The sequence below is a fragment of the Microbacterium sp. M3 genome (assembly GCF_033548675.1).
GTDB lineage: Bacteria > Actinomycetota > Actinomycetes > Actinomycetales > Microbacteriaceae > Microbacterium > Microbacterium arthrosphaerae.
This window is the reverse complement of sequence record NZ_JAWTZT010000001.1, coordinates 361,444-417,489: the sequence shown is the minus strand read 5'-3', so window position 1 is coordinate 417,489 and position 56,046 is coordinate 361,444. Positions and strand designations below refer to the sequence as shown.

The 56,046-nt window shown below is 71.2% G+C and carries 52 protein-coding genes and 1 tRNA gene (2 of these 53 cut by a window edge); 29 read left to right on the top strand and 24 right to left on the bottom strand.

Annotated elements, in window-relative coordinates; translation table 11 throughout:
- On the top strand, positions 1-1,045 hold the 3' portion of the coding sequence (locus R8Z57_RS01870) for an alpha/beta hydrolase (RefSeq protein ID WP_318352055.1). The gene continues 470 nt to the left of window position 1, outside the view; only the last 1,045 of its 1,515 coding nucleotides appear in the window; its start codon lies beyond the left edge, outside the window; the stop codon is at positions 1,043-1,045.
- Between the two features lie 21 nt (positions 1,046-1,066).
- On the opposite strand, the gene R8Z57_RS01865 is transcribed toward R8Z57_RS01870, so the two are convergent.
- The 3 genes from R8Z57_RS01865 to R8Z57_RS01855 form a co-directional block, all read right to left on the bottom strand.
- On the bottom strand, positions 1,067-1,726 hold the full coding sequence (locus R8Z57_RS01865) for a methionine ABC transporter permease (protein WP_318352054.1): 660 nt from the start codon (positions 1,724-1,726) through the stop codon (positions 1,067-1,069).
- The gene (locus tag R8Z57_RS01860) at positions 1,719-2,774 is read right to left on the bottom strand and encodes a methionine ABC transporter ATP-binding protein (protein WP_318352053.1); all 1,056 of its coding nucleotides are present in this window, start codon (positions 2,772-2,774) and stop codon (positions 1,719-1,721) included. The genes R8Z57_RS01865 and R8Z57_RS01860 overlap by 8 nt, the downstream gene beginning before the upstream one ends.
- 87 nt (positions 2,775-2,861) lie before the next feature.
- Complete coding sequence (locus tag R8Z57_RS01855) at positions 2,862-3,767, bottom strand: MetQ/NlpA family ABC transporter substrate-binding protein (protein ID WP_318352052.1); 906 nt, start codon at positions 3,765-3,767, stop codon at positions 2,862-2,864.
- A 256-nt stretch (positions 3,768-4,023) separates the two neighbouring features.
- Here R8Z57_RS01855 and R8Z57_RS01850 point away from each other — a divergent pair.
- Together R8Z57_RS01850 and R8Z57_RS01845 are read left to right on the top strand one after the other, a co-directional pair.
- A tRNA-Thr gene (locus R8Z57_RS01850) sits at positions 4,024-4,096 on the top strand.
- Between the two features lie 58 nt (positions 4,097-4,154).
- The gene (locus tag R8Z57_RS01845) at positions 4,155-4,556 is read left to right on the top strand and encodes a hypothetical protein (protein ID WP_318352051.1); all 402 of its coding nucleotides are present in this window, start codon (positions 4,155-4,157) and stop codon (positions 4,554-4,556) included.
- 7 nt (positions 4,557-4,563) lie between these two features.
- On the opposite strand, the gene R8Z57_RS01840 is transcribed toward R8Z57_RS01845, so the two are convergent.
- Positions 4,564-5,529 (bottom strand): EamA family transporter, encoded by a 966-nt coding sequence (locus R8Z57_RS01840; protein WP_318352050.1) that lies wholly within the window; start codon positions 5,527-5,529, stop codon positions 4,564-4,566.
- Between the two features lie 69 nt (positions 5,530-5,598).
- On the opposite strand from R8Z57_RS01840, the gene R8Z57_RS01835 reads away from it, so the two are divergent.
- The 5 genes from R8Z57_RS01835 to R8Z57_RS01815 are packed head-to-tail and all read left to right on the top strand — an operon-like array spanning position 5,599 to position 10,010.
- On the top strand, positions 5,599-7,980 hold the full coding sequence (locus R8Z57_RS01835) for an MMPL family transporter (protein ID WP_318352049.1): 2,382 nt from the start codon (positions 5,599-5,601) through the stop codon (positions 7,978-7,980).
- A complete protein-coding gene (locus R8Z57_RS01830) occupies positions 7,977-8,567 on the top strand; it encodes an isochorismatase family protein (protein ID WP_318352048.1) in 591 nt (196 codons plus the stop codon). Before R8Z57_RS01835 ends, R8Z57_RS01830 begins: the two co-directional genes overlap by 4 nt.
- Positions 8,560-9,231: a DNA alkylation repair protein gene (locus R8Z57_RS01825; protein ID WP_318352047.1), complete on the top strand. Its 672-nt coding sequence runs from the start codon at positions 8,560-8,562 to the stop codon at positions 9,229-9,231. Before R8Z57_RS01830 ends, R8Z57_RS01825 begins: the two co-directional genes overlap by 8 nt.
- Before the next feature lie 27 nt (positions 9,232-9,258).
- On the top strand, positions 9,259-9,708 hold the full coding sequence (locus R8Z57_RS01820; protein ID WP_318352046.1) for a GNAT family N-acetyltransferase: 450 nt from the start codon (positions 9,259-9,261) through the stop codon (positions 9,706-9,708).
- Positions 9,705-10,010, top strand: a complete 306-nt coding sequence (locus tag R8Z57_RS01815; protein ID WP_318352045.1) for a hypothetical protein — start codon at positions 9,705-9,707, stop codon at positions 10,008-10,010. The genes R8Z57_RS01820 and R8Z57_RS01815 overlap by 4 nt, the downstream gene beginning before the upstream one ends.
- 27 nt (positions 10,011-10,037) lie before the next feature.
- Here R8Z57_RS01815 and R8Z57_RS01810 read toward each other — a convergent pair whose 3' ends face one another.
- From R8Z57_RS01810 to R8Z57_RS01790, 5 genes are read right to left on the bottom strand one after another with little or no spacing between them, the layout of a single operon-like run.
- Positions 10,038-11,258 (bottom strand): nitrate/nitrite transporter, encoded by a 1,221-nt coding sequence (locus R8Z57_RS01810; RefSeq protein WP_318352044.1) that lies wholly within the window; start codon positions 11,256-11,258, stop codon positions 10,038-10,040.
- A complete protein-coding gene (gene narI / locus R8Z57_RS01805) occupies positions 11,255-12,040 on the bottom strand; it encodes a respiratory nitrate reductase subunit gamma (RefSeq protein ID WP_318352043.1) in 786 nt (261 codons plus the stop codon). The genes R8Z57_RS01810 and narI overlap by 4 nt, the downstream gene beginning before the upstream one ends.
- Entirely contained in the window at positions 12,037-12,663 is a 627-nt protein-coding gene (gene narJ, locus R8Z57_RS01800; protein WP_318352042.1) for a nitrate reductase molybdenum cofactor assembly chaperone, read from the bottom strand. Before narJ ends, narI begins: the two co-directional genes overlap by 4 nt.
- Positions 12,660-14,342: a nitrate reductase subunit beta gene (narH, locus tag R8Z57_RS01795; protein ID WP_318352041.1), complete on the bottom strand. Its 1,683-nt coding sequence runs from the start codon at positions 14,340-14,342 to the stop codon at positions 12,660-12,662. The genes narJ and narH overlap by 4 nt, the downstream gene beginning before the upstream one ends.
- Positions 14,342-18,049, bottom strand: a complete 3,708-nt coding sequence (locus R8Z57_RS01790) for a nitrate reductase subunit alpha (RefSeq protein WP_318352040.1) — start codon at positions 18,047-18,049, stop codon at positions 14,342-14,344. Before R8Z57_RS01790 ends, narH begins: the two co-directional genes overlap by 1 nt.
- Positions 18,050-18,580: 531 nt before the next feature.
- Here R8Z57_RS01790 and R8Z57_RS01785 point away from each other — a divergent pair.
- Positions 18,581-19,042, top strand: coding sequence for a hypothetical protein (locus R8Z57_RS01785; protein ID WP_318352039.1), 462 nt, complete (start codon positions 18,581-18,583; stop codon positions 19,040-19,042).
- Positions 19,043-19,077: 35 nt separating this feature from the next.
- On the opposite strand, the gene R8Z57_RS01780 is transcribed toward R8Z57_RS01785, so the two are convergent.
- Together R8Z57_RS01780 and R8Z57_RS01775 are read right to left on the bottom strand one after the other, a co-directional pair.
- Positions 19,078-20,562, bottom strand: coding sequence for a serine/threonine-protein kinase (locus R8Z57_RS01780; protein ID WP_318352038.1), 1,485 nt, complete (start codon positions 20,560-20,562; stop codon positions 19,078-19,080).
- Between the two features lie 197 nt (positions 20,563-20,759).
- Positions 20,760-21,422 (bottom strand): fasciclin domain-containing protein, encoded by a 663-nt coding sequence (locus tag R8Z57_RS01775; protein WP_318352037.1) that lies wholly within the window; start codon positions 21,420-21,422, stop codon positions 20,760-20,762.
- A gap of 226 nt (positions 21,423-21,648) precedes the next feature.
- On the opposite strand from R8Z57_RS01775, the gene R8Z57_RS01770 reads away from it, so the two are divergent.
- The 7 genes from R8Z57_RS01770 (at position 21,649) to R8Z57_RS01740 (ending at position 28,777) form a co-directional block, all read left to right on the top strand.
- Positions 21,649-23,376: a cytochrome c biogenesis protein CcdA gene (locus R8Z57_RS01770; protein ID WP_318352036.1), complete on the top strand. Its 1,728-nt coding sequence runs from the start codon at positions 21,649-21,651 to the stop codon at positions 23,374-23,376.
- 44 nt (positions 23,377-23,420) lie between these two features.
- Positions 23,421-24,023 carry an ECF RNA polymerase sigma factor SigK gene (gene sigK, locus R8Z57_RS01765; RefSeq protein WP_318352035.1) on the top strand — a complete coding sequence of 201 codons (603 nt, stop codon included), beginning with the start codon at positions 23,421-23,423 and terminating at the stop codon, positions 24,021-24,023.
- Positions 24,020-24,844, top strand: a complete 825-nt coding sequence (locus R8Z57_RS01760) for an anti-sigma factor (protein ID WP_318352034.1) — start codon at positions 24,020-24,022, stop codon at positions 24,842-24,844. Before sigK ends, R8Z57_RS01760 begins: the two co-directional genes overlap by 4 nt.
- A gap of 140 nt (positions 24,845-24,984) precedes the next feature.
- The gene (locus tag R8Z57_RS01755) at positions 24,985-25,332 is read left to right on the top strand and encodes a helix-turn-helix transcriptional regulator (protein WP_318352707.1); all 348 of its coding nucleotides are present in this window, start codon (positions 24,985-24,987) and stop codon (positions 25,330-25,332) included.
- Between the two features lie 83 nt (positions 25,333-25,415).
- Entirely contained in the window at positions 25,416-25,823 is a 408-nt protein-coding gene (locus tag R8Z57_RS01750; protein WP_318352033.1) for a VOC family protein, read from the top strand.
- 72 nt (positions 25,824-25,895) lie between these two features.
- The gene (locus R8Z57_RS01745) at positions 25,896-26,534 is read left to right on the top strand and encodes a DNA-directed RNA polymerase subunit beta (protein ID WP_318352032.1); all 639 of its coding nucleotides are present in this window, start codon (positions 25,896-25,898) and stop codon (positions 26,532-26,534) included.
- 1,355 nt (positions 26,535-27,889) lie between these two features.
- Positions 27,890-28,777, top strand: a complete 888-nt coding sequence (locus tag R8Z57_RS01740; protein ID WP_318352031.1) for an aminodeoxychorismate lyase — start codon at positions 27,890-27,892, stop codon at positions 28,775-28,777.
- A 149-nt stretch (positions 28,778-28,926) separates the two neighbouring features.
- On the opposite strand, the gene pstB is transcribed toward R8Z57_RS01740, so the two are convergent.
- The 4 genes from pstB to pstS form a co-directional block, all read right to left on the bottom strand.
- Positions 28,927-29,706, bottom strand: a complete 780-nt coding sequence (gene pstB, locus R8Z57_RS01735) for a phosphate ABC transporter ATP-binding protein PstB (protein ID WP_318352030.1) — start codon at positions 29,704-29,706, stop codon at positions 28,927-28,929.
- 32 nt (positions 29,707-29,738) lie between these two features.
- Positions 29,739-30,845, bottom strand: coding sequence for a phosphate ABC transporter permease PstA (gene pstA / locus R8Z57_RS01730; RefSeq protein WP_318352029.1), 1,107 nt, complete (start codon positions 30,843-30,845; stop codon positions 29,739-29,741).
- A 1-nt stretch (position 30,846) separates the two neighbouring features.
- On the bottom strand, positions 30,847-31,791 hold the full coding sequence (gene pstC / locus R8Z57_RS01725) for a phosphate ABC transporter permease subunit PstC (protein WP_318352028.1): 945 nt from the start codon (positions 31,789-31,791) through the stop codon (positions 30,847-30,849).
- A gap of 71 nt (positions 31,792-31,862) precedes the next feature.
- The gene (gene pstS / locus R8Z57_RS01720; RefSeq protein ID WP_318352027.1) at positions 31,863-32,981 is read right to left on the bottom strand and encodes a phosphate ABC transporter substrate-binding protein PstS; all 1,119 of its coding nucleotides are present in this window, start codon (positions 32,979-32,981) and stop codon (positions 31,863-31,865) included.
- Positions 32,982-33,220: 239 nt separating this feature from the next.
- Here pstS and R8Z57_RS01715 point away from each other — a divergent pair, with 239 nt between their 5' ends.
- Genes R8Z57_RS01715 through R8Z57_RS01705 form a run of 3 tightly spaced genes read left to right on the top strand, consistent with a single transcriptional unit; the run spans position 33,221 to position 39,355 of the window.
- Complete coding sequence (locus R8Z57_RS01715) at positions 33,221-34,114, top strand: hypothetical protein (protein ID WP_318352026.1); 894 nt, start codon at positions 33,221-33,223, stop codon at positions 34,112-34,114.
- Between the two features lies 1 nt (position 34,115).
- Complete coding sequence (locus R8Z57_RS01710; RefSeq protein ID WP_378723488.1) at positions 34,116-38,063, top strand: Pls/PosA family non-ribosomal peptide synthetase; 3,948 nt, start codon at positions 34,116-34,118, stop codon at positions 38,061-38,063.
- Positions 38,060-39,355, top strand: coding sequence for a M1 family metallopeptidase (locus tag R8Z57_RS01705; protein ID WP_318352025.1), 1,296 nt, complete (start codon positions 38,060-38,062; stop codon positions 39,353-39,355). Before R8Z57_RS01710 ends, R8Z57_RS01705 begins: the two co-directional genes overlap by 4 nt.
- A 1-nt stretch (position 39,356) precedes the next feature.
- Here the strand turns inward: R8Z57_RS01705 and R8Z57_RS01700 are convergent, their stop codons facing one another.
- The 4 genes from R8Z57_RS01700 to R8Z57_RS01685 form a co-directional block, all read right to left on the bottom strand.
- A complete protein-coding gene (locus tag R8Z57_RS01700) occupies positions 39,357-39,893 on the bottom strand; it encodes a chemotaxis protein CheY (protein ID WP_318352024.1) in 537 nt (178 codons plus the stop codon).
- Positions 39,893-40,831 carry an NUDIX hydrolase gene (locus tag R8Z57_RS01695; protein WP_318352023.1) on the bottom strand — a complete coding sequence of 313 codons (939 nt, stop codon included), beginning with the start codon at positions 40,829-40,831 and terminating at the stop codon, positions 39,893-39,895. The genes R8Z57_RS01700 and R8Z57_RS01695 overlap by 1 nt, the downstream gene beginning before the upstream one ends.
- A complete protein-coding gene (locus R8Z57_RS01690) occupies positions 40,828-42,993 on the bottom strand; it encodes an RNA degradosome polyphosphate kinase (RefSeq protein ID WP_318352022.1) in 2,166 nt (721 codons plus the stop codon). The genes R8Z57_RS01695 and R8Z57_RS01690 overlap by 4 nt, the downstream gene beginning before the upstream one ends.
- A 148-nt stretch (positions 42,994-43,141) precedes the next feature.
- Positions 43,142-43,840: a response regulator transcription factor gene (locus tag R8Z57_RS01685; RefSeq protein WP_308869924.1), complete on the bottom strand. Its 699-nt coding sequence runs from the start codon at positions 43,838-43,840 to the stop codon at positions 43,142-43,144.
- Between the two features lie 137 nt (positions 43,841-43,977).
- Between R8Z57_RS01685 and R8Z57_RS01680 the strand changes: the two genes are divergently transcribed.
- The 4 genes from R8Z57_RS01680 (at position 43,978) to R8Z57_RS01665 (ending at position 47,248) form a co-directional block, all read left to right on the top strand.
- Positions 43,978-44,268 (top strand): hypothetical protein, encoded by a 291-nt coding sequence (locus tag R8Z57_RS01680; protein WP_318352021.1) that lies wholly within the window; start codon positions 43,978-43,980, stop codon positions 44,266-44,268.
- A 135-nt stretch (positions 44,269-44,403) separates the two neighbouring features.
- Positions 44,404-45,006, top strand: coding sequence for an FABP family protein (locus R8Z57_RS01675; protein ID WP_318352020.1), 603 nt, complete (start codon positions 44,404-44,406; stop codon positions 45,004-45,006).
- Entirely contained in the window at positions 45,006-46,124 is a 1,119-nt protein-coding gene (locus R8Z57_RS01670; RefSeq protein WP_318352019.1) for a YgfZ/GcvT domain-containing protein, read from the top strand. Before R8Z57_RS01675 ends, R8Z57_RS01670 begins: the two co-directional genes overlap by 1 nt.
- Positions 46,125-46,135: 11 nt before the next feature.
- Positions 46,136-47,248, top strand: a complete 1,113-nt coding sequence (locus R8Z57_RS01665) for an FUSC family protein (RefSeq protein WP_318352018.1) — start codon at positions 46,136-46,138, stop codon at positions 47,246-47,248.
- Between the two features lie 39 nt (positions 47,249-47,287).
- Here R8Z57_RS01665 and R8Z57_RS01660 read toward each other — a convergent pair whose 3' ends face one another.
- Positions 47,288-48,106 carry a class I SAM-dependent methyltransferase gene (locus R8Z57_RS01660; protein ID WP_318352017.1) on the bottom strand — a complete coding sequence of 273 codons (819 nt, stop codon included), beginning with the start codon at positions 48,104-48,106 and terminating at the stop codon, positions 47,288-47,290.
- Between the two features lie 81 nt (positions 48,107-48,187).
- Between R8Z57_RS01660 and R8Z57_RS01655 the strand changes: the two genes are divergently transcribed.
- Positions 48,188-48,937 carry a phosphoglyceromutase gene (locus R8Z57_RS01655; protein ID WP_318352016.1) on the top strand — a complete coding sequence of 250 codons (750 nt, stop codon included), beginning with the start codon at positions 48,188-48,190 and terminating at the stop codon, positions 48,935-48,937.
- Positions 48,938-49,039: 102 nt separating this feature from the next.
- Here R8Z57_RS01655 and phoU read toward each other — a convergent pair whose 3' ends face one another.
- Positions 49,040-49,720: a phosphate signaling complex protein PhoU gene (phoU, locus tag R8Z57_RS01650; protein WP_318352015.1), complete on the bottom strand. Its 681-nt coding sequence runs from the start codon at positions 49,718-49,720 to the stop codon at positions 49,040-49,042.
- 166 nt (positions 49,721-49,886) lie between these two features.
- Here phoU and R8Z57_RS01645 point away from each other — a divergent pair, with 166 nt between their 5' ends.
- Together R8Z57_RS01645 and R8Z57_RS01640 are read left to right on the top strand one after the other, a co-directional pair.
- Positions 49,887-51,221, top strand: coding sequence for a sensor histidine kinase (locus R8Z57_RS01645; RefSeq protein ID WP_318352014.1), 1,335 nt, complete (start codon positions 49,887-49,889; stop codon positions 51,219-51,221).
- Positions 51,218-51,901 (top strand): response regulator transcription factor, encoded by a 684-nt coding sequence (locus R8Z57_RS01640; protein WP_318352013.1) that lies wholly within the window; start codon positions 51,218-51,220, stop codon positions 51,899-51,901. The genes R8Z57_RS01645 and R8Z57_RS01640 overlap by 4 nt, the downstream gene beginning before the upstream one ends.
- A gap of 63 nt (positions 51,902-51,964) precedes the next feature.
- On the opposite strand, the gene R8Z57_RS01635 is transcribed toward R8Z57_RS01640, so the two are convergent.
- Complete coding sequence (locus tag R8Z57_RS01635; RefSeq protein WP_318352012.1) at positions 51,965-52,468, bottom strand: DNA modification methylase; 504 nt, start codon at positions 52,466-52,468, stop codon at positions 51,965-51,967.
- A gap of 167 nt (positions 52,469-52,635) precedes the next feature.
- Between R8Z57_RS01635 and R8Z57_RS01630 the strand changes: the two genes are divergently transcribed.
- Positions 52,636-53,118 (top strand): CarD family transcriptional regulator, encoded by a 483-nt coding sequence (locus R8Z57_RS01630; protein ID WP_045298114.1) that lies wholly within the window; start codon positions 52,636-52,638, stop codon positions 53,116-53,118.
- Positions 53,119-53,198: 80 nt separating this feature from the next.
- Positions 53,199-54,401 (top strand): 2-C-methyl-D-erythritol 4-phosphate cytidylyltransferase, encoded by a 1,203-nt coding sequence (gene ispD, locus R8Z57_RS01625; protein ID WP_318352011.1) that lies wholly within the window; start codon positions 53,199-53,201, stop codon positions 54,399-54,401.
- A gap of 9 nt (positions 54,402-54,410) precedes the next feature.
- On the opposite strand, the gene R8Z57_RS01620 is transcribed toward ispD, so the two are convergent.
- The gene (locus R8Z57_RS01620) at positions 54,411-54,878 is read right to left on the bottom strand and encodes a GNAT family N-acetyltransferase (protein ID WP_318352010.1); all 468 of its coding nucleotides are present in this window, start codon (positions 54,876-54,878) and stop codon (positions 54,411-54,413) included.
- A 55-nt stretch (positions 54,879-54,933) separates the two neighbouring features.
- Positions 54,934-55,884: a DMT family transporter gene (locus tag R8Z57_RS01615; RefSeq protein ID WP_318352009.1), complete on the bottom strand. Its 951-nt coding sequence runs from the start codon at positions 55,882-55,884 to the stop codon at positions 54,934-54,936.
- Positions 55,885-55,971: 87 nt separating this feature from the next.
- Here R8Z57_RS01615 and cysS point away from each other — a divergent pair, with 87 nt between their 5' ends.
- A protein-coding gene (gene cysS, locus R8Z57_RS01610) for a cysteine--tRNA ligase (RefSeq protein ID WP_318352008.1) crosses the window boundary here: on the top strand, positions 55,972-56,046 show its start. The gene runs 1,371 nt beyond the window's last position; only the first 75 of its 1,446 coding nucleotides appear in the window; the start codon lies at positions 55,972-55,974; the stop codon falls past the right edge of the window.

Below are 56,046 nucleotides of genomic sequence, written 5' to 3'. Positions count from 1 at the left end.
CATCCCCGAGGGCGAGCGGAGATCGGATGCCTGGACCGACGAGATCGTCGAGCGCCAGACGGAGTTCGCTGAGGCGTGTGAATCCAACAGCGACGGCATCCTGCCGTACATCACCACCGAAAACTCCGCCCGCGACATGGACCTCATGCGCGCGGTGCTCGGCGACGAACAGCTCTCGTACCTCGGGTATTCGTACGGCACCCTCCTCGGTGCGACGTACGCCGAGCTCTTCCCTGAGAAGGTCGGCCGGCTCGTGCTCGACGGCGCGGTGGACCCGTCGGTCTCGCTCTTCGAGCTGGGCACGGTGCAGGGTGTCGGGTTCGAATCGGCTCTGCGGGCCTACATGGCGGACTGCCTCACGGACGACGAGTGCCCCTTCCGCGGGAGCGTCGACGACGCCATGGCCGACCTCGCAACGCTTCTGGCGAGTGTCGAGCGCGACCCGATCCGCGCATCCGACGGCCGCCTGCTCGGCGCCGACTCCCTGATGACGGCCATCGTCTCGGCGCTGTACTCGCAGGAGAGCTGGGGCTACCTCACGCTGGCCCTCACCGACGCCTTGCAGGGGAACGCCGACGTGGCGTTCCAGCTCGCCGATTTCTACTACAACCGGCAGGACGGGCAGTACCTCGACAACTCCACCGAGGCCTTCACCGCGTACAACTGCATGGACTACCCGGTCGGCACCACCGACGAGCAGCGTGCCGAGGCGCGGGCGCGCCTCGAGGCCGAGGCGCCGACGATCGCGCCGTACTGGGGCGGTCCCGACACGTGCGAGGTGTGGCCCTACCCGGCCACCGGCGTGCGCGGGCCGATCACCGCAGACGGCGCGGCGCCCATCGTGGTCGTCGGCACGACGAACGACCCGGCCACTCCGTACTCCTGGTCGGTCTCGCTGGCCGACCAGCTCTCGTCGGGCGTGCTCGTGACCCGCGTGGGCGAGGGGCACACCGGCTACAACAAGGGCAACGCGTGCGTCGATGCGGCCGTCGAGTCGTATCTGCTCGACGGTACCGTCCCCGAGGACGGCCTGTACTGCGAGTGACAGGCCCGACGTCCGTTTGCGTCAGCGTCGCAGCACTCGCCGCGCCAGGGCGTTGCCGAGGAACTGCACCAGCTGCACGATGACGATGATGACGAGCACCGCAGCCCAGGTCACCCACGGGTTGAACTGCTTGAAGCCGTAGACGATCGCGAATTCGCCGAGTCCTCCGGCGGCGACGGCGCCCGCGATGGCGGTCATGTCGACCAGCGCCACGACGATGAACGTGTAGCCGAGGATGAGCGGGCCGAGCGCCTCGCGGGGGAGCAGGCGCAGCAGGATGCGGGAGCGGCTCGCGCCGGTCGCCCGCGCCGCTTCGATCACGCCGGGCCGCACCGTGAGCAGGTTCTGCTCGACGATGCGGCTGATGGCGAAGAGCGAGGCGATCGTGATCGCGAAGATGCCGAACTCCGGTCCGATGCCGGGGATGCCGAGCGCCCGCGCGAGCGGCTGCACGGCCGCGAGGAGGATCACGAAGGGGATCGGGCGGAAGAAGTTCACGACCACGTTCAGCGTGCTGAACAGGAACCGGTTCGGGAAGAGGCTGCCGGGGCGCGTGGCGTACAGCGCGAGACCCACGAAGAGCCCGGCGATGCCGCCGAAGACCAGGCTGAGAGAGACGACGTACAGCGTCTCGGCCGTGGCGGCCCAGAGTTCGGGGAGCAGATCGACGAGCCTATCCACGGACGTCCTCCTCGATGAGCGGCGCGAACGCCGAGGCGGCGTCGATCGCCTGCTGCACGGCATCCGCCTCTCCGGTCAGCGCCAGGGTGAGGTGGCCGAAGACCCGGCCGCCGATGTCGTTGATGCCGCCGTGCACGAGCTCGAACCGCACGCCGTGCGACGAGAGCGCCGCGAACAGGTCGGCCTGCGTCACGCCGCCGTCCCCGAGCGTGCCTCCCTCGCGGATCTGCACCGTCACGATGCGTCCCGGGTGGCGGTCGTGCAGCGTGCGCAGCTGCTCGCCCGCGGGGACGTCTTCGATGATGCTCGCCACGAAGCGGCGCGTGGCGGCCTGCGCGGGCGACGACAGCACGTCGAAGACGGACCCGCTCTCGATGATCCGTCCGTTCTCCATCACGACGACGCGATCCGCGAGTGCGCGGATGACGTCCATCTCGTGCGTGATGACGAGGATCGTGACCCCGAGCTCGCGGTTGATGCGGCGCAGCAGCGCGAGCACCTCCTGCGTCGTGTCGGGGTCGAGGGCGCTCGTCGCCTCGTCGGCGAGGAGGATGCGGGGGCTCGTCGCGAGCGCACGCGCGATGCCGACCCGCTGCTTCTGGCCGCCCGAGAGCTGCTCGGGGTAGCTCTTCGCCTTGTCGGCCAGGCCGACGAAGCGCAGCAGCTCGTCCACGCGCGCGGCGATCTCGGTGCGCGGTCGGCGGGCGACTTCGAGCGGATAGGCGATGTTGCCGGCGACCGTCCGCGAGTCGAAGAGGTTGAACTGCTGGAAGATCATGCCGATGTCGCCGCGCAGCGCGCGGAGGTCGCGCTCGCGCAGGCGGGTGACGTCGCGCCCGTCGATCTCGACGCTTCCGGCGGTGGGCGTCTCCAGCGCGTTCATCAGCCGCAGCACCGTGCTCTTGCCGGCGCCCGAGTAGCCGATGATGCCGCACACCTCACCGGCCTCGACGGTGAGAGACACATCGTCGACAGCCACGACGGGTGCGCCGCCCTTCGAGGCCGGGGGATAGGACTTGGTCACGCCGGTGAGGCGGATGAGGGTCATGTGTGCTCCTGGGCGGAACGCGCGTGTGCGGCCCGCACGCGAGAGGCGTGGACGGGCCGCACAGCGGATGCCGCGGTATGGCGGGCGTTACGAGTTGGCGCGGATGTCGTCCTCGACGTCGGTGAGCGACGCGACGAGGTCGTCGACCGGCGTCTTCACCAGCACGGCGGTGCCGCCGGAGGCCTCGACGACGCCGTCCAGCACGTCCTGCGTGTTCTGGTAGATCTCCACGAGCTTGAGGTACGTCGGGTTGTCGGCGTCCTCCGCCTTGGCCGCGAAGATGTTGATGTACGGGATCGCCGACGGGTCGGAGGGGTCGTCCTGCGCGATCGCGTCGTCGGCGGTGAGGTTCGCGTCGGTGAGGAAGTCGTTGTTCACGATGGCCGCAGCCACGTCGGGCAGCGAGGTCGCCGTGAACGACGCGTCGATGGCCTCGACCTTGACCTTCGAGTCGGGCAGCACGTCGGCCACGGTCGAGAACGCCGAACCGCCGTCCTCGAGCTCGATGAGACCGGCCGACTGCAGAACGAGAAGGCCGCGCGCCTGGTTGGACTCGTCGTTGGGCACCGCGACGGTGGAGCCCTCGGGGATGTCGTCGACCGAGTCGTACTGGGTCGAGTACAGGCCGAGCGGGTAGATCGCGGTGGAGCCGATCGGCTGGAGGTCGTCGTCGCTCTGCACGTTGTAGGTGGCGAGGTAGATCACGTGCTGGAACTGGTTGAGGTCGAGCTCGTCGGCCGAGAGCGCCGGGTTGGGCTGCGTGTACTCGGTGAAGTTCACCAGTTCGACCTCGATGCCCTCCTCGGCGGCCGCCTCGGTGAACGTCTCCCAGTACTCGTCGCCGGAGTTGACGACGCCGATGCGGACGACCTCGTTCTCGGCGGAACCGCCGGCGGAGTCGGCATCCGTTCCGCCGCTCGCGCAGCCCGCGAAGACGAGGGCGAGGGGAAGGACCAGTGCTGCGGTGGCGATGAGCTTTCGAGGCGTGGGCATGTGCGTACTCCTGTGGATCGAGGTCCGCTCCTGGCGGATGACCGCGCACGATCCGGGAGGACCGCGCACGCTTCGTCGCGGACCGGATTCGAACCTACGTGCCGGGTCGGAGGCGTCCGAATCGATCCGTAACACGTCGACACCGAGTCGATGGTGAACCGGTATCGAGTCCCGGACGGTGCGCATCGGGACGTGGTTCGCGAGCACGCGTCCGACCCTGTAAGATCGTTGCTTGTGCATCGCGCGAGCGAAGCGCGCCACCTTAGCTCAGTCGGCAGAGCGATTCACTCGTAATGAATAGGTCAAGGGTTCGATTCCCTTAGGTGGCTCAGAACCGGAACGGCCGCGGAAGGCGGCCGTTTTCCGTATCCGAAGGACGGTGGTGCGGTGTCCCAGGCGATCGACGCCCTCGCCGAGATCTTCTCGTGGGTCGGTTTCGGCATCGGCGCCCTGCTGGCCGGCGTCGCCCTGATCATGTACCTCTTCGACGGCACCTGGGTGCCCACGCGCGCGGTCATCGAGCACTCTCCGGACGGCGACGGCCGGCTGGCGCGCTGGTTCGACGATGCCGGAGGCGTGGGCGAAGCGCGCCTGACGCACGAGCAGGAGCACCGGATCGGCGACGCCGACATGGCGGACGTGTTCGTGCGGCGCGGCTCTCGAAACCGCCTGCGGCTGACGCAGCGCTCGCCCGCCGTGCGCGCGGTCGCGCTGCTGGCCGTCGGCATGCTGACGCTCGGCCTCGTCGCCCTGCTCACGTCGCTCGTGATGCTGTTCGTCCGCGGCTGAGGTGCGCTCAGGCCGCGGCGAGCATGCCGCCGGCGATGAGGGCGAGCAGCAGCCCGATCCACTGCACCGGGGCGATCCGCTCGCGCAGCAGGAAGGCGGCGAGGAGGATGGTGCCCGCCGGGTAGAGCGCCGTCAGCGCCGAGACCACGGCGAGGTCGCCCGAGCGCAGCGCCAGGAGCAGAAGGGCGTTGGCGGTCGCGTCCACCACCCCGCAGGCGATCGCGAGCACCCACGCCCGTCGCCAGGTGACGGTGACGCCGCCGTCCGGCGCCGGATGCCGGGAGGCATGCTCGAGATCCGCGTGCCCGCTGGGCGTCGCGCCGAGCTGCGCGCCGCCGGCCTCGAAGACCGTGCGCGTGCGCCGGCCGCGCGTCCACGCGATCACGACGAGCACGCCGAGGATGCCGGCGGTGAGCGCCGTGCTCGTCGCGCGGCTGATGACGAGGGGCACCAGCCCGCTGGCGGCGGAGGTCTGGTCGAGCACGATGAGGAACGCGCCGATCGCCAGTCCCGCCCCGATGGCCATCGCGAGTCCGCGGGCGCTCGGGCGCGCGACCTTCTCGCCGGGCAGGAATCCCACCAGCACGACGGCGACGAGGGCCACGGCGAGGCCGGCGTAGCCCACGGGCGCGAGCGCGTCGCCTTCCACCACGAGCCCCCACGTCATGGGTGCGACCGCCGACACGACCGCCGTCAGCGGGGAGAGGATGCTCATCGGGCCGATCGCCAGGCAGGCGTAGAGGAGCGCAACGGCCACGACGCCGACCGCGCCGGCGGCGACGCCCCACGCGACGTCGGCTGCGGTCCACCGTGCGCCCACGAGTGTCTGCGCCAGCGCGAGCGCCAGGAAGCCCGAAAGAGCGGAAGCGGCCGTGACGACGATCGAGCGCAGCCGGCGGGCCGCCAACCCGCCCAGGAAGTCGGCGGAGCCGTAGATGAGGGCGCCGATCAGTGCCAGGGCCGCGGGGAGCATCGTCCTGAGCTTAGGAGCGGATCCGGATCAGAGTCGCGCAGAAGGGAGATAGCTAGATAAGCTAGCGATATGACCTCGCCCTCACACGCGCGTCGCAGCCCCTCCCGCTGGCTGCGGATCGGCATCCCGTCGCTCCTCGTGCTCCTCTGGCTGGCCGCCGGGACCATCGGCGGACCGTACTTCGGCAAGGTCGACGAGGTGTCGACGAACGACCGGTCGTCGTTCCTGCCCGAGAGCGCGGACGCGACGCAGGTGAACGAGCGGCTGGCCGACTTCCTCGGCGAGGACAGCATCCCCGCGGTCGTGGTCGTCACCGGCGAGGGCGAGCTGACGGAAGACGACATCGCCGACGTGCAGGCCCTCGTCGACGACATCGCCGAGGTCGAGGGCGTGCAGGACGAGGTCTCGCCGCCGATCCCGTCGGACGACGGCGAAGCGGTGCAGGTCTTCGTCCCCATCGATTCCGCCGGCGAGATCGGCGAGATCGTGGGAGAGATCCGCGCGCTCGTGGCCGAAGACCTTCCGGAAGGCCTCGAGGGCTGGGTCACCGGGCCGGCCGGGTTCACCGCCGATCTCGTCGAGGGGTTCCTCGGCATCGACGGGCTGCTCCTCGGCGTCGCGCTGATCGCCGTGTTCATCATCCTGGTGATCGTCTACCGGTCTCCGCTCCTGCCCGTCCTCGTGCTCACCACGTCGGTCTTCGCGCTGTGCGCGGCGCTGCTCACCGTGTGGTGGCTGGCCTACGCCGGCATCGTGGTGCTGAACGGGCAGGTCCAGGGCATCCTCTTCATCCTGGTCATCGGGGCGGCCACCGACTACGCGCTGCTGTACGTCGCGCGCTTCCGCGAGGCGATCGCGACAGGAGCGCGGCGGTGGGATGCGACCCTCTCGGCCTGGCGCGGCGCGTTCGAGCCGATCCTCGCATCGGGCGGGACGGTCATCGCGGGCCTGCTGTGCCTGCTGCTCTCCGACCTCGCCACCAACCGCGCGCTCGGACCCATCGCATCGATCGGCATCGTCTTCTCGATGCTCGCCGCACTCACGTTCCTCCCCGCCCTGCTGGCGCTGTGCGGACGCGCGGCCTTCTGGCCGTTCATCCCGAAGCAGCCGCTCGCGATGATCCCCGACGATCTCACCCAGCCGGTGAAGGGCCTGTGGCCGCGTCAGGCGCGGTTCGTCGCGCGGCACGCGCGCGTGGTGTGGGTCGCGTGCACGGTGGTGCTGCTCGCCGGGGCGTTCGGGATCACCCAGCTCAAGGCGGACGGCGTGCCGACGAGCGATCTCGTGCTCGGGGCATCCGAGGCCCGCGACGGTCAGGCGGTGCTCGCCGAGCACTTCCCGGCGGGCTCGGGCTCGCCGGTGTACGTCATCGTGCCCGAGGAGGAGCTCGCCGGAGCGGTCGAGGTGCTGGAGGCGTCGGACGGCGTCGACTCGGTCGCGGTGGCGTCGGAGGACTCGCCGACCGGTCAGGCCGCCGTCGAGGTCCAGGACGGCGAGCCCGTGTTCGCCGCGGCAGGCCCACCGGGAACGCCCGCACCCGAGCCGACCGTCTCGGACGGCGACGTGCTCGTGATCGGGACGCTGACGGATGCCGCGGACTCGGTCGCCGCGGAGGACACCGTGCGAGAGCTGCGCACCGACCTCGACGAGGCGCTCGGCGCCGGCACCGCTGTGGTCGGCGGCGAGACGGCGACCGACATCGACACGAACGACACCTCGACGCGCGACCGCACCGTGATCATCCCCGTGGTGCTGGCGGTGATCCTCGTCATCCTCATGCTGCTCCTGCGGTCGATCCTCGCGCCCGTGCTGCTCATCGCGACGGTGATCCTGTCGTTCGCGACCGCACTCGGCGTCAGCGCGCTCGTGTTCAACGAGTTCTTCGGGTTCCCGGGCGCCGATCCGGCGGTCCCGCTGTACGGGTTCGTGTTCCTCGTGGCCCTCGGCGTGGACTACAACATCTTCTTGATGTCGCGCGTGCGAGAGGAATCGCTGGTCCACGGCACGCGCCGGGGCATTCTGCGCGGGCTCGTGGCGACGGGCGGGGTCATCACCTCGGCGGGGCTCGTGCTCGCCGCGACCTTCGCGGCGCTGGGCGTCATCCCGATCCTCTTCCTCGCGCAGATCGCATTCATCGTCGCGTTCGGCGTGCTGCTCGACACCTTCGTCGTGCGCTCGCTCCTCGTCCCCGCGCTCTCGTACGACATCGGCCCGGCGATCTGGTGGCCGTCGAAGCTGTGGCGGAAGGACGCAAGGGACGCGGGCGCCGACTCCTCCTCCCTCCCGCCGACGGGCTCCGACGCCCCGCAGGAACGGAACCATGCGCTTCCGGCCGGAGGAGCAGCGGCACACGACGAGGCGCCCCTCCCCGCGGAGACGGACCCCGAGCTCGTCGCGGACGACGGCCACCCGCTCACCCGGGAGGAGTATCGGCGTACGCTCGAACCATGAGCAAGGCGCTGTTCATCGTCGACGTCCAGAACGACTTCACCGAGGGCGGGGCGCTGGGGGTGCAGGGCGGGGATGCCGTCGCCCGGCGCATCTCGGAGTACCTGGTTACGCACGCCGAGGAGTACGCGGTCATCGTCGCCTCGCGCGACTGGCATCACGCCGAGGGCGACAACGGCGGCCACTTCCACCCCGAGCCGGACTTCGTCGACACGTGGCCCGTGCACTGCGTGAGCGGCACCGAGGGTGCCGAGTACGACCCCGGTCTCGACACCTCGGCCGTGACGCACCACGTCAAGAAGGGGCAGGGGAAGCCCGCGTACTCCCTCTTCGAGGGCACGACGGACGAGGGCGTCACCGTCGCGCACCTGCTCGAAGAGCACGGCGTCGTCGACGTCGACATCGCCGGCATCGCCACCGACTACTGCGTGCGCGCCTCGGGCCTCGACGCCATCGAGCACGGCCGGCACGTCCGCGTCCTCACCGATCTCGTCGCAGGGGTTGCTCCGCATTCGAGCGACGCCGCGCTCGCCGAGCTCGCTCACGCAGGCGCAGAACTGCGCCCGTCGGGCATCTCGGACGGTGTCTGAGCCGGGCGCCGGGCTGCCCACGGCGGCGGGCGTCCGCGCGGCGCTGGAGGGCGCGGCATCCGCTGACGAACGCGCCAGGATCCAGCGGCGCATGACCGACGAGCGCACCGAGGTGATCGGCGTGCGCATGGGCACGGTCTTCGACATCGCCAAGGCGAACGAACGGATGCCGCTCGGCGAGGTGGATCGGCTGCTCGACTCGGATGCCTACGAGATGCGGATGGTCGCCGTGTCGATCCTCGACTTCCAGGCGCGCACGAAGGGCGTCGATCGCGCGGCGCTGTACGAGTTCTGGATGCGCCGACTCGACCGCATCGACACGTGGGATTACATCGACCGGTCGGCGCCCCGCGTGGTGGGGCTGTATCTCCTCGACCGGCCGCGTGACGTGCTGTTCGACCTCGCGCGCTCCGATGACCGCTGGCATCGGCGTACCGCGATCACCGCGGCCTTCTCGATCATCCGAGCCGGCGACCTGGACGACCCGCTCGCCCTGTGCGAGCTCCTCGCCGCTGACCCGGAGCATCTGGTGCAGACCAACGTCGGTGTCGCGCTGCGGGAGATCGGCCGGGTCGACGCGACCCGCCTGGAGGAATTCCTCGCCCGGCGCGGAGGCGATCTCAGCGCTCCGGCACGCCGCACCGCCCGCACCGCCCTCGCGTAGGCTCCCGACCCGCTAGCCTCGGGTGTCGTGACCGAGATCCGCCCCCTCGCCCCTGCCGACCGCGACGCCTGGCTCCCGCTGTGGCACGGCTACCTCGAGTTCTACGAGTCGGAGCTCTCGGACGAGCAGACCGCGCTCACGTGGAACCGGCTGCTCGACCCGCAGTTCCCGATCCACGGGGCGCTCGCGACCGACGACGCCGGCCGCGCGATCGGCTTCGTCCACTGGCTCACTCACGCCGCCACCTGGTCGGCGGCGCCGTATGTCTACCTCGAGGACCTCTTCGTCGCGCCCGACACGCGCGGTTCCGGCGCCGGGCGCGCGTTGATCGCGCACGTGACCGAGTGGGCGCGCGAGCGCGACGCCGCGAAGGTGTACTGGCTCACGCAGGAGACCAACACGACCGCCCGCACGCTCTACGACCGCGTGGCGACCTCCACCGGGTTCGTCCACTACGAGATCGGGCTGGACCGATGACGAACGGCTCGGCCCGGGTGGAGCGGAGCCTCGGCGACCTCGTGGCCACACTGCTGCTCATCGGGTTCTCGGTCGGCGCGGCTGTGGTGCTCTTCTTCGTCTCGCTCATGTGGGCGATCGGCAATCACGACAACACCGTCGCCATCGTGCTGGGCGGCTACCTGCCTCTCGCCCTCGCGGTCATCGGGGCGGTCGCGGGCATCGTCGCGCTGTCTCGCAAGCGCCGCGCCCTCTGGTACCCGCTGATCGCCCTCGTGCTGAGCATCGCGCTCTGGCTCGTCGCGGCGTCGATCGCACGCTGAGCAGGAGCGGTCGCTCCCTCCCCGACCTCACGCCGCCTGGCGCCCCCTGCGCGCCAGGAAGATCACGAAGGCCAGGGCCGCGAGCGCGGTGAGGCACAGCAGGCTGAGCCCGATCGTGTAGCTGTGCGCCTCGGCGTTGTAGGTGGCGCCCATGACGAGCGGCGGGAAGTAGCCGCCGAGGCCGCCGGCCGCGCCGACGATGCCGGTGACCGTGCCGACGCGCTCGGCGGGCGCGCGCTGGGCCACCCACGTGAAGACGGCGCCGGTGCCGAGACCGAGGAACAGGGCCATGAGCACGAACGAGGCTCCCGCGGCCAGTTCGGGCGGCGGCTGCAGCGCGATCACGACGGCCATCACGGCGGCGCCGCCGAGCGAGATGCTCAGCACCGTGGCCGGGCCGATGCGGTCGGAGAGCCAGCCTCCCACCGGCCGGGCGATCACGGCGGCGATGGCGAAGCCCGCGGTCCGGGCGCCGGCGTCGGCCAGGTCGTACCCGTAGACCTCCTTGAGGTAGGTCGGCAGGTACGTCGAGAACGCGACGAAGCCGCCGAAGGTCACGGCGTACAGGAACGCCATCTGCCAGGTCACCGCGAGCTTGGATGCCGCCTTGAGCTTGGGCATTACCGGCGCCGTGTTGGGGTTCCACAGCGGCGAATCCCGCATGAACAGCCACACGATGACGGCGACCACCAGCAGCGCGCCCGCGATGATGAGGTGGGTCGCGACGTACCCGAACCACGCCACCATCCGCGGCGTGAAGAACGACGACAGCGCGGTCCCGCCCATCCCGGCGCCGAAGAGCCCGGTGGCGAAGCCGCGCTTGGCCGGCTCGTACCAGGCATTGACGAAGGGGATGCCGATCGCGAAGGTCGTGCCGGCGATCCCGAGGAGGAACCCGAACGCGATCATGAGCGGGTACGACCCCCACACGCCCGCGAGCGCCACCAGCACGACGGGCACGGCCGACGCCGCCGTGAGGATCGTGAACATGAGGCGACCGCCGAACCGGTCGGTGAACGCGCCCGTGAGGATGCGTCCGAGCGAGCCGACGAGCACCGGGGTCGCGATGAGCAGCGACGCCTCGGTCGAGGTCAGCCCCATCTCGGCGGTGTACTGCACGGCCAGCGGCGCCACCATGTTCCACGCCCAGAACGTGATGGTGAAGGCCAGCAGGGCCAGCAGCAGGTTCTTGGTGCGCCCGGGCAGCGCCTGGGTTCCGGCTGCGGCGGTGGCGGCATCCGTGGTCATCGTCGTCCTCCCTTGCCTGCGGTGGTCGAAGCCTTGCGGTCGGGGGTGCGGTCGGTCGTTCCCACCGGCGCCCAGCCGCGCCGGATGCCGCGGGCCGTCGTCGGACGCCCGTCGCGCGAGCGGTACACGATGTACGGCCGGAACAGGTAGTGCACGGGTGCGGTGAACGCGTGCACGAGCCGCGTGAACGGCCAGATCATGAAGAGCACCATGCCGATCACGGTGTGGATCTGGAAGTCGAGCGACGCCTCGCTCATCGCCGCGATGTCCGGCTGGAAGACGAACAGCGACCGGAACCAGGGCGCCACGGTCTCGCGGTAGCCGACCTCGTGCGGCGGGCCGATCACACTCAGCACGGTGGTCGCCAGGCCCGCGACGATCGCGGCCACCAGCACCACGTACATCGTCTTGTCGTTCGTCGTCGTGGCCATGAAGACGGGCCCCGTGGTGCGGCGGCGGTAGATCAGGATGCCGACGCCGACGAGCGTCGCGATGCCCGCCACCGTGCCGAGCCCGAGGGCGGCGAGGTGGTACATGTCCTCCGAGACACCGAGCGCGTCGGTCCACGCCTTGGGGATGACGAGCCCGACGACGTGGCCGATGATCACGACGAGGATGCCGAAGTGGAAAAGGGGTGAGCCGATCCGCAGCAGCCGCGACTCGTACAGCTGCGAGGAGCGCGTGGTCCAGCCGAACTGGTCGTAGCGGTAGCGCCAGATCGTGCCGCCGATGAGCACCGCGACCATGACGTAGGGGAGGATGCCCCACAGGAAGAGGCTCATCGCCGCCCTCCGACTGGTTCCAGCGGCAGCAGCCGCGGATCATGCGCGTCCAGCCCCACCGACTCGCGTGGCGGCCCGGCTGCGGCCATCGCCATCGCCTGCTGGCGGTCGGCGGGGGAGCGCCCGGGCAGCGTGTCGCAGACCGCCGCGACGACCCCGGCGTACGGCGAGCCGCGTTCGGCGAGAGCGAGCCGGATGAGCTCGAGGCTCGGCCGGTACTCCTGCAGCAGCGCGGCACCCTCCTGCGGGGCGTGGCGCGCGAACTCCAGCACGAGCGGGAGGAAGTCGGGGAGTTCACCGGTGCCCTCGATCGCGAGTCCGGCCTCGCGATAGCGGCGCTTCAGGTCGGCGAGCACGGCGCCTCGCCGGCGGGTGTCGCCGTCGGTCCAGTAGCTCAGGTACAGCGCATGGCGCCGCGACATGTCGAACACGTCGACGTAGCTCGCCTGCACCTCCGCCGCCGGCGTGCCGGCCCACCATTCGAGAAGAGGAGCGAAGGATGCCGCGGCCCGCGGCGCCGCCTCCCGCAGGGCGGCGTCGATCATCGGCGCCGACCCGCGCACGGTGTCGTCGGGGTAGCTCAGGCACAGCGACGCCGCCTGATAGACCACCCGGACGTTCACGACGGGCCTCCGGCGGAGGCATCCGTCTTCGGAGGGAACAGTCCCGGCGGCGCGCCGTTGCCGTCCCAGTTCAGCAGATTGACCCGACCGCGCAGCGTCTCTGCGCTCGCCGGCTCGTCGGACGTCTGGCGTTCCTTCAGCGCGTGGAACGTCTCCACCGCGACGGGCACCGGGCGCCCGCTCGCCTCGCCGAACATGCCGGGATCGTTGCCGTACGGACCGCCGTCGAAGTCGAGGGAGCACCCCAGCTCCTCGAGCTCGTGCGCGCGCTCGTAGTGCGCGGTGGGGATGACGTAGCGGTCTTCGTACTTGGCGATCGCGAGCAGCCGGTACATCGCGTAGATCGACTCGCCGGTCATGCCGACCGCCTCCGGGATCGACTCGTCGCGCTCGCGGTCGAGCGTGATGTCGCGCAGGTACGACCGCATGGCGGCGAGCCGCCACAGCACGCCCGTGATGATGTCGGTCTCACCCGCGGTGAAGAGCTCGGCCAGGTACTCGACCGGGATGCGCAGAGCCTCGATGGCCCCGAACAGGGTGCCGGCCGCTTCCGAGTCGTGCCCCTGGTCGCGCAGCAGGTCGACAATGGGCGACAGCGGCGGGATGTACCAGACCATCGGCATCGTGCGGTACTCGGGGTGCAGCGGCAGCGCGACGCGGTAGGTCTTCGCCAGGGCGTAGACGGGGGAACGGCGCGCGGCATCCATCCAGTCCTCCGGGATGTCGCCCTGCGCGCGGACCGCCGCGATCACCTCGGGGTCGTTCGGGTCGAGCATGAGGTCGAGCTGCGCCTCGTAGAGGTCCTTCGGGTCGGGCGTCGAGGCCGCCTCCGTGACGCGGTCGGCGTCATAGAGGAACAGGCCGAGGTACCGGAGGCGCCCGACGCACGTCTCGGAGCACACCGTCGGAAGGCCGACCTCGAGCCGGGGGTAGCACATGGTGCACTTCTCGGCCTTGCCCGTCTTGTGGTTGAAGTAGATCTTCTTGTACGGGCAGCCGGTGATGCACTGTCGCCATCCGCGGCAGCGGTCCTGGTCGACGAGCACGATGCCGTCTTCGGCCCGCTTGTAGATCGCGCCCGACGGGCACGACGCCATGCACGACGGGTTGAGGCAGTGCTCGCAGATCCGCGGCAGGTAGAACATGAAGGTCTTCTCGAACTGCAGCTTGATCTTGTCTTCCGACTCGCGGCGCACCCGTTCGACGATGGGGTCGAGGTGGCCCATCTCGCTGGCCCCGCCGAGGTCGTCGTCCCAGTTGGCCGACCAGGTGATCTTGGTGTCCTCACCGGTGATGAGGGACTTCGGCCGCGCCACCGGGAAGTCGTCGCCCAGCGGCGCGTCGATGAGCGTCTCGTAGTCGTAGGTCCAGGGCTCGTAGTAGTCCTCGAGCTTCGGCTGCACCGGCGACGAGAAGATGGTGAGGAGCCGCTTCAGCCGGCTGCCGGTGCGCAGCGACAGGCGGCCGCGCTTGTTCAGCATCCAGCCGCCGCGCCATTGCTCCTGGTCCTCGTAGCGGCGCGGGTAGCCCTGGCCGGGGCGTGTCTCGACGTTGTTGAACCACACGTACTCGGTGCCCGCGCGGTTCGTCCACGCCTGCTTGCACGTGACCGAGCAGGTGTGGCATCCGATGCACTTGTCGAGGTTCATCACCATGCCCATCTGGGCCATCACGCGCATCAGAACACCACCTCCTGGCTGCGGCGGCGCACCGTGGCCACCATGTCGCGCTGGTTCCCCGTGGGGCCGAGGTAGTTGAAGGCGTACGAGAGCTGCGCGTACCCGCCGATGAGATGCGTGGGTTTGACGAGCAGCCTCGTGACGGAGTTGTGGATGCCGCCGCGCCGTCCGGTCGCCTCGGACTTCGGCACGTCGATCGTGCGCTCCTGGGCGTGGTGGACGTAGACCACGCCGGTCGGCATGCGGTGCGACACGATCGCCCGAGCCACGAGCACGCCGTTGGAGTTGACGCACTCGACCCAGTCGTTGTCGGCGGCGCCGATGGCCGCGGCATCCGCCGGGCTCATCCAGACCGTGGGGCCGCCGCGCGAGAGCGACAGCATGAAGAGGTTGTCCTGGTACTCCGAGTGGATCGACCACTTCGAGTGGGGCGTGAGGTAGCGCACCACGACCTGCTGCGCGCCGTCGGGACCGAGCTTGGGCTCGCCGAACAGGCGGTTCATGTCGAGCGGGGGACGGTAGATCGGGAGCGCCTCGCCGAGGTCGCGCATCCACGCGTGGTCGAGGTAGAAGTGCATGCGGCCCGTCAGCGTGTGGAAGGGCTTCAGACGCTCGATGTTCACCGTGAAGGGCGCGTACCGGCGGCCGCCGGTCTCCGAGCCCGACCACTCCGGCGACGTGATTACCGGCACGGGGGCTGCCTGCGTCATCGCGAACGTGATGCGCTTCTCCTCCGAGCCCTCGGCGAGGTCGGCGAGCGGCTTGCCGACCCGCTTCTCGAGCGTGCGGAAGCCCTGCGCCGCGAGCTCGCCGTTCGTCGTGCCCGAGAAGGCGAGGATCGCCTCGGCCATCTTCACGTCGGTGTCCATCGCCGGCCGCCCGTCCGCCGCGCCGCCGAGCATGACCCCGTTCTTCTGACCGAGCCGCTCGACCTCGTGCGACACGTCGTAGGTGACGTTCTTGATCGTGAACCCGAGCTTGTCGGCCAGTGGGCCGACCGCGCCGAGTTTGTCGGCGATCGCGGTGTAATCGCGCTCGACGACGGCGAACTGCGGCATCGTCCTGCCCGGCACCCCGGCCCCATCGCCGCGTGCCCAGTCGCGCACCTCCCCGCCGGGCTGCGACGTCTCACCCGGGGTGTCGTGCTGCATCGGCACCGAGACCAGGTCGCGGCGCGTGCCGAGATGCGTGCGCGCCTGGGCCGAGAACTCCACGGCGATCGCGTGGAAGAGGTCGAAGTCGCTCTTCGCCTCCCAGGGCGGGTCGATCGCGGGCGTGAACGCGTGCACGAACGGGTGCATGTCGGTCGACGAGAGGTCGTGCTTCTCGTACCAGGTGGCGGCGGGGAACACGACGTCCGACAGCAGCGTGGTGGAGGTCATCCGGAAGTCGGCCGACACCAGCAGGTCGAGCTTGCCCTCGGGGATCTCATCGCGCCAGATCACGTCGTTCGGCCGCACGCTCGCCTCGTCGGTGGCCATGACGTTGCTGTGCGTACCCAGCAGGTACTTGAGGAAGTACTCGTTGCCCTTCGCGCTCGATCCCATCAGGTTCGACCGCCACAGAGTGAGCAGGCGCGGCCAGTTCTCGGGGGCATCGACGTCGGCGATCGCGGGGCGCAGGTCGCCCGACTGGAGCTTCGAAGCGACGAAGGATGCCGCATCCGGCGTCTCCCCGTTCGCCACCGCGGCGTCGGCCTGGTCTGCGAGGTCGAGCGGGTTGACGTCGAACTGCGGGTAGAACGGCATCCAGCCGAGTCGCGCGGACTGCGCGATCGTGTCGGCGGTGTGCATGCCGGCGAGGTTGCCCTCGGCCAGCGGCGAGGCGAGCGCGTCGGCGGAGTAGCCGTCGAAACGCCATTGGTCGGTGTGCATGTACCAGTAGGCGGTGCCGATCATCGTGCGGGGCGGCCGCGACCAGTCCAGCGCGTTCGCGAGCGAGAGCCAGCCCGTGATCGGACGGCACTTCTCCTGCCCGACGTAGTGCGCCCAGCCGCCGCCGTTACGACCCATCGACCCGGTGAGGATCAGCAGCGCGAGGATTGCGCGGTAGGTCGCGTCGCCATGGAACCACTGGCAGATGCCGGCGCCCATGATGATCATCGACCGGCCGTTCGACTCGACGGCGTTCGCGGCGAACTCGCGGGCGATGCGCCTGCAGGCCTGCGCCGGCACGCCGGTGATCTCCTCCTGCCAGGCCGGAGTGTACGGCGACTCGGCGTCGTCGAACCCGGTAGGCCAGTCGCCGGGCAGCCCGTCGCGGGAGACGCCGTACTGGGCGAGCATGAGATCGAGGACGGTGGTGACGAGGATGCCGTCGACCCGCGTCGCGGGGACCCCCCGGCGCAGCACTGCACCCTCGCCGTCTGCAGAGTCGAAGCGGGGGAGGAGCACCTCGACCGCTTCCGGCGCTGTGGCCGTGGCGGGGAGGTCGGCGATGGACAGCGCCGGCTCCACCCCCTCGAGGTCCAGGTTCCAGCGCCCTTCGCCGGAGGCGGCGTACCGGAACCCCATCGAGCCGTTCGGCACCCGAGGAGCGGCGGTGGCGGCATCCAGCACCACCGTCTTCCATTCGTCCTCCGGGGTGTCGCCGCCGAGGTCCTTCGAGGTGAGGAAGGTGCCGGGCAGGTACGCGCCGTCTCGCTCGGTGAGCCGCACGAGGTGAGGCAGGTCGGTGTACTGCCGCGCGAAGTCGGCGAAGAACGGCACCCGGCGGTCGACGTAGTTCTCCTTGAGCACGACATGGCCCATCGCCATCGCGAGGGCGGCGTCGGTGCCGGCCTGGCAGGGCAGCCACTCGTCGGCGAACTTGGTGTTGTCGGCGTAGTCGGGACTCACCGTCACGACCTTGGTGCCGCGATAGCGCACCTCGGCCATCCAGTGCGCGTCGGGCGTGCGGGTGACCGGCACGTTCGAGCCCCACATCATGAGGTAGGTCGCATCCCACCAGTCACCGGACTCGGGCACGTCGGTCTGGTCGCCGAACACCTGCGGGCTCGCGACGGGCAGGTCGGCGTACCAGTCGTAGAACGACGTCATGACGCCGCCGATGAGCTGGGTGAAGCGGGTGCCGATGCAGTGCGACACCATCGACATCGCCGGGATCGGCGAGAATCCGGCCACCCTGTCGGGGCCGTACTCCTTGATGGTGTGGACGTAGCCGGCGGCGACGAGCTCGACCGCCTCCCGCCACGACGCGCGGACCAGTCCGCCCTTGCCGCGGGCCTGCTGATACCGCCGTCGCGTCTCGGGGTTCTTCGTGATCTCGCCGAACGCGAGCACGGGGTCGCCCGTCCGCGCCTTGGCCGCCCGGTACTCCTCGAGCAGTACGCCGCGCACGTACGGGTAGCGCACGCGGGTGGGGGAGTACGTGTACCACGAAAAAGCGGCCCCGCGGGGGCAACCGCGGGGCTCGTATTCGGGACGGTCGGGACCGACGCTGGGGTAGTCGGTCTCCTGGGCCTCCCACGTGATGATGCCGTCCTTGACGTACACCTTCCACGAACAGGACCCCGTGCAGTTCACGCCGTGGGTGGACCGCACGACCTTGTCGTGACTCCACCGGTCGCGGTAGAAGGCATCCCCTTCGCGTCCGCCCTCGAGGAACGCGGCCCGATGGTCGGCGGTCTCGTCCCGCCTGGTGAAGAACCGCCCTGCAGCCAGCAGAGCATCGGAAGCCGGACCGTCCACACCGATACGGGGCGTCATGTCTCGGACCCTAGCGAAAGGTCCGGACGCTCCGAAAGGGGGCACGGGATGCCTTTTCCCGACGTTCCCGCCGGGTTTCATCCGCCACGGAAACGGTGGTGCCCCCACAGGGGCTCGAACCCTGGACCCACGGATTAACCTGCTGCACTGAGTTTCCCCAGCCACCGTCTCCGGCTTGCAGTCTGGACTATATCTTCACCTTCGGCCGAGCCGGTCAGGTGCGCCGCGTGTAGTCTCTGAGGTTCCCTTGCGGTTACCTGCTGATTACCCAATCCCGGCGGATTGTCACTGCCGGTGTCGTCAGACACCTGGCGAGTACCGCGGGCTCTCAGGGCGTCCCAGCATATAGCGGCGGTCATCCGACGCATTTCTGCGCCGGCGCTCCATTTTGTTGTGTTGAAGTCCGTTGCTCTAACCAACTGAGCTATAGGGGCGTGTCCACCCTAGCAACCGATCCGGCGGGGCGGAGCGTCGGTGGCGCTCCCTACGATTCGGAGTACCAACGCTCACCGGAATCAGGAGGCACTCGAGATGAAGGTCTGCGGCACGTGCCGGCAGTCGAAGGCGGTCACGGAGTTCAATCGCAAATCGGCACGAGTCGACGGACTCCAGGAGGTTTGTCGCGAGTGCAACCGCAAGTCGTCGCGTGAATACTATGCGCGCAATCGTGAGCACCACGTGCAGGTCATCGTCGAACGCACCGCCAGGCGTCGCATCGAGGCGAAGTCGTTCCTCGTCGGCTATCTCCGGGACAACCCGTGCGTCGATTGCGGAGTGACCGACCTCCGGGTTCTCGACTTCGACCACAGGCCGGGTACCACGAAGCGAAAAGACGTGATGGCGATGGTCAAGGAAGGCTTCAGCATCCCCAAACTGTGGGAGGAGATCGAGAAGTGCGACGTGCGCTGTCGCAACTGTCACGCCATCGCGACGCTCGAACGTGGCGGCCACAACTGGCGATCCGCGGCCATGCGACAGAGCAGCAAACCGTAGGGCTCAGAGCGTCGCACAGAGGGGCCTATGCCCGGTCAGCGGTTGCCGCGTCCGTTGCCGCTGTTGCTGCCCGGGCCGTTGCCGTTGCCGTTGCCGTTGTTGTTGCCGGGACCGCTGTTGTCGCTGCCGCCCCCGCCGGTGTCGGCGGGCGGGGCCTCGACCGGCGTGACGTCCTCGGCGGGAGTGACATCCTCCACGGGCGCGTTCGCCGGCGCCTCCTCCACCGGCGTCTCCTCGGCGGGAGCCTCCTCGGTCGGCGTGGCGGGTGACTGCTCCTCGACGGGTGACGTCGGCGCCGGCTCGGGCGAGGGCAGCCAGCTGTTCGCGAACCAGAGCGTGCCGAGCGCCAGGAGGAGCGCGAGGAGGGCCGCCAGCACGGCTCCGATCACGAGAACCCGGCGGGAGGGCCGGCGCTCGTCGTCCGGCACAACGGGGAGCGCCCGGGCGGAGGTCGTGGCATCCGCGTCCGCAGTCCCGGCCGCCGCAGCCGACGCCGCCAGACGGGCGTCGCGCCGCAGCATCCCGTTCCCGCCGGTCGCCCCGCTCGAAACGGGGGGCGCGGGGACGGGCGGGAGCGCGGTGAAGACCTGCGTCGGCCCGGTGGCGGGAGCACTGACGACAGCCGCGACCGGCGCCGTCGACGGGTCGGCCTTCTCGCGCGCGAGGGCGTTCTCCATCGCCGCCAGGCGCGACGCCGTGGTCACGACCTCGAGCGCGGTGGGCCGGTCGTCGGGGCGGATCGCCGTCATCCCGCGCAGCAGGCCCTGCCACGACGGATGCAGGGATTCCGGGATCTTCGGCGCCGATGACAGCCGCGCGACCACCGTGCCGATGCCCTCGGCGTCGCCGAACGGGCGCTCGCCGGTGAGCGACTCGATGAGCAGGAGGCCGAACGCGTAGATGTCGGCGGGCGGCGCCGGTATGCCGCCGCGAGCCTGCTCGGGCGCGACGTAGGCCATCGTGCCGACGATGACACCCGGCGTCGTCACGCGAGCCGAGTCCATGAGGTACGCGATGCCGAAGTCCGCCAGCTTCGCGCGCCACTCCCAGCCGGGCCGCGGCGACGACCACAGCAGCACGTTCGACGGCTTGATGTCGCGATGGACCACGCCGTGCTCGTGGGCGACGTGCAGGCCCTCGGCGATGTCGATCGCGATGGAGGCCACGATCCTCGGGTCGACCGGCCCGCGCTCGATCAGGTCGCGCAGGGTGATGCCGTCGACGTGCTCCATGACGAGGTAGCTCGTCTCGTCCGAGCCGACACGGGCGTCGAAGACGGTGACGAGCGAGTGGTGGCTGAGGGAGGCCAGAAGCGTCGTCTCCGACAGGGCACGCTCGACCGAGTCGATGCCGTCGGTCGGCTCGCGGAACACCTTCACCGCGACCGACCGCTGCAGATGGATGTCTTCGGCGCGATAGACGCGGGCCATGCCGCCCTCGCCGATCCGCTCCTGCAGCTTGTACCGGTGGTCGAGCAGCTCGCCTGTCGAGACTTCACCCGACTCGCGCAGGTCTGTCACGTGTCCTCCCGCCCGGCGTCCGCACCCCTCCGGCATGGCTCCGGGCCCACGATCACGTTAGGTCTGCGGCATCCGTGACGGGATGCCCTTGACGAGGCCGCCGTTGCATGCAAGACGGCCGACGAGGCCGTCGGCGCCACCTCGCAGGCGCTGACGGCCTCGCGGCCCCCCGGATGCCGGCCCCCCGCCGGCGACGGTCACTGTGCCGGAGGCATCAGGACCGAGTCGATGAGGTAGACGGTGGCGTTCGCGGTCTGCACGCCGCCGCAGATGACGTTGGCGTCGTTGACCATCCACATGTCGCCCTCGCCCGTCACCTCGAGGTCCGCGCCCTGCACCGTGGTGTGGGTGCCGGCGATGTCAGCGGGCTCGATCTGCCCGGGAACGACGTGGTACGTGAGGATCGACGACAGCGTGGCGGTGTCGGTCTTGAGCGCCTCGATGGTCGCGGGGTCGATCTTCGCGAAGGCCTCGTCCACCGGCGCGAACACGGTGAACTCGTCGCCGTTCAGTGTGTCGACGAGGTCGACCTCGGGGTTGAGCTGCCCGCTGACCGCCGCGACGAGCGTGGTCAGGAGCGGGTTGTTGGATGCCGCGACCGCGACGGGATCCGCCGACATACCCTCGATCGAGCCGTCGCCATCAGGAACCGCCTCCGCGTAGTCGGCGCAGCCCGGGCCGACGAGGTTCGCGGCGGGGTCGGCATCCATCATCGGCTCTTCGGTCTCCATCGGAGCGGAGCTCGGCTCTTCCGACGGCTCGGCGGCGGTGCCGCCCATCGAGCAGGCGGACAGGGCGAACGTGGCTGCGAAGGCCAGGGCGAGACCCGCCGACACGCGCTTCCGGGTGATTCGGGACATGACTTCCTCCTCTGTGAGGCCCACGTGGGCTGCCGCTGGCAGTCCCGCTGTCGGGGCATTGCCGCCGGGTGGCGGCGTCAGGAGGGTTTCGGAGGCTTCCGGGGATCGGATTGGACGGATGCCGCAACCGGCCCCCGCCCGGCGGTTCCGCCTCATCGGGGCGCCCGATGTCCAATCCGAATCACGGTGGCGGCGCGAACAAGCGATGCAACTCGAGGGGGAAGACATGTCGCTTGTCATCATCGGCCTGCTGGGCGGACTCATCACCGGGATCTCGCCGTGCATCCTGCCGGTGCTCCCGGTGATCTTCCTCACGGGCGGCGCGCAGTCCGCGGATTTCGAGGGCGGATCGGGCAAGCCGGCGGCCGTCTCGCGGTGGCGGCCCTACCTCGTGATCCTCGGCCTCGTCGTGAGCTTCACCCTCGTCACGCTGCTCGGCACGCTGCTGCTGGGGCTGCTGAACCTCCCGCAGGACGTCATCCGGTGGTTCGGCATCGCGGTGCTCGTGCTCATCGGCGTCGGACTGATCGTGCCGCGGTTCGAGCAGGTGCTCGAGAAGCCGTTCCAGCGGCTGGCGTCGCGCCGCGAGGTGCAGAACCGCGGCAGCGGCTTCGGGGTGGGGCTCGCCCTCGGCACGGTGTTCGTGCCGTGCGCCGGGCCGGTGCTCGCCGCGATCATCGTCGCCGGTGCCACCGGGCGCATCGGCCTCGACACGGTCCTGCTGACGCTGTCGTTCGCGGTCGGCGTCGCCGTGCCGCTGCTGTTCTTCGCCCTGGCCGGGCGCGGGCTCGTGCAGCGCATCCGGGCGTTCCGCACGCGGGAGCGCGGCATCCGCATCGCGGCCGGCGTGGCGATGCTGGCGCTCGCCGTGGGGCTGGCGTTCAACGTGCCGCAGCAGCTGCAGCGCCTCGTACCCGACTACACCGCGAACCTCCAGCGCGATCTCACCGACAACCCGGACGCCCGGCGCGCGCTCGACCTCGGAGGCCTCGTCACGGACGAGAACGAAGACCTCGATCAGTGCTCCAACGGCGCCGAGGAGCTCGAGTCGTGCGGCACCGCGCCGAGCATCCGCGGCATCGAGGCGTGGCTCAACACGCCGGGCGGTGCGGGCATCGACCTCGACGACCTCCGCGGCCAGGTCGTGCTCATCGACTTCTGGGCCTACTCGTGCATCAACTGCCAGCGGAGCATCCCGCACGTGGTCGCGTGGGACGAGGCCTACCGTGACGCCGGACTCCAGGTCATCGGCATCCACTCCCCGGAGTACGCGTTCGAGAAGGACGCCGGCAACGTGGCGGCGGGAGCACGGGACTTCGGCATCACGTATCCCGTGGCCCTCGACAACTCACTCTCGACGTGGACGAACTACCGCAACCGCTATTGGCCGGCGCACTACCTGATCGACGCCGAGGGCGTCGTCCGGCACATCGCCTTCGGCGAGGGCAACTACGCCGCGACCGAGAAGCTCATCCGCGAGCTGCTCCAGGACGCCGACCCCGGTGCCGACCTGCCGGCCGCGACGGACGTCGTCGACCGGACGCCCGAGTCCGGCACGCGTACGCCCGAGACCTTCCTCGGCTCTTCAAAGGATGTGAACTACGGCGGCGAGGGCGCGTACCGCGCGGGGGAGCGCGCGTACGCGTTCCCCGCCGACCTGCCGGCCGACAGCTTCGCGCTCGAGGGGCAGTGGCGCATCGAGACGCAGTACGCCACGCCCGCCGGCGACGGCGGTGGCGGCATCCGTCTCTCCTTCCGCGCCGACGAGGTGCGCATGGTCCTGGCAGGCGAAGGAGAGGTGCGCGTGCGGGTCGGTGACGGAGAAGAGCGCGTGATCCGGGTGTCGGGCACGCCCCGCTCGTACGCCGTGGTCGAGGACTTCGGCGGCGGCGCGGGCGAACTCGAGGTGGCGGTGTCACCGGGCGTCGAAGCCTACTCGTTCACCTTCGGGTGAGCCAGCGGGCGCGCTGCGAACCGGACGAGGGGAAGGAGTAGGGCATGCTGGTGGACATGGTGATCGACGGTGTGGACGTCCTCGAGGACTCCTCCGATCCCGTCGACCACGTCGGCGAGCTGCTGCAGCGCGTGTCGGCCGGCGACCAGGCCGCCTTCGCGCGGGTGTACGACATGCTCTCGCCGCGCGTCTTCGGACTGATCCTCCGTGTGCTCGTCGACCGCGCACAGAGCGAGGAGGTGCTCCAGGAGGTCTTCCTCGAAGTCTGGCGATCCGCTTCGCGCTTCGCTCCGAACAAGGGGCAGGGGAGATCCTGGGTGCTCACGATCGCGCACCGCCGAGCCGTCGACCGCGTGCGGGCGTCGCAGGCGAGCAGCGATCGCGACGTCCGCGTCGGGTTCCGCGATCTCGACGTCGCCCACGACGGCGTCGCCGAGCAGGTGGAGCTGCGTGTGGAGGCCGAGCGGGTGACGGCGGCGCTGCGGACTCTTCCCGAAGCGCAGCGAGAGGCGCTGACTCTCGCTTATTACGGTGGCTACAGTCAGAGCGAGATCGCGGCACTTCTGGGGGCGCCGCTGGGCACGATCAAGACGAGGATGCGGGATGGACTGTCCCGCCTGCGCGTGGAAATGGGGGTGACGGCATGAACGAGCAGGAGTTCGCAGAACTCGCAGCGGGCTATGCGCTGCACGCGCTGACCCCGCAGGACCGTGCCGCCTTCGATGCCGCGCGCGCCGCCCACCCGGAGTGGGAGCACTGGATCGAGACGGATGCCGAGACCGCCGCGGCGCTCGGATACGCCGTCGCCGACGCGCTCCCGCCGCTGACGATGCGGTCGTCGCTCCTCTCCCAGATCTCCGCCATGCCGCAGCTTCCCGACCTGGACGCCGCCGCCGCTGCCGAGGCGGCGCCGCGAGAGCGCTGGGTCGAGCCCGAGCCGGAGGAGCCCGACGCGCCCTTCGTCGAGCCCGCGCCCACGACGACGACGATCCAGGCGGTCGAGCGCCGCAACTGGACCCGCGGGCTGCTCGCGCTCGCCGCGTCCGTCGCGCTCCTCGTCGTGCTGGGGTTCGGCGCGGCGACGGTGAACGAGTACGTCAACCGTCCGCCGGAGGTCGTCGCCCTGCAGCAGATCGAGGACGCACCCGATTCGCAGACCGCCACGGCGCAGCTCACCGACGGCGGCACGGCGACCGCGCACTGGTCGGCGTCGGTCGGGCAGGCGGTGCTGGTGACGACCGGACTGCCCGCCCTCGCCGACGACCAGTCGTTCGAGATGTGGTTCGTGCGCGACGGCCAGGCCGTCTCGGCCGGCACGTTCGAGCCGCGGGCGGGTGGCGAGACCACGGCTCTCCTGGACGGCACGGTGCAGGAGGGCGACACCATCGCGGTGACGGTGGAGCCCGTGGGCGGCGCGCCGGACGGGCAGCCCACGTCCGACCCCATCGTCGCGATCCCCACGGCCTGACGGATCCGAGGGCGGCGGGTCTGCTGCTGGCCTTGCCGGCCCCGGTTCAGCGCGCCGGAGGCTGGCGCTAGCCTGGTGCCGTGGCATCCGCCTCGCAGACCACCAGGACCCTCGTGCACCTGCGCCGCGCCCGCGACCTCATGGACCGCGACTACGCGCAGCCCCTCGACGTGCCCACGATGGCGACCGCCGCGCTCATGTCTCCCGCGCACTTCTCGCGCGAGTTCAAGGCGGCGTACGGCGAGACCCCGTACGCGTACCTCATGACCCGGCGCATCGAGCGGGCCATGGCGCTGCTGCGCGAGGGGATGTCGGTGACGGATGCCTGCACCACCGTCGGTGCGACCTCGCTCGGCTCGTTCAGCTCGACCTTCACCGAGATCGTCGGCGAGACTCCGAGCGCGTATCGCGCGCGGCCGCACGACGCGGCGGAGGCGATGCCGCTGTGCGTGGCGAAGATCCTGACGCGCCCGACGCGATACGCCTGAGCGGCGCCGCCCGGTCGGCGGCGGCCGGGAATCGAGCAGGATCGGAGAAGCACCGCCGCTCGGGCGACCGTAGCGTGGCTGACATGACGAACATCGCGCTGGCGTACAGCCCCATCACCGTCGACGACGTCGACGCCGCCATCCCCTTCTACCGAGACGGTCTCGGGCTCGAGGTCGTGAACGACGTGTCGTACGACGGCCACCGCTGGGTGAGCTTCGGCTTCCCGGGTCAGCCCGGTCTGTCGCTCGTGATCTCCGACCCGACCGCCGGGCGCTCGCCCGAGGACGGCGAGGCCCTCGAGCGCCTGGTGGTGAAGGGCTCGGGCCCGGGGCCGTACGTGTTCACGACGTCCGACCTCGACGCCACCTTCGAGAAGCTGCGCGCGTTCGGTGCCGAGGTGCTGCAGGAGCCCAAGGAGCAGGGCTGGGGGCCCCGTGACGCCGCGTTCCGCGACCCCGCCGGCAACCACATCCGCATCAACCAGGTGTGAGCCGTGTGCCTGCCCTGGGCCGCCGCGCTGCAGCGCGAGCCGGCGTTGGTGGCGGCGGGTAGCCTGGGAGGGATGAGCGACTCGTCCCGGGAATTCCACAAGCCCGTTCGCCGGCCGGCCGAGCTCTTCGACCGCCTGTTCGCGGCCGAGGACCCGGCGGAGGTGTCGCGTGTCGCGCACACGACCGCGCACGCGCTGCTCGCCCGGGTGCGGGCCGACCCCGACGGCGCCATCGTCGACCGGCTGGTCGCGTTCACCGACGAGAACGGCATCGACGACATCGCCGAGCTGTGGTCGCGGTCGCCGGCGAAGACCCTGCCCGGTGCCCTGTGGCGCCTGTACCTGGTGCAGCTCATGATCCACGACGATCCCCGGACGGCCGCGCTGCTGTACGAGCGCGGCCGAGCCGAGCTGGCCTCGGCCGACGACGTCGTGGCCGGTGCGCCGTCTCCCGCCGGCCCTGACGAGCTCGTCGCCCTGGTCGACACGATCCTGCGCGGCCTCTTCGAGGGCGACTTCGCGGTGGCGCTCGACCGCGCAGCGGCGTTCTGCCGCGTGCAGGCGTCGGGTGCGACGCACGTCGCCGACGACTACGAGGCCACCGAGCCGGAGCGTGCGTCCTCGTTCACCACTCGTGCGCTGCGCCTGTCGGACTACGGCGCCGACCTCTCGGCCTGCGCCGCCCTGTGGCGCCGCGACGCCCTGACCTGACGCATCCGTCCGGCCCGTCTCGCCGCGCTGTGTTCGTCGCCGCAGCGGCGGAGATCGGCATTGTCTCGGGCTTCTGTCGCCGCCGCAGTGTCGGAGACCTGCGTCGCGTCGGGGTCGATGTGGCGGGGGGGTCCGACCGGGTGGTTTTTCCCGACCCTTTGTTTCTGGATGCCTTGGGCTGAGGCAGCCGTGTCGCCCGCGGGTCGCCGCCGCAGTGTCGGAGATCTGCGTTGCGTCGGGGCCGATGTGGCTGGGGGGTCCGACCGGGTGGCTTTCTCCGACCCTGTGGTGCCGGGGTGCCTTGGGCTGAGGCATCCGTGTCGCCCGCGGGTCGCCGCCGCAAGGTCGGAGACCTGCGTCGCGTCGGGGCCGATGTGGCGGGGGGGTCCGACCGGGTGGTTTTCTCCGACCCTGTGGTGCCGGGGTGCCTTGGGCTGAGGCATCCGTGTCGTCCGCGGGTCGCCGCCGCAAGGTCGGAGACCTGCGTCGCGTCGGGCCGGATGCGGCGGTGGGGTCCGACCGGGTGGTTTTCTCCGACCTTGTGGTTCCGGATGCCGTGGGCTGAGGCATCCGTGTCGCCCGCGGGTCGCCGCCGCAAGGTCGGAGACCTGCGTCGCGTCGGGCCGGATGTGGCGGTGGGGTCCGACCGGGTGGTTTTCTCCGACCCTGTGGTTCCGGATGCCTTGGGCTGAGGCATCCGTGTCGCCCGCGGGTCGCCGCCGCAAGGTCGGAGATCTGCGTCGCGTCGGGGTCGATGTGGCTGGGGGGTCCGGCGGGGCGGTTTTCTCCGACCCTGTGGTTCCGGGGCGCGCTGGGTGGAGGCATCCGTCCCGTCGGGGTGTCGCCGCCGCAGTGTCGGAGATCTGCGTCGCGTCGGGCCGGATGCGGCTGTGGGGTCCGGCGGGGTGGTTTTCTCCGACCCTGTGGTGCCGGGGCGCGCTGGGTGGAGGCATCCGTCCCGTCGGGGTGTCGCCGCCGCAGTGTCGGAGATCTGCGTCGCGTCGGGCCGGATGCGGCTGTGGGGTCCGGCGGGGTGGTTTTCTCCGACCCTGTGGTTCCGGGTTCCTCGGGCTGAGGCATCCGTCCCCCCGCGTTTCGTCGCCATAAGGTCGGAGATCGGCATCGTGTCGGGGTTGATGCGGCGGTGGGGTCCGACCGGGTGGTTTTCTCCGACCCCGTGGTGCAGCGCCCCGCGACCCGAAACGTCCGCAGGCATGGAAGTGCCGGGCCGCAGAACGCCTCTCGGCGCGGCGCCGCTCGAAGCGGCAAATTTTGGAGCCCGGGGTTACTGCGGCCCGGCCATCACAGTCTAACGGAGGCGGAGGGGAGGGTATTCCCCGGCCTATGCTCGTGCCATGGCTTGGCGCTTCGCTCTCGTGATCGATCCGGCGGCAGCGGGCGATGCCCGCACCGACTTCGGCGACACCTTCACCCCCATCGACGTGGCGGCACCGGCGCTGAGCGTGGGGGAGATGAGCACCCAGCGCGGCGACGGCATCTTCGAGTCCATCGGAGTCGTCGACCGGCACGCGCAGGAGGTGGGGCCGCACCTCGACCGCCTCGCGCACTCAGCGCGGCTGTGCGACCTGCCCGCGCCGCACCTCGAGCAGTGGCGGCAGGCCGTCGCGATCGCCGCGGAGCACTGCCCGCCGGAGGGCGAGGCGGTGATCAAGCTGATCCTGAGCCGCGGGGTGGAACACGGTCCCACGCCGACCGCGTGGGTGACGGCTGCCGAAGCGCCCGACAACTCCGCGGTCCGCGACCGCGGCATCCGCGTCGTGACCCTCGACCGCGGCTACGGCATCGATACGCCGGCCCGGGCGCCATGGCTGCTGCTGGGAGCCAAGACGCTCTCGTACGCGGTCAACATGGCGGCGATCCGCGAGGCCAAGCGGCGCGGCGCCGACGACGCGGTGTTCATCTCGTCGGACGGCTTCGTGCTCGAGGCTCCGACGGCCTCGCTGATCCTGCGCATCGACGGACGCTTCGTCACCCCGGCTCCGAACGGCGGCATCCTGCACGGCACGACGCAGCTGAGCCTCTTCGCACACCTCGAAGAGGGCGGTTCCGAGACCGCCTACGAGACGATCCCGGTGACGGACCTCGAGAAGGCGGATGCCGCGTGGCTGGTGTCGAGCGTTCGCCTGGCCGCGCCCATCCGGGCCGTCGACGGGCGCGAGCTGGCGGTCGACGCCGAGTTGACGGCATCCTTCAACCGCTACCTGCTCACTCCTCGCGACTGATCCGCGAACGACGAAGCCCTTCGCCATGCGGCGAAGGGCTTCGTCGAAACCGGACCGGATTCGGTTGTCCGCCTGCGGCGGTCAGCCGTGTCTCGATACGCTCGTGCCTCGCTACTCGACAACCGGATTCGGGTGTCCGCCTGCGGCGGTCAGCCGAATCGGCCGGAGACGTAGTCCTCGGTGGCCTGCACGGACGGGGTCGTGAAGATCGCCTTCGTCTCGTTGTACTCGATGAGCTTCCCGGGCTTGCCGGTGCCGGCGATGTTGAAGAACGCCGTCTTGTCGCTCACGCGCGAGGCCTGCTGCATGTTGTGCGTGACGATGACGACGGTGTAGTCGTTCTTCAGCTCGCCGATGAGCTCCTCGATGGCGTAGGTCGAGATCGGGTCGAGGGCCGAGCAGGGCTCGTCCATGAGGATGACCTCGGGCGAGACGGCGATCGCGCGCGCGATGCACAGGCGCTGCTGCTGACCGCCCGAGAGGCCCGAGCCCGGCTTGTCGAGGCGGTCCTTGACCTCGTTCCACAGGTTCGCCCCGCGCAGCGACTTCTCGACGAGGGCGTCGGAGTCCGACTTCGACATCTTCTTGTTGTTGAGCTTGACGCCCGCCAGTACGTTCTCCTTGATCGACATCGTGGGGAATGGGTTGGGGCGCTGGAACACCATTCCGACCTGCCGGCGCACGAGCACGGGGTCGACGTTCGCGCCGTAGAGGTTGTCGCCGTCCAGCAGCACCTCGCCCTCGACGCGGGCGCCGGGGATCACCTCGTGCATGCGGTTCAGGGTGCGCAGGAACGTCGACTTGCCGCAGCCGGAGGGGCCGATGAAGGCGGTGACGCTCCGCGGCTCGATGTCGAGCGAGACGCCCTCGACGGCCAGGAAGTCGCCGTAGTAGACGTTGAGATCGTTGACTTCGATGCTCTTGGACATGATTTCTGCCAGTGCTTTCGGGTAGGGGAGGCTCAGCGGCCCAGCTTCGGGGAGAACACCTTCGCGACGATGCGCGCGACGAGGTTCAGCACCATGACGATGACGATGAGGACGAGCGCGGCCGACCAGGCGCGGTCGATGTAGGCCTGCGCGGGGATGCCCTGGTTCATGTACTGCGAGTACGCGAACACCGGAAGCGTCATCATGCGGCCGTCGAACAGGTTGTAGTTCATCGAGGTGGCCACACCCGCGGTGAGCAGGAGGGGCGCAGTCTCGCCGATGACGCGCGAGATCGAGAGCATGACGCCCGTCGTGATGCCCGCCACCGAGGTCGGCAGGACGACCTTGGCGATCGTGCGCCACTTCGGCACGCCGAGTGCGTACGACGCCTCGCGCAGCTCGTTGGGCACGAGGCGCAGCATCTCTTCGGTCGAGCGGACCACGACGGGGATCATGAGCACCGAGAGCGCGATCGAGCCCATGATGCCCATGCGGATGCCGGGGCCGAAGATGAGCGCGAACACCGCGTAGGCGAACAGGCCGGCCACGATCGACGGGATGCCGGTCATGACGTCGACGAGGAAGGTGATGCCCTGTGCGAGCCGTCGGCCGTTGCCGTACTCCACGAGGTAGATCGCGGTGAAGATCCCGATCGGGATCGAGATGACTGCGGCGGCGAGCGTGATGAGCAGGGTGCCCACGATCGCGTGGAGCGCGCCTCCGCCCTCGCCGACCACGTTGCGCATCGACGAGTTGAAGAACTCCGCCGAGAGGCCGGCGACGCCGTTGACGATGACCGTCACAGCGACCGACACCAGCGGCACCATGGCGACGCCGAACGCGATGGTCACGACGCCCGTCACGAGACGATCGACGGCCTTGCGGCGCCCCTCGACCAGCGCCGAGATGAGGGTGATGAGCACGAGGTAGAGCACGGCGCCCACGACGGCCCAGCCGGCGAGGTTGAACGACTCGCCCGAGCCGAGGGTGGGGATCGCGAAGACCGCGGCGCTCACGGCGGCGCTGACGGCGAGGATGCCCCAGGGCGCCCACTTCGGCAGGCGGCCGCTGGTCAGGCGCGGGGTCTCGCGGTGGGACGCCGACTGCGGCGCCTGGGGAGGAGCGATCGTCGAGGTCATGTCAGTTCGCTCCCGAGAATTCCTTGCGGCGGCTGACGATCCATCGGGCGATGGCGTTGACCGCGAAGGTGACGATGAAGAGGATGAGGCCGGTCGCGATCAGCACGTTGACGTTCACGCCGTAGGCCTCGGGGAAGGTCAGCGCGATGTTCGCGGGGATCGTGCCGGGGTTCTCGGACGTGAAGAGCTGGAAGGTCACGACGTTGGCGACCGAGAGCACCATGGCCACGGCCATGGTCTCGCCGAGCGCGCGGCCGAGACCGAGCATCGAGGCCGACACGATGCCGCTGCGCCCGAACGGGAAGACGGCCATGCGGATCATCTCCCAGCGCGTGGCGCCGAGGGCGAGCGCGGCCTCTTCGTGGAGGACCGGGGTCTGCAGGAAGATCTCGCGGCAGATCGCCGTGATGATCGGGACGACCATGACGGCCAGGACGATGGCGGCGGTGAAGATGGTGCGTCCGGTGCTGGAGACCGTGCCGCCGAAGAGTGGGAACCAGCCCATGTTCGCGTTCAGCCAGGCGTAGACGGGCTGCACGGCGGGGGCGAGCACCATGATGCCCCACAGGCCGAAGACGACCGAGGGCACCGCGGCGAGCAGGTCGACGATGTAGCCGAGACCCTGCGCGAGGCGGCGCGGCGCGTAGTGGGAGATGAAGAGCGCGACGGCGACCGCGAGCGGGACGGCCATCAGCAGCGCCAGGAAGGAGGCCCACACGGTGCCGAAGGCGAGCGGCCAGACGTACTCCCAGAAGTTGCCCGAGAGGATGCTGGCGTTCTCACTCGTGGCGGTGATACCCGGGATCGACTGGATGATGAGGAAGATCGCGACGGCGGCGAGGGTGACGAGGATCATCACGCCCGCTCCGAGCGCGGTTCCGGAGAACCAGCGGTCGCCCGGCCGCTGCTTGACCTTTGCCGCCGGGGCGGTGGTGGTCGTGGTCATGGTGTCCTTCTGGTTCGGGTTTCACGGGTGTACCCGGCCCGGTTGCGGAAACCGGGCCGGGTACGTGGGTCTTACTCCGTGACGATCGTGTCGATCGCGGCGTCGATCTGCTCGCGCAGCGAGTCCGAGATCGGGGCGTTGCCCGCGGCGGCAGCCGCAGCGTCCTGGCCCTCGGGGCTCGCGATGTACTGGAGGTAGCCCTTGACGATCGGCGCGACGGCCGCGTCGGCGTACTCCTGGCACGCGATCATGTAGCTCACGAGGACGATCGGGTAGACGCCGGCCTCCTCCGAGGTGCGGTCCAGCGCGATGGCGAGGTCGCCCTCGCCGCGGCCCTCTTCGAGGGGCGATGCGTCGACGATCGCGGCCGCGGCCTCGGGCGAGTACTCGACGAACTCGTCGCCGACCTTGACGGCGGCGGTCGACAGGCCCTCCTCGGCAGCGCGCGACGCATCGGCGTAGCCGATGGTGCCGTTGCCGCCGGCGACCGCCGAGACGACGCCCGAGGTGCCCTGGGCGGCCTCACCGGCGACCGGGGTCGACGGCCACACGCCATCCGCCTCGAAGGTCCACACGTCGGGTGCGGCCTGGCCGAGGTAGTCGGTGAAGTTCTCGGTGGTGCCCGAGTCGTCGGCGCGGTGCACCGGCGTCACAGCGAGGTCGGGGAGTGTCGCGTCGGGGTTCAGCGCGGCGATCGCCGGGTCGTTCCAGTTGGTGATCGTGCCGGCGAACAAGCCCGCCATGGTGGCCGCGTCGAGGTTGAGCTCGTCGACGCCCTCGATGTTGAAGATGACGGCGATCGGCGAGATGTAGGTGGGCAGCTCGAGGATGCCGGAGCCCTCGACGCACGCGTCGAACGGGCCTTCTTCGATCTCTTCGGCCGTGAAGGCACGGTCCGAACCCGCGAACGGGAACGCGCCGGCCTGGAACGACTCACGGCCCGCGCCGGAGCCGGCGGGGTCGTACGTGATGGTGACGTCGGGGTTGGCGGTCTGGAAGCCGGCGGTCCAGGCCTGGACCGCGACCTCCTGCGACGAAGCGCCACCACCGGCGATCTCGCCGGAGAGGTCCGACGCTGCGGTGGTCTCGTCGTTCGTGCTGCCGGTCGCCTCGTTCGCGGCGCAGCCGGCGAGAGCGAGGGCGGAAACAGCTGCGACAGCGCCCACCTGGGCGATGCGGGAGATCTTCACTGTGTGAATCCTTCACGTGTCAGGGAATTCGGCCGGATCGGCCTTCGGGTGCGAACCCGGTGCGGGGTTCGATCTGAAACGTAGGCTCGGACTCTTAAGAGACTGCGCTGCGCGGGTGAACGGAAGGTGAACGGGATGCCGACATCCATGCATCGGCATCGAGCTCGACCAGCCGGGATCCGCGGAATCCCGCGACATGCGAGGTCTGCCGTTCACCCGCGCCCGCTAAGGTGCCACGCATGAGCAAGACCACGAAGGCGCAGCGCAAGGCACTGGACGCGATCGACGACGCGGCGGCAGCCGCCCGGCAAGCCCGGAAGGTCGCGAAGACCCTCCCCGGGAAGCCGGCCAAGAAGCTCCGTGAGGTCGCCGCCGACACGATCGACGACGTCGACGTCTCGAAGAAGGCGCTGCGCAAGAACCCCGGCAAGGTCACGAAGAAGGCTCATCGCGCAGAAGAGCGCGTGCGCAAGGCCACCCGCGCGGCGATCGTGAAGGCGGAGAAGAAGGCGCGTCTGCGCGCCGAGGCCGAGCGCGCCGCCGCCGATGCCGCCGCGGCCGCCGAGGCGGCGAAGACGCGGGCGGCCGAGGCCAAGGCCCTGAAGAAGGCTGCTGCCAAGGCCGAGCGGGCGGCCGCGAAGGCCGAGGACGAGGCCCGCGACGCTGACCTGAAGCTCGAGCAGGAGATCGCCTCGGCACGGGAGACGGATGCCGCGGCCCCCGCGCCGGCGGTCGCCGCCGCGCCGTCCGAGCCTGCTGCACCGGCGCCTGCGGCCGTGGCCCCGGCGGCGCCCGCCACGACGTCGGCGGCCCCGACGACTGCCGCGCCCGCCAAACGCCCGGCCCCCGCGAAGCGCCCCGCGCCCGCCAAAGCCCCGGCGTCCGCGACGGCCGCCGCCCCGGCGAAGGCCGCCGCGCCGGCGAAGGCCGCCGCACCGGCGAAGGCCCCCGCACCGGCGAAGGCCGCGGCATCCGCGAAGGTCCCCGCGAAGGTGCCCGTGAAGAGTGCCCCGTCGGCGGATGCCGGGCTCGAGGCGCTCACCGTCGCGGAGCTGCGCGAGCGGGCCCGCGCCGCGGGCAGGACCGGCTACTCACGGCTCGCCAAGGCCGACCTGATCGCGCTGCTGTCCTGACGTGTCGGGCGTCGATTCGCTGCCGGCCGTGCCGGCTCTGTTGGATCGCACCGCCGCGGCACCGTCGCCGCGCACGCTGCTGGACATCCTGCGCGCCACCGTGCAGCGCACCCCCGAGGCATCCGCTCTCGACGACGGCTCGGGCGCGCTGAGCTATCGCGAGCTCATGGCCCGCGTCGGACGCACCGCCGCCCGCCTGCACGAGGCCGGTGTGCGCCGCGGCGACCGCGTCGGCGTGCGCATGCCCTCGGGCTCGAAGGAGCTGTACATCTCGATCCTCGGCGTGATCGCCGCGGGCGCCGCCTACGTTCCGGTCGACGCCGACGATTCCGAGGAGCGCGCCCGGCTCGTGTTCGGCGAGGCGCAGGTGCGGGGCGTCATCGGTGAGGGCGGTGTCTACGCCCCGTCGGGCGTGGAACCCACGGAAGACCGCTCGCCGCTCTTCGGCGGCGACGCGCCCCACCCGAGCACGCACGCGATCGTCACCGTGCCCCCGCCGACGGTCGACGACGACGCCTGGGTGATCTTCACCTCGGGATCGACCGGCGTGCCGAAGGGCGTGGCGGTGTCGCACCGCTCGGCCGCGGCGTTCGTCGACGCCGAGGCGCGGATGTTCCTGCAGCAGGCGCCGATCGGCCCCGGCGACCGGGTGCTCGCGGGCCTGTCCGTCGCGTTCGACGCCTCGTGCGAGGAGATGTGGCTGGCATGGCGCCACGGCGCCTGCCTCGTTCCCGCACCCCGTTCGCTCGTGCGGTCGGGCGAGGACCTCGCGCCCTGGCTCATCCGGCAGGGGATCACGGTCGTCTCGACGGTGCCGACCCTCGCCGCGATGTGGCCCGCAGACGCGATCGAGAACGTGCGGCTGCTCATCTTCGGCGGCGAGGCCTGCCCGCCCGAACTGGTCGCGCGGCTGGTCGCCGAGGGCCGTGAGGTGTGGAACACGTACGGCCCGACCGAGGCGACGGTCGTCGCGTGCGGCGCGCTTCTGGAGGCCGGCGCCCCGGTGCGGATCGGCCTGCCGCTCGACGGCTGGGCGCTGGCCGTCGTCGGCGCCGACGACGTCCAGGTCGCATCGGGCGAGGTGGGCGAGCTGATCATCGGCGGCGTCGGCCTCGCGCGCTACCTCGACCCCGCCAAGGACCGCGAGAAGTACGCGCCGATGCCGACGCTCGGCTGGGACCGCGCCTACCGCTCCGGCGATCTCGTCCGGTACGACCCCGAGGGGCTGCTCTTCGTGGGCCGCGCCGACGATCAGGTCAAGGTCGGCGGACGCCGCATCGAACTCGGCGAGGTCGAGAACGCGCTGCAGGACCTCGCCGGGGTCACCGCCGCCAGCGCGGCGGTGCGCACCAGCGAGGCGGGCGTCCCGGTGCTGGTCGGCTACCTCGTGGTCGACGGCGAGCTCGATCGCGCCGCCGCCCGCGGGCACCTCGCCGAGCGCCTGCCCGCGGGGGTCATGCCGCTCCTGGCGGTTGTGCCCGACCTGCCGGTGCGCACGTCGGGCAAGGTCGACCGCGCCGCGCTGCCGTGGCCGCTTCCCGACCTCGACGTGCCGCGGTCCGATCTCAGTCCCGACGAGGCGTGGCTCGCCGAGCAGTGGCAGGCGGTCCTCGGGCTTCCCGTGCCGGACCGCAAGGCCGACTTCTTCGACCTCGGCGGCGGGTCGCTCGCGGCGGCGCAGCTGGTGTCGCGCATCCGCGCGCGCGTTCCGGACTTCTCGGTCGCCGACATCTACGACGTGCCGCGGCTGGGGGCGATGGCGAAGGCGCTGCAGCCCTTCCTCTCGCGCGAGGAGACGAGCGGATTCCGGATGCCGGAGCCCACGCCCCGCGCGACGCAGTGGACGCAGACCATCCTCGGTGCGCCGCTGTTCATCCTGTCGGGCGTGCGCTGGCTGCTCTACCTGCTGACCGCCGGCGCCATCCTGCGGCTCTTCCCGGGATTCGAGGCGCTTCCGGCCGCCCCGTGGTGGGTGCTCGTGATCGGCCTCGTGCTCTTCGCGACGCCGTTCGGCCGCATGGGGATCGCTGCGGCATCCGCTCGCCTGCTGCTGGCGGGACTGCGCCCCGGCGACTACCCGCGCGGCGGCTCGGTGCACCTGCGGCTGTGGCTGGCCGAGCAGATCGCCGATCAGGTCGACGCGGTGGGCCTCTCCGGGGCGCCGTGGGTGTCGTACTACGCCCGCGCGCTGGGGGCGCGCATCGGCACCGACGTCGACATGCACACCCTGCCGCCCATCACCGGGATGCTGAAGGTCGGCGACCGAGCCTCGATCGAGCCGGAGGTCGACCTCAGCGGCTACTGGATCGACGGCGACCTGGTGCGGATCGGCGAGGTGCGCATCGGCGCGGACGCCACGGTCGGCACCCGCAGCACGCTTGCGCCGGGCACCCGGATCGGCCAGCGCGCCGAGATCGCACCCGGGTCGGCGGTGTTCGGGCGCGTGCGGTCCGATCAGTCCTGGGCCGGTTCGCCGGCCGTCCGCGTCGGCGGGCGAGCCGAGGACTGGCCCGCCGAGCGGCCGCCCGTGGCGCGTCGCTGGCTGTGGGCGTACGCCGCCTCGGCCGTCGCACTCGGGCTCCTGCCGATCCTGAGCTTCGCGGCGGGCGGCGTGATCCTGGCGCTCGGCATGCGCGGGTCCTCGAACCTCGCGGCGGCCCTCGGGGCGGCGTTCGCGTGGCTGGTGCCGGCGGTGCTCGTGGCCGGGGTCGTCTACGCCGGGGCCGTCGTCGTGGGCGTCCGGCTCGCGTCGCTCGGCCTCCGGGAGGGCACGCACCCCGTGCGCAGCCGCATCGGCTGGCAGGCGTGGACCACCGAGCGCCTGCTCGACTCCGCCCGCACGATCCTGTTCCCGCTCTACTCGAGTCTCTTCACGCCGATCTGGCTGCGGCTCCTCGGTGCCCGCGTCGGCCGCGACGTCGAGGCATCCACCGTCCTGCTGATCCCCGCGATGACCCGCATCGAAGACGGCGCCTTCCTCGCCGACGACACGATGGTCGCCTCGTACGAGATGCGCGGCGGATGGCTGCGGCTCGGCGAGGTGCGCATCGGCAAGCGCGCGTTCCTCGGGAACTCCGGGATGGCCCCGCCCGGGCACACGGTGCCGAAGGACGGCCTGGTGGCGGTGCTGTCGGCGGCACCGGTCAAGGCCAAGGCGGGCTCGTCGTGGCTGGGGTCGCCCGCGACGCGCCTGCGCCGGCAGCCGAACGAGAGCGATGCGAGCCGGACGTACGACCCGCCGACGGGCCTCCGCGTCGCGCGCGCCCTGTGGGAGCTCGGCCGCTTCGTCGCGGTCCTCGCGACGTGCGCGCTGGGGCTGCTGGTGCTGTTCGCACTCGCCGCTCTCGTGCAGCTGGTCGGCCCGTGGGTCACGCTGCTGCTCTCGGGTGTCGTCATGCTGACCGCCGGGGCGGTCGCTGCCGGCGTGGCGACCGCGGCGAAGTGGGTCATCGTGGGCCCGATCCGCGCGGGGGAGCAGCCGCTGTGGTCGAGCTTCGTGTGGCGCACCGAGGTGTCGGACACCTTCACCGAGATGCTGGCGGCGCCCTGGTTCGCCCGCGCGGCAGCCGGCACGCCCGCGCTCGCCGTGTGGCTGCGGAGCCTCGGCGCGCGCATCGGCCGCGGCGTGTGGTGCGAGAGCTACTGGCTGCCCGAGCCCGACCTGGTCACGCTCGGCGACGCCTCGACCGTGAACCGCGGGTGCGTCGTGCAGACGCACCTGTTCCATGATCGAATCATGAGCATGGACACCGTCGAGCTCGAGGCCGGGGCGACCCTCGGACCGCACAGCGTCATCCTCCCGGCCGCGGCGATCGGGGCCCACGCGACGGTGGGGCCGGCGTCGCTCGTGATGCGCGGCGAGTCCGTGCCCGTCGGCTCGCGCTGGAGCGGCAACCCGATCGGACCCTGGCGTGCCGTGACCGTCCGCGCCTACCAGTCGACCTCGTGATCGGCCCCGACCCCTACACGCCGCGCAGCGGCGACGACTCGTACGACGTGGTCTCGTACGACCTCGACCTGCGCTACCGCGTCCGCACGAACCGGCTCGAGGGGCGCGCGGTCGTCAACGCGGTCGCCGCCGAGCGGCTGCGCGCGGCGCGGCTCGACCTGGTCGGCCTCCGCGCGTCGCGGGTTCGGGTGGACGGCGACCCTCGCACGAGATTCGCTCAGGATGCCGCGTCCCTGCGCGTGACGCTGCCGCGGGTGGTGGAGCCCGGCGAGGAGTTCTCGATCGAGGTCCGCTACGCCGGCGCGCCCGGACCGCGCCGGTCGACGTGGGGCGCCATCGGCTGGGAGGAGCTGGAGGACGGGGTGCTCGTGGCGTCGCAGCCGATCGGCGCGCCCACTTGGTTCCCCTGCAACGATCGCCCCGACGACCGTGCGCGCTACCGGATCGCCGTCACCACCGATGACGACTACGCCGTCGCGGCGACGGGCGTGGCCCGCCCGCCGGTCCGCGAGGGCGGGCTCACGCGGTGGGAGTTCGTCTCGGGAGTGCCCACCGCCACCTACCTCGCCGCCGTGCACATCGGGCCGTACCGCGAGAGCGCGATCGGACGCGCCCGGCTCCTCGCGCCGCCGCAGCTCGCCTCGGCGGCGCGCCGCTGGTTCGCGGATGTGCCGCGCATGCTCGAGACGTTCGAGCAGGCCTTCGGACCGTATCCGCAGGAGCACTGCACGATCGTCGTCACGCCCGACGAGCTGGAGATCCCGCTCGAGGCGCAGGGCCTCGCCGTCTTCGGAGCCAACCACTTCGTGCCCGAAGCCGAGCGCCTCGTGCCGCACGAACTCGCGCACCAGTGGTTCGGCAACAGCGTGGGTGTGGAGAAGTGGCGCGACATCTGGCTCAATGAGGGCTTCGCGTGCTTCGCCGAATGGGTGTGGTCGGAGGCATCCGGAGGACCCGGCATCGCCGCACTCGCCGACCGCCACCACGCCCGCCTGCGGGCGCTCCCGCAGGACCTCGTGATCTCCGAGCCGGGGCCCCGTCTCATGTTCGACGACCGCGTCTACAAGCGGGGGGCGCTGACCCTCGAGGCCTTGCGTCGGACGCTCGGCGGCGACGCGTTCGGCGCGCTCCTGCGTGCGTGGGTGCAGCAGCACCGCCATGGCCTCACGACGACGGACTCGTTCCGGGAGCTCGTAGGCCGGACCGGCGGCGCCGATGCCACGGCGCTGCTGTCGGAGTGGCTCGACAAGGCGCCCTTGCCCGAGCTGCCCGCGCCGTCGTCGTCGCCGTGAATCAGGCGCGACCGGGTGCGAGGAGTGCGACGCTGAGCAGCACGCCGGCCGGGCCCGGCGCATCCCAGCCGTCGTAGACGGCGCCGTCCGGCACGCCGGCCGTCCAGCCGTCGTCCGCCGCTGTCACGACCACGCTCCCAGGGTCGACGCGGAGGCCCCGGCCGTCGGCCTTGAGGGCGGCCTCGACCCGCGTCCACTCCCGCACCGTCGCCTCGCCGGCGCCGAGCACGCCACGCATGCCGGCGGCATCCCTTCGCGCGTCGACCTCGGGCTCGGCGTCGATGCCCAGGGCCGCGGCATCCGTCATCGACGCCACCGCCGCGATCGCATAGCCCGCCGCGTACGTCACGCTCGCCAGGAACGGCGCCCCCGAGACGGTCACCCGACCGTGCGGGCCGTCGCAGCGGGGGCACCGGTTGTCGAGCACGGCGCCGTGCGGCAGCATGCCCGACAGCAGGTGCCAGGCCTGGCGACGACGCGGAGCACCCGGAGCGATCGCCACCCACCCGATGTCGACGATCGATCCGATGGCGAGCATCAGACCTTGGGCTCGTGCGTCTCGATCATGACGATCCCCGAGCCGGGGTTGTCCACCGACAGGTGCACCACCGAGAAGGCCGCGGGCTCGAGAGCCGACGCGCTGCCGAGGTACGAGCCGCGCAGCGTCCCGGTGGCCAGGGCGAGCTCGCTCAGGACGTCGGGCAGCACCGGTCCGTGACTGCACAGCACCGCCGGCTTGCGCGAGCGCACGCGTTCGCCGATGACCGTGCGGGCATCCGACCGGCCCTCCTCCCAGGCGTCCTGGCTGATGTGCTTCGTGGTGTCGACGCTCCGGCCGATCGCCGCCGACAGCGGCGCGACGGTCGCCGTGCACCGGTCGGCCGGGCTCGACACGATCCGCCGCACCCCGAACGCCAGGAGCGGCCCCACGATGGACTCCGCCTGCTTGCGCCCGCGTGCGGCGAGCGGGCGCGCGGCATCCTTCCCCTTCCACTGCTCGCGGGGGACGGCCTTCGCGTGGCGCAGCGCCACGATGGGGAAGGTGCGCAGCACGCCCTCGTCGACGAGGCGCAGGAAGTTCTCCACGATCTCGATGTCGACCGGGTAGCTCAGCCGGCGCAGCGCCTTCTTGGGCGACACCCACTCGATCGCCGCGATCTCTTTGTTGGGGACGAAGGCGGATGCCCGGATCGCCGCGTCCGTCGCCTCGGCGGCCCAGTAGTGCACGATCTTGGTGCGCTTGCTGGGCAGCCGGTAGCGCGACACCCCCACCGGCACCCCGAGCGCGACGCGGATGCCGGTCTCTTCATGGATCTCGCGGACAGCGGTCTCGGCCAGCATCTCGCCGGGATCGACCTTGCCCTTGGGCAGCGTGATGTCGCGGTACTTCGTGCGGTGGATCAGCAGGATGCGCAGCTTGTCGTCGACGACGCGCCAGACCACGCCGCCCGCGGCATAGACAGCGGTCTCTGTCATCGCACCGCCCGGGCCCGCCGGCGCCGCTGCACGTTCGTCATGGTGCGGTCCTGGAGGTCGAGGAGTGCCGCGCCGTCGTCGGCCAGGTGATGCCGGATCCACTCGCCGTCGGGTCCGAGGTGCCACGAGCTCGTGGTGTCGCTCATCGCCAGCGCGAAGAGGTCGTTGAGCTCCTTCACGTGCGCCGGCGCCGACACCCGGACGAGCGCCTCGACCCGGCGGTCGAGGTTGCGGTGCATCATGTCGGCGCTGCCGATGTAGACCACCGAGTCGCCGTCGTTGTGGAAGGCGAAGATGCGCGAGTGCTCGAGGTAGCGGCCGAGGATGCTGCGCACCGTGATGTTCTCGCTCATGCCCTCGACGCCGGGCTTCAGCGAGCAGATGCCGCGCACCCAGACCTCGACCTTCACGCCCGCCTGGCTCGCGCGGTAGAGCGCATCGATGATCTGCTCGTCGACCATCGAGTTCACCTTGATGCGCACGCTCGCGGGCTTGCCGGCGAGGGCGTTGCGGCGCTCCTTGTCGATGAGGCGCAGCAGTCCCTTGCGCAGGTGCAGCGGCGCCACCAGGAGGCGCTTGAACTTCTTCTCGATCGCGTAGCCGCTCAGCTCGTTGAAGAGCCGGGTGAGGTCGCGGCCGACCAGGTCGTCGGCGGTGAACAGGCCGAAGTCCTCGTAGATGCGGCTGGTCTTCGGGTTGTAGTTGCCGGTGCCGACGTGGCTGTAGCTGCGCAGCACGCCGTTCTCCTCGCGAATCACTAGCGCCAGCTTGCAGTGGGTCTTCAGGCCCACCAGGCCGTAGACGACATGCACGCCGGCCTTCTCGAGCTTGCGCGCCCACTCGATGTTGTTCGCTTCGTCGAAGCGCGCCTTGATCTCGACGAGGGCCAGCACCTGCTTGCCCGCCTCGGCCGCGTCGATGAGCGCCTCGACGATGGGGCTGTCGCCCGATGTGCGGTACAGCGTCTGCTTGATGGCGAGGACGTGGGGGTCCTTCGCCGCCTGCTCCAGGAAGGCCTGCACGCTGGTGGCGAAGGACTCGTAGGGGTGGTGCACCAGCACGTCGCCCTTGCGGATCGCGGCGAAGATGTCAGGCCGCTCGTTGTTGTCGCCCGGCTGGAACGCCAGCGCCGTGGTCGGCAGGTGCGCCTTGTAGCGCAGGTCGGGCCGGTTCAGGCGCCCGAGGTCGAACAGTCCGCGCAGGTCGAGCGGCCCGGGCAGGCGGTAGACCTCCTGCTCGGTGATGTCGAGCTCCTTGATGAGGAGGTCGAGCGTCACGTCGTCCATGTCGTCGGTGATCTCGAGGCGGATCGGCGGCCCGAAGCGGCGGCGCAGCAGCTCGGCCTCGAGCGCCTGGATGAGGTTCTCGGTCTCGTCCTCCTCGATCACGACGTCCTCGTTGCGCGTGAGGCGGAAGGCGTGATGGTCGAGCACCTCCATGCCGGGGAAGAGGTCGTCGAGGTGGTTCGAGATGAGGTCCTCGAGCGGCAGGTAGCGCACCGCCCCCTCGACCGACGGCAGCTCCACGAACCGCGGCAGCATCGGCGGCACCTTCAGGCGCGCGAACTCCTGCCGGCCGGTGCGCGCGCTGCGGATGCGGATCGCCAGGTTCAGCGACAGCCCCGAGATGTACGGGAACGGATGCGCCGGGTCGACCGCGAGCGGCATCAGCACGGGGAACACCTGGGCCTGGAAGTACTCGTACAGCTCGGCCCGCTCGTCGTCGCCGAGCGCCGAGTACGAGACGATCTCGATGCCGGCGTCGGCCAGCGCCGGCTTGACCAGCGACGTCCAGGCCTCGGCGTGGCGCACCTGCAGACGGTGCGCCTCGGCCGAGATGTCGGCGAGGACGTCGGCGGGGGAGCGGCCGACGTTGGTGGGCAGCGCCAGTCCGGTCACGATGCGGCGCTTGAGCCCCGCCACCCGCACCATGAAGAACTCGTCGAGGTTGCTCGCGAAGATCGCGAGGAAGTTCGCCCGCTCGAGCGTGGGGAGGTCGGGGTCTTCGGCCAGCTCGAGCACGCGCTGGTTGAACGCGAGCCAGCTGAGCTCGCGGTCGAGATAGCGGTGTTCGGGCAGCTGCGAGTCGAAGACCTCCGACATCTCGAAGTCGTCGTCGTCCGCATCGCCCAGGCCGGCGTCGAGCACCTCGGGTTCGATCATCCCCTCATCATTGCAGGGTCACGTGACCAGAGTGTGAACGGGACGGATGCCGTGGACAGCGCCCACCGGGGCGTCTATGGTGACCGCCCCGTGCTCGCCGTCACGCCCTTAGGCCCCGGCGATCGCCCTCAGGCCCCGGCGGTCGCCCTCAGGCTTGCGTGCGCTCGCGCGGGGCGGGCTCGGGCTCGTCCTCGTAGACGTTGAAGCGGTAGCCCACGTTGCGCACGGTGCCGATGAGCTGCTCCATGTCGCCGAGCTTCGCCCGCAGGCGCCGCACGTGCACGTCGACCGTGCGGGTGCCGCCGAAGTAGTCGTAGCCCCACACCTCGCTCAGCAGCTGCTCGCGGGTGAACACGCGCGACGGGTGCGTGGCGAAGAAGTGGAGGAGCTGGAACTCCTTGTACGTGAGGTCGAGCGGCCGCCCGTGCACCTTCGCGGAGTACGAGGACTCGTCGATCGTGATGCCCGAGGTCTGGATGCGGGTCGAGACCTGTTCGGCGGACTGGCGGCCCACCGCGAGACGGATGCGGGCGTCGACCTCGGCGGGGCCGGCGGTGAAGAGGATGACGTCGTCGACGCCCCAGTCCGGCGACACCGCGGTCAGGCCGCCCTCGGTCACGATCAGCAGCAGCGGGGCGTCGAGCCCGGTCGTGTTCAGGATCTTGCACAGCGACTTCGCGCCCACGAGGTCGACGCGGGCGTCGACGAAGATGATGTCGGCGCTCGGGGCGTTCACGAGCTGTGCGGGCTCGGCGGGGATCAGCCGCACGCGGTGGCTCAGCAGCTCGAGCGAGGGCAGGACCGGGCCGCCGCCGTGCGTGGAGCTGAGAACCAGGAGCTGTGCCAAGGGATCGCCTTCCCAGCGCGTGGGGGCGCGCCGCGAACCCAGTGTAGGGCGTGGCGACGAGCCCGCCGGTGCGCGCGACATCCGCCGACAGCGAGCAAGCGGGTGCACGCGCGGTTCCCATGCGCGATGATGAGTGCGTGGCCGTCCCTGAACTCGCCCCTCGCCGCACCTTCGGCGGCATCGTCGCCGTCTGGGTGCTCGCCGCGCTGATCGCCGTCGCCATCGGGTTCTTCACCGGGCCGGACGCGCGGGCGGCATGGCTGGGCGTGGGACTGGGTGGATGCCTCTTCACGGCGTTCGCGATCCAGCTCTGGTCCGGCCGCTCCCAGGGGTTCACCGAGCGGGTCGCGGCCAGCGTGCTGGGCGCCGCGCTGGTGATGGGCGTCATCAGCCTCGGGTTCGGACTCGCCTCCCTCGTTCCCGGCTAGACTCCTTCCCATGGATCTCGTCGCGCTCGAACTGTTCTTCGTGGGCCTGCTCGGTCTGGCGTCGCTCGCGATCGTCTTCGTCTCCGCGGTCGTCCTCAAGAACCTGTACCGCGGCCAGCGCTGACGGGCCGCGTCGTGATCGACATCCCGACCGACCTCCCCGCCGAGCTGGTGCCCCTCTCGTGGCTCATCGGCGTGTGGGAGGGCACCGGCGTCATCGACTACGCCGAGCACTCGTACGGCGGCGAGTTCACGCACCGCGTCAGCTTCAGCCATGACGGCGGTCAGTACCTGAACTACTCCGCCGAAGCGTGGCTCCACGACGCGGAGGATCCCGAGCGCGGCACCCGCCTGGTCGCGGAGCTCGGCTACTGGCGGCTGTCGATCCCGGCCGGCGACGCCGACGCCGGCCCGGGCCTCCTGCCCGCGCTCGCCGCTCCCGTCGCGCGCACCGCGGACGACATCGAGCAGCTGCGCAACGACGACGGCGGATTCGACCTGGAGGCGGTGATCGTGCACGCCGACGGCGTGAGCGAGCTCTACCTCGGCCAGATCAAGGGCCCCCGCATCGATGTCGCGACCGATGCCGTCGTCCGTCCCGCGGGCTCCAAGGCCTACTCCGCCGCGACGCGCATGTACGGGCTCGTCGACGGTCACCTGCTGTGGGCGTGGGACATCGCCGCACTCGGCTTCGAGCTCGCCGCGCACGCGTCGGCGCGTCTCGCGCGGGTGGAGTGATGGCTTCCGCTGCGCCCGGCGCCCCGTTCGCCGCGATCCCCGGTGCCGTTGTCGACGAGGCCGGGCTCCAGCACGTCGGCAGTCCGCTGATCGAGCAGCGGCGCCTGGCCGCGGGTGCGGCACTGGCTCCGCTGGGCGATCGCGCGGTGATCGCGGTTCCCGGCGAGGACCGCCTCAGCTGGCTGGACTCCCTCTCGTCGCAGGCGCTGACCCGGCTGGCGCCGGGTGTCGGCACCGAGCTGCTCATCCTCGACCCGCACGGACACGTCGAGCACGCGGCATCCGTCATCGACGACGGCGAGACCGCCTGGCTCATCGCAGATCGCGCCGACGTCGCGGGGCTGCACGAGTGGCTCCGCAAGATGCGCTTCCGCCTGCGCGTCGACCCGCGCATCGCCGACGAGTACGCGGTGGTCGGGGGCGCGGCCGCAGCGGTCGAGCGGATCTCGCCGACCGCGCCGTCCGGGCTGCCGCTGGTGTGGCGCGACCCGTGGCCGGACGTCTCGCCCGGCGGCCACGCGTACGCGGCGGTCGACCCGCACCCCGGCGCCGAGCGCGATTGGGCGGAGGCGATCGTCACGCGCGACGAAGAGCAGCGCATCGCGGATGCCGCGACCCGCGGCGAGCTGGAGCTCGCGGGCCTGACGGCGGTCGACGCGCTGCGGGTCGCCGCCTGGCGGCCGCGGTGGACCACCGACGTCGACGAGCGCGCGCTGCCCCACGAGCTGGACTGGCTGCGCACCGCCGTGCACCTGGACAAGGGCTGCTACCGCGGGCAGGAGACGATCGCAAAGGTCCACAACCTGGGTCACCCGCCGCGGCGGCTCGTGGCCCTGCAGCTCGACGGCTCGGGAAGCGTCCTGCCCGCCCACGGCGCCGTGGTGCGTCACGGCGAGGCCGAGGTCGGCGTCGTCACCTCCGCGGCCCTGCACTTCGAAGAGGGGCCTATCGCGCTCGCCGTCGTGCGCCGCTCGCTCGCGGTCGACGCGGCGCTCACGGTGGACACCGCCGACGGCCCGGTCGCGGCGGCACAGGAGGTCGTCGTGCCGCCGGACGCCGGCGCCACGGCGAACGTGCCCCGCATCACCCGGCTCTCGCGCCGCGCCGCGGCGCAGTAGGAGCGACGGCGGTGAGCGGCGACGGCGACACCGCCGCGATCACCCAGGCCGTGCCGACCGGTTGGCGTGCCCGGTTCGATCCGCGCCCGCAGCTGGCGCGGGTGCGCGGGTCCGCCATCGCCATCGTCCAGATCACGGTGGCCGCGACAGCGGCATGGGCGTTCGCCCACTACGTCATCGGGCACTCCGCGCCGCTCCTCGCGGCGACCGTCACCATCTCGAGCCTCGGGCTGGTGCGCGACGCGCGCCCCCGGCGCGTGCTCGAGACCGTCGTGGGGATGCTCGTGGGAATCCTCGTGGCCGAGGGGTTCGTCGTGGTGGTCGGACCGGGCTGGTGGCAGCTGGCGCTCGCGCTGGGCGTGACCCTCCTCGTCGCGCGCTTCCTCTCGCCCTACCCGCCGTTCGCGATCATGGCGGGCATCCAGGCCTCGATCGTGATGTCGCTGCCGGCGAGTCAGCCGTTCGCGCGTCTGGTCGACGGCATCGTGGGAGGCGTCGCCGCACTCGTCGTCACGGCGCTGATCCCGCGCAATCCGCGGCGGGAGGAGGCGCGCGACGGCCACGCGGTGTTCGCCGCCGCCGACGCCGCCGCGCGCACCATCGTCCAGGCACTGCGCCGCGGCGACGCTCTGCGGGCGGCACGCGGCCTCGACAAGGCGCGGAGCATCGGGCCGCGCATCGACGACTGGCGGGCATCCCTGGACTCGGGCCTCGCCGTCGCCGGCTTCTCGCCGTGGCTGCGGCCGCAGCGCGCCGAGCTGCGGCGGCACTACACGGTGCTGCAGGCGATGGACTTCGCCACGCGCAACCTCCGCGTGGTCGCGCGGCGCGCCGTCTACCTCTGCGAGGACGGGCAGCGGCGCCCCGTGCCGGCCGAGATCATCGCCGAGCTCATGCGCGGCGCGGCCCTCGTCGGCGAGAGCCTCGACGACATCGCGCTGCAGCCGGCCGCGCGCGAGGCGGTGCGCGCCGTGGCCGCCCGGCTCGATCCGGCGCAGATCCTCCCGGAGGGGACGCAGACCGAGCTGAATCTCATCACGGCGCTGCGCCCGCTCGCCGTCGACCTTCTGACCGCCACCGGCATGCCTTCCGCCGAGGCGCGCGCGGTGCTGCCGCGGGTCTAGCTGCGGCAGACGTGGCGCGACCGCGAGGCGCCGGCCGGCTCAGCGGGGGGCGACCGCGCTCCACGGCACGGTGACCTCGCCGAGACGCCACCGTGAGCGCTCCAGAAGCGGCCAGCCCTCCGCCTGCAGCGCCGACAGCGCGGTGCGCCACCGGTGCACCGGTCCGAAGGGCGTCACGCTCGCGGCGCGTTCCCACTCAGCGTCCAGTGCGGTGAGGAACGCGTGCACCGGCTCTCCCGGAACGTTGCGATGGATGAGGGCCTTCGGCAGCCGCTCCGCGGCGACGGACGGATGCCGCAGCCCGGCGAGCCGCAGCGACACCGTCAGGGTGCGGGGCTCGGCGTCGGGGCCGACCGCCACCCAGGTGCAGATGCGGCCGATCTCGTCGCACGTGCCCTCCACGAGGAGCCCGTCCGGCGCGAGGCGGCCGGCCATGGTCTGCCACGCGTGCCGGACGTCGGTCTCGTCGTACTGCCGCAGGACGTTGAACGCCCGCACCACCGCCGGACGCCGCCCGCCGGCCACCGGCACCTCGAACCCGCCTCGGGCGAACGACACCCGCGCGTCGCGCGGGAACGACGTGGCCCCGGCGCGCACCTCCTCCAGCTGCGCGCGCGCCCGCGCCACGCGCGCGGGGTCGATCTCGAGCCCCAGCACCTCGACATCGGGCCGGGCCTGCGACAGCCGCGCGAAGAGCTCGAGGGCGGTGACGCCGCTCGCGCCGTAGCCCAGGTCGACGACCAGCGGGTCGGCGGCGCGCCGCAGCGCCGGGTGCCGCGCGATCCAGCGGTCCACGCGCCGGAGCCGGTTGGTGCCGGTGGTGCCGCGCGTGATCTGCCCGACCGGTCCGCGCGCCATGCCTCCATGATGCCAGCCGGCCCGCCGCGGCCGCCGACACGGGACAGGGGCCGGTCACGCGCCGCCGATATCATGGGGCGCATGACCGCGCCTTACACGCTGATCCTCCTCCGCCACGGGCAGAGCGAGTGGAACAAGACCAACCAGTTCACCGGATGGGTCGACGTCCGCCTCACCGAGCAGGGCAAGGCCGAGGCCCAGCGCGGCGGCGAGCTCCTCGCCGAGTCCGGCATCCTTCCCGACGTCCTGCACACCTCCGTGCTGAGCCGCGCCATCCAGACCGCGAACATCGCGCTCGACGCCGCCGACCGCCTGTGGATCCCGGTCAAGCGGTCGTGGCGCCTGAACGAGCGCCACTACGGGGCGCTCCAGGGCAAGGACAAGGCGCAGACCCTCGAGGAGTTCGGCAACGAGCAGTTCATGCTGTGGCGCCGGTCCTTCGACGTGCCGCCGCCGCCCCTGCCGGCCGACGACCAGTACAGCCAGGTGGGCGACCCCCGCTACGTCGGCATCGACGGCGAGGTGCCCGACACCGAGTCGCTCAAGATCGTCATCGACCGCATGCTGCCGTACTGGCACAGCGACATCGTGCCCGATCTGAAGGCCGGCAAGACCGTCCTGGTCACCGCGCACGGCAACTCGCTGCGCGGCCTCGTCAAGCACCTCGACGGCATCAGCGACGCCGACATCGCCGAGCTCAACATCCCCACCGGCATCCCGCTGGTGTACCGCCTCGACGAGGACCTGAAGCCGATCGGCGCGGGGGAGTACCTCGACCCCGAGGCCGCCGCGGCGGGCGCGGCCGCCGTGGCCAACCAGGGCAAGGGCTGACCTCACGCCGACGACGAAGAGCGGATGCCTCCCCCCGGACGGCATCCGCTCTTCTCATGCGCCCCGCGGCCTGACCCGAACAGGCGGCGGGGGCGAAGCCGCCTACGCCGAGGGCGTGACGACGTCGATCGTGTCGGTGGACGTGGTCCAGTCACCCGTGGACAGGTACGCCACCTTCTTGGCGACCGACACCGCGTGGTCGCCGAATCGCTCGTGATAGCGACTGGCGAGCGTCGCGTCGACGGTCGCCGCCGCCTCGCCCTGCCAGGTGTCGCTCAGGACCTTCTCGAACACCGAGACATGCAGCTCGTCGAGCCGGTCGTCGCTGTTGCGGATCTGGTCGATGAGCTCGCCGTCCTGCGTCCGCAGCAGCTCGGCGAGCTGGCGCGCGACCTCGACGTCGAGTTCGCCCATCTTCAGGAACGTCGACTTGAGCCCCTTGGGGATCGCGCGCTCGGGGAACCGCATGCGGGTCAGCTGGGCGATGTGCTCGGCGATGTCGCCCATCCGCTCGAGCGAGGCGCTCATGCGCAGCGCGCTCACGACGATGCGCAGGTCGCGGGCGACCGGCTGCTGACGCGCGAGGATCTCGATCGCGAGCTCGTCGAGGGCGATGGCCTTCTCATCGATGACGGCGTCCGCTTCGATGACCTCCTCCGCCAGGGCGACGTCGCTCGTGCCGAACGCCCGCGTCGCCTTGTCGATGGCGACCGTGACGAGCTCGGCGATCTCGACGAGACGCCCCTGCACGTCCTCGAGGGACTGGTGGAAGACTTCGCGCATTCCGATGCACCTTTCGTGGGTTCCGGGGAGGCTTGCGCCCGCGCCCCGGCGATTCTCGTCAGGGAAGGTTAACGGATGGTGCTGGCGCGGTGAACATCAGCGGGCGGGGCCCGGTGTGCACGCTTCTGGTCGAAGGCAGCCGTTTACCTGCCCGTACGCTGGTGACATGGAAACGACGCAGCTCGCGCTGCTCGCCCTCCTCGCGGGGATCATCATCGGCGGGTCGATCTCCGCTCTCGTGGTCGCGGCGCTGCGGGCGCGCGATCGCGCGCGCACCGACATGTCGGTCGAGATCCCCGATGGCGTGCGGGGCGTGCTGCACGGCATGGACGACGCCGCCCTCGTCGTGGACGCGTCGTTCACCGTCCTCGCATCGTCTTCGGCGGCCGCGGCCTTCGATCTGGTGGAGGGCGGCGTGCTGCCCACCGACGAGCTGCGCACCCTCGCGCGCCGGGTCCGCACGAGCGATTCGGCCGACACCGAGGCGAACGCGACGGAGACGATGCGTCTGCGCCGTGGCGCGCCGCCGGCGGAGCCGCGCCTGGTCGCCGTCCGCGCGTCGCGCATCTCGCCGCGCCTCACGCTGCTCGTGCTCCGCGACATCACCGAGCGGGAGCGCGTCGAGGAGATGCGTCGCGACTTCGTCGCCAACACCAGCCATGAGCTGAAGACGCCCGTCGGGGCGGTGAGCCTGCTCGCCGAGGCGATCGAGTCGGCCGCCGACGATCCGCCCCAGGTGCGCATCTTCGCGACCCGGCTGCAGGCCGAGGCGTCCCGCCTGGCTCTGCTCACCTCGCGCATCATGAACCTGTCGCGCCTTCAGGCCGCCGATGAGCTGCCGCAGCGCGACGTGTCGATCGACGAGATCGTCGCCTCGGCGCTGGACGCGCACGCCATCCAGGCCGACTCGGCGGGCGTCGAGGTGGTGCGCGGCGGCGCGCGCGGCCTCTACGTGCACGGCGATGCGCAGGTGCTGAGCGAAGCGGTGGGCAACCTCATCGCCAACGCCATCGCGTACTCCCCGCGCGGATCGAGTGTCGGAGTGGGGATCAAGGCCGTCGACCGCGTGGTCGAGATCGCGATCACCGACCGCGGCATCGGCATCGCCGAGGGCGACCAGGACCGCGTCTTCGAGCGCTTCTACCGCGCCGATCCCGCCCGAGCGCGCCGCACCGGCGGCAGCGGACTGGGCCTGTCGATCGTCAAGCACGCCGTGCAGCGCCACGGCGGCGACGTGCGACTGTGGTCGCGCCCCGGACGCGGCTCGACCTTCACCATCCGGCTGCCCGAGATCGACGCGCCCGCGGTCGACCCGGCGCCCAAGCGCGGCCGCAAGAAGAAGCGGCCTGCCGCCGCATCAGCCGCACCGGCCGCAGCCACCGCGCCAACCGCAGCCACCGCGCCCACCGCCGCAGCCGCGCCCGCCGCGCCCGCCGTGGCGCCGACCGCGGGCGCCGCTGAGACGATCCCTGCTTCCGCCACGAATGGAGACCCCGCATGACCCGCGTCCTGATCGTCGAGGATGAGCCCGACCTCGCCGACCCGCTCGCCTATCTCCTGCGTCGCGAAGGCTACGACGTCGAGATCGCCGAAGACGGCCCCGCCGCGCTGACGGCGTTCCGCGAGCGCGGCGCCGACATCGTGCTGCTGGATCTCATGCTGCCGGGCATGCCGGGCACCGAGGTGTGCCGGCAGATCCGTACGACGTCCGCCGTGCCCATCATCATGCTGACGGCGAAGGACTCCGAGGTCGACATCGTGGTGGGCCTCGAGCTGGGGGCCGACGATTACGTCACGAAGCCGTACTCGGCCCGGGAGCTGCTGGCGCGCATGCGCGCGGTCCTGCGCCGCTTCTCGCAGATCGACGCCGACCTCGAGGACCGCGTGCTCGAAGGGGGACGGGTCGTGCTCGACATCGACCGCCACACGGTGGCCGTCGACGGCGGCGAGATCAACATGCCGCTGAAGGAATTCGAGCTGCTCGAGGTGCTGATGCGCAACGCCGGTCGCGTGCTCACCCGCGGCCAGCTCATCGACCGGGTGTGGGGGAGCGACTACTTCGGCGACACCAAGACGCTCGACGTGCACATCAAGCGCATCCGCTCGCGCATCGAGCAGAACCCCGGCTCGCCGGAGATGCTGGTCACGGTGCGCGGTCTCGGCTATCGCTTCGAGGGCTGATCCCGCAGAGCGACGAAGAGGGCGCCCCGGCGGGGCGCCCTCTTCTGCGTCTGTGCGCGCTGCTCAGGGGGCGAGCGGCGCCAGGTAGTCGAGCGTGCCGTCGAGCACGGGGACCGAAACCAGTGCGCCCTCGGCGTCGCCGGACTGGAAGAAGGCGGTCATGTCGGTGCCGGGCAGGGCGTCGAGGTCTTCGATGAGGATCGGCTCCTCGTCCTCGGTGCCCAGGCTCATGGTGGTGTCGGCGGGCACGCGGACCGTGAGCGAGATCGTCGATCCCTCACCCAGTTCGACGTTGAGCGTGTGCGTCTCGTCGGTCCGGTTGATCAGCGCGGCGACGAAGTTGCCCTCGGTGCCGTCCTCGTTCGCGACGATCTGCGCGTTCCGCACCTCGACGGGGCCGGAGTCGTAGACGTTGGTGCCTTCGGCGGCGTCGTAGGTGATCGTGGTCGCCTGCGGCGAGATCATGCTGCAACCCGTCGCCGTGAGAACGAGCGCACCCGCCACGGCGAGCGAGGCGATCGCACGGCGGGCCGTGGGGGCGGATGCAGATCCCTGGCGGCGGTTCATCGAGATCCTCCCAAGACGGATGACGGTTCTTCAGCATTCTAGGGGGTCCGCGCCGGCAGCCGCCGATCGCCGCGGCCTGGCGCGCTGCGGTGCCGGGACGGCAGGGCGGAGAACCTTAGCGTATTTCTCCTGTGGTATCCTGGAGGTTGCCGAAAGGACATAACTCCATGCTTTTTGAGGTTGGCGAGACGGTCGTCTACCCCCACCACGGGGCGGCAACGATCATCGAGGTCAAAGACCGGATCATCAAGGGCGAGACGAAGAAGTACCTGAAGCTGAACGTCACGCAGGGTGATCTCATCATCGAAGTCCCCGCAGAGAACGTCGACCTGGTCGGCGTCCGAGACGTCATCGGCAAGGAGGGTCTCGACAAGGTCTTCGAGGTGCTGCGCGCTCCCTTCACGGAGGAGCCGACCAACTGGTCGCGCCGCTACAAGGCCAACCTCGAGAAGCTCGCCTCCGGTGACGTCATCAAGGTCAGCGAGGTCGTGCGCGACCTCTGGCGCCGCGACCAGGATCGCGGGCTGTCGGCCGGTGAGAAGCGCATGCTCGCCAAGGCGAAGCAGATCCTGATCTCCGAGCTGGCCCTCGCCGAGAAGACCGACGAAGAGAAGGCCAGCGTCCTCCTCGACGAGGTCCTCGCGAGCTGAGACTCCCAGAACGGCGCCCCCCGGGGCGCCGTTCTGCTGTGTCCGCCGGCCGCCGGGAGCGTTCGCGATAGCGTGAACGGGTGACCATCACCCCCGTGCCGCGCGTCGGCATCATCGTCGTGGCCGCCGGCTCCGGAACCCGCCTCGCGGCGGGTGGTCCGAAGGCGTTCGTCGGCATCGACGGGCGGAGCGTCCTGCGCCACGCCCTCGACGGCGTCTTCGCCGCACCGACCGCCCAGGTGGTCGTGGTCGCCCCGGACGGCCGGGAGGGTGACGCGCTGAGCGAGGCGCTCGCCGCCTCCGGCGATCGCCGCGATCTCGTCTCCGTGGTGCGCGGCGGCACGACCCGCCAGGCGTCGGTGGCGGCGGGACTGGACGCCCTGTGGGCGGACGTCGAGATCGTGCTCGTGCACGACGCCGCCCGTTCCCTCACACCCCCCGAGGTGTTCGAGCGCGTGATCGCCGCGATCGACGAAGGTGCCCCGGGCGCGATCCCCGTGCTCTCGGTCATCGACACGATCAAGCGGGTCGCCGGCGACGAGATCGTCGCGGCCGTCGACCGCGCCGAGCTGGCCGCTGCGCAGACCCCGCAGGGTTTCCGGCGTGATGTGCTCGACGCGGCATATGCGACGGCGACCGAGGACTTCACCGACGACGCGGCGGTGGTCGCCGAGGCCGGGCATGCCGTCGCGGCCGTGCCGGGGCATCCGCTCGCATTCAAGATCACGACCCCGGCCGACCTCGACCGGGCGCGCCATCTGCTCGGGGCGCAGGCCGCCCATGCGCCGGTGCGGCTGGAGCGCGAGGCGCCGCTCCCGCGCGTCGGCGTGGGAACCGACGTACACGCCTTCGGCGGCGAGGGCAGCCTGTGGCTCGCCGGCCTGGAATGGCCGGGGGAGGCGCCCCTGTCGGGGCATTCGGATGGGGATGCCGTGGCGCACGCGATCGTGGACGCGCTCCTGTCGGCGGCGGGCCTGGGTGATATCGGCACCCACTTCGGCACCGATCACCCGGAGTACGCCGGCGCCCACGCGGAGGCCTTCCTGGGCCGTACCCTCGGACTCCTCGGCGAGGCCGGATGGCGGGTGGGCAACGTCGCGGTGCAGGTGCAGGCGAACCGCCCCCGGTTCTCCGCGCGGCGTGCGGAGGCCGAGCGGGTGCTGTCGGCGGCGCTCGGCGGCGCACCGGTGTCGTTGTCTGCCACGACGACCGACGGGCTCGGCTTCACCGGGCGGGGCGAGGGCGTCTCGGCGTTCGCGATGGCCCTCGTCGTGCCGGCCTGACCGCCGGGTTCAGACCCGACGCGTCATGAAGACCGAGAACGGGTCGAGGGTGTAGTCCTCGAAGGGCCCGCACAGCTCGAAGCCTTCGCTCTCGTAGAGGCGCTGCGCCGGTGCGAAGTCCGGCGTCGTCCCCGTCTCGAGCCACAGGCTGGTCATGCGGCGGCGGCGCGCGTCCGCGATGATGTGACGCAGCAGGGCCCGCCCGACGCCCGCGCCACGGAACCGGTCGTCGACGCGCATGGACTTGATCTCACCGCGCTCGGCGTCCAGCGCCTTGAGCGCTCCGACGCCCGCCAGCTCGTCGTCGATCCACGCCGACCACACCGTGAGCGAGGGATGCCGCAGGGCCTCGAGGTCGAGCGCGTGCACGCTCTCGGGCGGCGAGGTGTCGTGCATCCCCGCGAGGTGGAAGGCGACGAGGCGACGCGTGGCCTCGCCGCTCAGGTCGTCGGTGCGGATCTCGATGGTGCGCTGCATGTCGCGCCCAGTGTGCCACGCACGCGTTGCGGCGGTGTTTCGGGGTTCGCGTTCCTCAGGCCTCGACGGCATAGGGCGCGGGATCGCGCGGCGCCCGCGAGCCCCACGCGAGCAGCGCCAAGCCGGCGGCCAGCACGACCAGGCCGACGATCGCCAGCGTCGACAGGCGCTCGCCCAGTACGACGATGCCCAGCACGCTCGCCGTGAGCGGCTCTCCCAGGGTGAGCGTGGCGGCGGTGGCGGCGGTCAGACCGCTCAGGCCCCACGTGAACAGCACGTAGGCGACCGAGATGGTCGCCAGACCGAGCCACAGGGCCATGACGAGACCCGACGTCGTGCCGAGCCACGTGAGGTCGACGAAGGGGAGCGCGAAGGCGCACAGGAGCGCCGAACTGGCCCCCATCCCGCCGACGACGGTGAACGGGTCCCAGCCGTCGTCGAGCAGACGGCGCTGGGCGTTCGCGATGACGGCGAACGACGCGCCCGCGCCCACCGATCCGAGGAGTCCCAGCGGGTCGGTGCCGCCGCCGGCGCCGGCCTCGCCGCCGAGCCCGAGCAGCACCACGCCGAGCGTCGCCAGGGCGGTGGCACCCATCCAGGTCGGACTCGGCATCCGTCGCGTCAGCGCCCATTCCAGAAGACCCGCGAGGATCGGGGCGGAGCCGAGCGCGACGACCGTGCCGACGGCGACGCCGTTGCGTGCGGTGCCGAGGAAGAACAGCGGCTGGTAGAGCGCCAGGCAGGCGCCCGTGAGCACCATGAGCGCCAGCGGTCGGATGCCGCCCCGCGAGGGATGCAGATCGCGCAGGGTGCGGGCGTCCGGGCCGGGGCGGCGCCGTGCGTGTCGCGCGGCCAGGGCGAACGCGATGACCGCGAGACCGGTGCCGCCGATCACCATGCGCATGACGCCGATCGACAGCGGCGTGGTGCCCTCGGGGCCGAGCGCCTGCGACGTGCCGGTCGTGCCGAAGAGCACGGCGGCGGCGAGGACGGCGAAGACGTGCACCCTACAGTTGTACCCGGCGTGACCGGCCGCGTGCGCCGGCCCCGCATCCTCAGGGGTTGCCGGGGTGCCCGCCGGTAGGCTGGTGCGGTGACGGTTCAGCTGTACGACACCAAGGCGCAGGCGCTGCGCGACTTCGTGCCACTCGACCCCGGGAACGTCACG

What these genes read in the sequence shown, in the direction of transcription:
- R8Z57_RS01785 (WP_318352039.1), top strand. Translation starts at nt 18,581, where the DNA reads ATGAAGGTCTGCGGCACGTGCCGGCAGTCGAAGGCGGTCACGGAGTTC.
- R8Z57_RS01840 (WP_318352050.1), bottom strand. Translation starts at nt 5,529, where the DNA reads ATGCTCCCCGCGGCCCTGGCACTGATCGGCGCCCTCATCTACGGCTCC.
- R8Z57_RS01750 (WP_318352033.1), top strand. Translation starts at nt 25,416, where the DNA reads ATGACGAACATCGCGCTGGCGTACAGCCCCATCACCGTCGACGACGTC.
- R8Z57_RS01815 (WP_318352045.1), top strand. Translation starts at nt 9,705, where the DNA reads ATGACGAACGGCTCGGCCCGGGTGGAGCGGAGCCTCGGCGACCTCGTG.
- R8Z57_RS01695 (WP_318352023.1), bottom strand. Translation starts at nt 40,831, where the DNA reads ATGACAGAGACCGCTGTCTATGCCGCGGGCGGCGTGGTCTGGCGCGTC.
- R8Z57_RS01670 (WP_318352019.1), top strand. Translation starts at nt 45,006, where the DNA reads ATGGCTTCCGCTGCGCCCGGCGCCCCGTTCGCCGCGATCCCCGGTGCC.
- R8Z57_RS01740 (WP_318352031.1), top strand. Translation starts at nt 27,890, where the DNA reads ATGGCTTGGCGCTTCGCTCTCGTGATCGATCCGGCGGCAGCGGGCGAT.
- R8Z57_RS01630 (WP_045298114.1), top strand. Translation starts at nt 52,636, where the DNA reads ATGCTTTTTGAGGTTGGCGAGACGGTCGTCTACCCCCACCACGGGGCG.
- R8Z57_RS01620 (WP_318352010.1), bottom strand. Translation starts at nt 54,878, where the DNA reads ATGCAGCGCACCATCGAGATCCGCACCGACGACCTGAGCGGCGAGGCC.
- R8Z57_RS01830 (WP_318352048.1), top strand. Translation starts at nt 7,977, where the DNA reads ATGAGCAAGGCGCTGTTCATCGTCGACGTCCAGAACGACTTCACCGAG.
- R8Z57_RS01635 (WP_318352012.1), bottom strand. Translation starts at nt 52,468, where the DNA reads ATGAACCGCCGCCAGGGATCTGCATCCGCCCCCACGGCCCGCCGTGCG.
- R8Z57_RS01790 (WP_318352040.1), bottom strand. Translation starts at nt 18,049, where the DNA reads ATGACGCCCCGTATCGGTGTGGACGGTCCGGCTTCCGATGCTCTGCTG.
- narH (WP_318352041.1), bottom strand. Translation starts at nt 14,342, where the DNA reads ATGCGCGTGATGGCCCAGATGGGCATGGTGATGAACCTCGACAAGTGC.
- R8Z57_RS01810 (WP_318352044.1), bottom strand. Translation starts at nt 11,258, where the DNA reads ATGACCACGGATGCCGCCACCGCCGCAGCCGGAACCCAGGCGCTGCCC.
- R8Z57_RS01775 (WP_318352037.1), bottom strand. Translation starts at nt 21,422, where the DNA reads ATGTCCCGAATCACCCGGAAGCGCGTGTCGGCGGGTCTCGCCCTGGCC.
- R8Z57_RS01755 (WP_318352707.1), top strand. Translation starts at nt 24,985, where the DNA reads ATGGACCGCGACTACGCGCAGCCCCTCGACGTGCCCACGATGGCGACC.
- sigK (WP_318352035.1), top strand. Translation starts at nt 23,421, where the DNA reads ATGCTGGTGGACATGGTGATCGACGGTGTGGACGTCCTCGAGGACTCC.
- pstA (WP_318352029.1), bottom strand. Translation starts at nt 30,845, where the DNA reads ATGACCTCGACGATCGCTCCTCCCCAGGCGCCGCAGTCGGCGTCCCAC.
- pstC (WP_318352028.1), bottom strand. Translation starts at nt 31,791, where the DNA reads ATGACCACGACCACCACCGCCCCGGCGGCAAAGGTCAAGCAGCGGCCG.
- R8Z57_RS01745 (WP_318352032.1), top strand. Translation starts at nt 25,896, where the DNA reads ATGAGCGACTCGTCCCGGGAATTCCACAAGCCCGTTCGCCGGCCGGCC.
- R8Z57_RS01770 (WP_318352036.1), top strand. Translation starts at nt 21,649, where the DNA reads ATGTCGCTTGTCATCATCGGCCTGCTGGGCGGACTCATCACCGGGATC.
- R8Z57_RS01715 (WP_318352026.1), top strand. Translation starts at nt 33,221, where the DNA reads ATGAGCAAGACCACGAAGGCGCAGCGCAAGGCACTGGACGCGATCGAC.
- R8Z57_RS01700 (WP_318352024.1), bottom strand. Translation starts at nt 39,893, where the DNA reads ATGCTCGCCATCGGATCGATCGTCGACATCGGGTGGGTGGCGATCGCT.
- R8Z57_RS01835 (WP_318352049.1), top strand. Translation starts at nt 5,599, where the DNA reads ATGACCTCGCCCTCACACGCGCGTCGCAGCCCCTCCCGCTGGCTGCGG.
- narI (WP_318352043.1), bottom strand. Translation starts at nt 12,040, where the DNA reads ATGAGCCTCTTCCTGTGGGGCATCCTCCCCTACGTCATGGTCGCGGTG.
- R8Z57_RS01860 (WP_318352053.1), bottom strand. Translation starts at nt 2,774, where the DNA reads ATGACCCTCATCCGCCTCACCGGCGTGACCAAGTCCTATCCCCCGGCC.
- R8Z57_RS01655 (WP_318352016.1), top strand. Translation starts at nt 48,188, where the DNA reads ATGACCGCGCCTTACACGCTGATCCTCCTCCGCCACGGGCAGAGCGAG.
- R8Z57_RS01690 (WP_318352022.1), bottom strand. Translation starts at nt 42,993, where the DNA reads ATGATCGAACCCGAGGTGCTCGACGCCGGCCTGGGCGATGCGGACGAC.
- R8Z57_RS01760 (WP_318352034.1), top strand. Translation starts at nt 24,020, where the DNA reads ATGAACGAGCAGGAGTTCGCAGAACTCGCAGCGGGCTATGCGCTGCAC.
- R8Z57_RS01660 (WP_318352017.1), bottom strand. Translation starts at nt 48,106, where the DNA reads ATGGCGCGCGGACCGGTCGGGCAGATCACGCGCGGCACCACCGGCACC.
- pstB (WP_318352030.1), bottom strand. Translation starts at nt 29,706, where the DNA reads ATGTCCAAGAGCATCGAAGTCAACGATCTCAACGTCTACTACGGCGAC.
- R8Z57_RS01645 (WP_318352014.1), top strand. Translation starts at nt 49,887, where the DNA reads ATGGAAACGACGCAGCTCGCGCTGCTCGCCCTCCTCGCGGGGATCATC.
- R8Z57_RS01640 (WP_318352013.1), top strand. Translation starts at nt 51,218, where the DNA reads ATGACCCGCGTCCTGATCGTCGAGGATGAGCCCGACCTCGCCGACCCG.
- phoU (WP_318352015.1), bottom strand. Translation starts at nt 49,720, where the DNA reads ATGCGCGAAGTCTTCCACCAGTCCCTCGAGGACGTGCAGGGGCGTCTC.
- R8Z57_RS01855 (WP_318352052.1), bottom strand. Translation starts at nt 3,767, where the DNA reads ATGCCCACGCCTCGAAAGCTCATCGCCACCGCAGCACTGGTCCTTCCC.